Here is a 57,671-nt window from a genome sequence, read left to right on the forward strand (position 1 = left end):
ACCTGGGTGGCCGAAAACCACCCCAGCGAGGTGGAGACGCTCACCCGGGTGCGCCCCTGCTGGCAGCGGGAATTCTTCACCCGGCTCGCCTGCCTCGACCCGGTCACCGACCCGCACACCGGCGAGGTGATCCCGGGACTGGCCGCGTCACCGGCGCCCCCGCCGCGGTCGTTCAGCCTTCGCCCCGTGCCCGGCGGGCCGGAGAAGGTCACCCGCGCCTGGCGCACCGGCGAGCTCGACCTGCGCCAACTGCTCGCCCTCGACGGCGGTGCGACATGACCACCGCCCTCTCACCACTGGATCGTCCAGGTCGGCCACCTGGGTCGCGGTGGCTGAACCCCCACGGACAGGTTGCCGCACCCGCGACGCCACCCTGTACGGGTATCGCGAGGGCGACGGTGCGACGGCTCGCCGCGACACCCGCCGCGTCCCGGCTGGAAGGAGACATCGTTGACGCCGCCCGAGACGGTACGGCTCGTCGCCCCGGTCGCCGCGATGCGCCCCTCGGCGCATCTGGAGGAGACCACGGCACGAGCCTGATACCTCCTCCTTGCCGACCTGGATGCCACCGACGCGTGGACGGCCGTGATCCGGCTGGGCCGACAGCGGCACCACATCGCCGCCGACATCCTCGCCGAGGTGCGCGCGGTCCGCAGGGAGCGGCCTGCCCGCGCCCCGCTGCCGGACACCGACCCGGGCGACCCGCGCCGCTACCGCGCGGAACTCCTCGCCATCGTGAACGCGATCGCCTCGAGCGCATCGACCAGGCGCCCGTCACCCCGGCCGATCCGCCTCCCGTCTCGCCAACCCGAAGCACGACGTCAGCTCGAAGCGCGACCTGCGCATCCGCTTCCTTCGCGTGCCTTGCCCCTGGTACAAGGGCCGCCTCCGGCGACCCTCGCGTCGTCCCCCGGCTCGGCATTCCGCTGAGGAACACCCCGCCCACGAGGCACGGCTCATCGCGGCCGGGACTTGCCAACTCGGGCCGAGAAAGGGCGGGAAAGGACAGAGAGTGAACCCGACCACCGCCTTGCCCCGCAGCGCGGCGTGCCACTTCGCCGGCACACGGTGCGAGTCCCACCCACTCCGGGCTACCAGCCGTCTCGAACCGGCACGGGTGAGGGATCACTCGTCGAACGAGAGGAAAGGCCATGGTTGGTGAAACCATCATCACAGTGGTCGGCAATCTGACCGATGATCCCGAGCTACGCCTCAACCCGTCCGGCGATGCGGTCGCGCACTTCACCGTCGCCTCCACGCCCCGCGCCTTCGACCGGGAGACTGGGAAGTGGAGGGACGCCGAGACGCTGTTCCTGCGCTGTTCGGCCTGGGGGCAGATGGCCAGGCACGTCGCCGAGTCCCTGACCCGCGGTACGCGCGTCATCGTCCAGGGACGGTTGCGCCAGCGGACGTACGAGACCAAGGAGGGCGAGCGCCGCACCGTGGTCGAGTGTGAGGTCGACGAGGTCGGTCCCTCACTGCGGTTCGCCACCGCGCAGGTCACCAAGGCCCCCCGCGCGAGCGTCTTCGCCGGCGCCAGTCCACCCGCCGACGACCTGTTCGCCCGGAACGAAGGCGAGCCGCCCACCCCCCGGCAGGGCGAGGAGCCCTTCTGATCGACGAGAGCACCGCAGAGGCTGACCGGCATGACCAACCCTGCCCCGACCGACCCCCGCACGACCTGGACCCCGCAGGCTGCACTCGGTTTGACCTGTACCGATTGTCATCCCGAATACCGGGACGACCACCAGGACGACGACTCCCGTATCCGCCCGGAGGCCTCCATCGAGACGGTCCTGGACGGATGTGAGGGGCACGGCCTCCCAAGGCTCCCCGATGACCCGGTCGATGAGCTGCCACGGAGAGAGGAGCCGACCGCCGCCGAGGCGACTGGAGGAAGGACGGCAGCGTCGCCTGGGCAACCGGCGGCGACCAACAAGATCACAGATTGACGGCAGCCCCGCGAGCGGCGCCGAGACGGTGAAACAGAGCCGGAGTGATGCGACACCCGGCACCATCACCCCGAAGTCCGCGCGGGCCGCCGCAGAACCGACACCCCGGGCCGCCGGCGCGGTGGCCCGGGACCGTCGGCCGCAATGACACACCACATCCCATCCAGGCGGACGCCATGAAAGAACAGGACCGCGAGAGGGCGCTCGAGCTGGCCCTCATCCAGATCGAGAAGCGCTTCGGCAAGGGCTCGGTCATGTGCCTCGGCGATGACCCCTGGTCCCCCATCGAGGTCATCCCCACCGGGTCGATCGCTCTCGACGTCGCCCTTGGCATCGGCGGCCTGCCCCGCGGGCGGATCGTGGAGATCTATGGACCTGATGCCTCGGGCAAGACCACTCTCGCCCTGCACGCGGTGGCCAACGCCCAACGCGCCGGCGGCACCGTGGCGTTCATCGACGCCGAGTACGGCCTCGACACCGAGTACGCCAAGCGGCTGGGCGTGGATGTCGACGCCCTGCTGGTCTGCCAGCCGGACAACGGCGAGCAGGCGCTGGAGATCGTGGACATGCTGGTCCGCTCCGGCGCGCTCGACCTCATCGTCGTCGACTCCGTCGCCGCCCTGGTGCCGCGCGCGGAGATCGAGGGCGAGATGGGCGACAGCCACGTGGGTCTGCAGGCCCGCCTGATGAGCCAGGCCCTCCGCAAGATCACCAGCGCGCTCAACCAGTCGAAGACCACGGCGATCTTCATCAACCAGCTGCGCGAGAAGATCGGCGTGATGTTCGGCTCCCCGGAGACGACGCCCGGGGGCCGGGCGCTGAAGTTCTACGCCTCCGTGCGCCTGGACGTCCGCCGGATCGAGACGTTGAAGAACGGGACCGAGGCGGTCGGCAACCGCACCCGTGTCAAGGTGGCCAAGAACAAGTGCGCACCCCCCTTCAAGCAGGCCGAGTTCGACATCCTGTACGGGCGGGGCATCAGCCGCGAGGGCGACCTGATCGACCTGGGCCTGGAGCACGGCTTCCTCTACAAGTCCGGCGCCTGGTACACCTACGAGGGCGACCAGCTCGGCCAGGGCAAGGAGAACGTCCGCAACTTCTTCAAGGACAACCCCGACCTCGCCGACGAGATCGAGAAGAAGATCAAGGAGAAGCTGGGCATCGGGGCGGGACCGGACACCGTCCCCGCCGCCTCCATCGAGTTCTGACCCGGTGCAACCCCCTTCCGAAATCCGTCTGTCCGGACTCTGCGCCCCTCAACGGGAATCCGTTGAATCAGGAATGGGGATGCGCGGTATGTGCCCTGCGCCGGGAGGGCAGCGTGCGACGGTCATCCGTGACCGACCGGCGAGGACACCACACGCGCATGAATCGCATTGCCAGAGACGCTTTCGGACGCCGAGGAGCAGCACGTGAGCGACACCGCTGCGACCATTCGTCGCGTCTACCTCCACTGTGAGTTCCTTCCCGCCGATCCCACCGTCCGCGGCCTGCTCTCCATCGGCCTCACCGACGACGCCGGCTGTGACTACTACGCCGTCAACAACGGGATGGACGTGAGCGCCGTGCTCAACGTCCCGTGGATGGCCGACAACGTGTGGCCCAACCTGCCCCGGTGCACTGTCGACGGCTATCCCTGTCTCCTCGACCGCACCCATCCCGACGTCAAGCTCCTCGACGAGATGCGCGACGACGTGGCGAAGTACTTCGCCGATGGCTCCCCGGAGACCCATCTGTACGCCTACTACGGCGGCCAGCACATCTGGCGTCTGCACTCCCTGTGGGACCACGACTGGGCGGCGATGCCACCCTCGGTGCCGCGCTGGTGCCACGAGCTGCGGTCCCTCGTCGTCCAGGCCGGCGACCCGCCACTGCCGGAGCGAGCCGGCGGACAGCACCACGCGCTGACGGACGCCGGCTACAACCGCACCCTGCACGAGTACCTGCTCGCCCTCTCCACCTGCCCGCAGTACGACGACGATGGCTTCCGCCCCGTGAGCGGCCCGCACCGGATGCCGCCCACCGACCGGCAGGCTGCCGCGCCCCCACGGACCGAGCGCGTGGACAAGAGCTCTGCGGCCTGCTGGGGGCCGGAAAGCAGCAGCCGTCATCCAGGCCGGCCGGTAACGAGAGGGGAGCGGCCGACGCGTTTCCCCACCCACCAGATGCACTCCGTCGTCTGCGACGTCTGTGACTACGTCTACGACGAGGACGGGGACGGCTTCGAGGTGTTCGACAGCCCGGAGGCGGCCGCGCAAGAGGTGTTGCGGCACCACTGGAAGTGCCTCTCCGACGGGCGAGTGATGTGCCCAAGCGATGATGGGGAACACCAGGCCGTGTATGACGAGTTGATGCCGCCCGAGCCGGGGGCCGGCGGGTAGGTCGCGCCGACGAGGAGACGTGCCGATGAAGGCGTCGACGGATGGGCAGCCGTGCCGGCGGATCGCGCGCGGAGCGAACCGGCGTAGGGCCGGGGGTGTGCAGCCGTTCGAGGCCTCCGGCACACCGGCCCCGCCCGCGCCGCCGTCGCTGTCGCCGTCGCGCGTGGCCGACTTCATGACCTGCCCGCTGCGCTGCCGGTTCCGGGCGATCGACCGGCTGCCGGAGAGGCCCAGTGCGGCGGCGACCCGGGGCACGCTGGTGCACGCGGTGCTGGAGCGGCTCTTCGACGACCCGGCGGTGGAGCGTACGGCCGCGCGCGCCCGTTCCCTGGTGGCGGGCGGAGTGGGAGCGGCTGTCGGCGGCGAAGCCGGAGCTCGCGGAGCTGTTCGCCGAGGAGGGCGGGGCGCCCGTCCCGGAGCGGGTCGCGCAGTGGCTGGCCGAGGCGGGGCGGCTGGTCGAGCGGTGGTTCACGCTGGAGGACCCGACCCGGCTGGAGCCGGCGGGGCGGGAGCTGTTCGTCGAGGCGACGCTGGACTCCGGTCTGACGCTGCGCGGGATCATCGACCGGGTGGACGTGGCGCCGACCGGCGAGGTGCGGCTGGACGACTACAAGACGGGCAAGGCCCCCCGGCCCGAGTACGCGGCGGATGCCCTGTTCCGGATGAAGTTCTACGCCCTGGCGCTGTGGCGGCTGCGCGGCGCCGTGCCGCCTGCAGTTGGTCTGTCTCGGCAGCGGGGACGTGCTGGGCTGCGAGCCGGCGGGAGGGCGGTCTGCGGGCCGTGGAGCGCAAGCTGCTCGCCTTGTGGGAGGCGATCGGGCGGGCCACGGTGACGGGCGACTGGCGGCCGCGGCCGAGCCGGCTGTGCGACTGGTGCCCCCATCGGGTGCTGTGCCCGGCCTGGGGCGGCATCCCGCCGCCCTGTCCCCTGGCCGCGGCCACCGACCCGGCCGCGGAGCACGACGAGCGCCCGGTCGCCGGCGCCCGCTGAGGCCGGACCGCTCACCCGCGGCGGCTCGCCCGGAACGGCACCGTGTAGCGGCCGAAATGCCGCCGCGCGCACTGGAGCACGGAGGCCAGTGGCGGTGGGCGGCTATGTGGCGGGGGTGAAGCCCCGTTCGACCAGTGCGTCGATGGTGGCGCCGCCTTCGCCGTATACGAGGGTGCCGGAGTCCCAGTCCAGCGCTACGTCATCAAGCCCGCGAGCGCGGACGAGCCAGTCGTAGTTCCGCAGCGCGATGATCGTCTCCTCGGTCATGAAGCGAGGCTACTGCTCTTGGTCTGGCTCTCCCCGTCGTGCACCTTTGGTCCGCCATCCCTGCCACGCATCCGGCGGAACGGCGGCCGACGAGCGCGACCCTGACGGCCTCGATGTGGCTGTGACGGTCTTGCGCAAGGTCTCGGCGCGGATATACAAGGCTTGAATTTTCATAAAGTGCATTGATCCTCTCCCTCTTCCGATCCAGGTCGACCGCGGCAGTTGATTGAACAATTGTGCGAAAATGACGGCGGTCCTACGGAAGCGCTGCCGCCACCTGTCCCGCCTGCGGTGCCGGGCTCCCCGGCGCCTCTCCCGGTCAGCGAGGGCGGCGAGGATCCACGACTTCGCACCTGCGGGCAAGGAGGCCGGCGGCATGCCACCGTCGACAACCGCCACGGAAAAGCGAGGCACGTCCATGAAGTTCTTGCACACCTCGGACTGGCACATCGGCAAGGTGCTCAAGGGTCACAACCGGCTCGACGAGCAGCGGGCGGTCCTGGGTGAGATCGTCCAGGTGGCACGCGATCACCGCGTTGACGCTGTCCTCGTCGCCGGCGACCTGTACGAGTCGTCCGCCCCGCCGGCGAATGCCCAGGAGCTGCTGGTGCAGACGCTGCTCGCGTTGCGACGCACGGGCGCCGAGGTCATCGCGATCGCCGGCAACCATGACCACGCCGCCACTTTCGACGCCTACCGGCCGCTCATGGCGAGCGCGGGGATCACCTTGGCCGGCACCGCCCGCCCTGCGGCCGACGGCGGGGTGGTGGAATTCACCGCGCGCTCGACGGGGGAGCCGGTCACCGTCGCCCTGCTGCCGTTCCTGGCCCGACGCCACGCGGTACGGGCCGCCCAGCTGGTCACCGGGACGCCTCGGGAGGCCGCAACCGGCTATGGCCGGCTGGTGCGGGACCTGCTTGCCGCGCTCACGGCCGACTTCCGCGACGACACGGTCAACCTGGTGATGGCACACCTGACGGCGGCCGGGGGAAAGCTCGGCGGGGGTGAGCGGTCCGCCCAGTCGATCCTCGAGTACTGGGTGCCGACCAGTGCCTTCCCACCTGACGTCCACTACGTCGCGCTCGGGCACCTGCACCGCCGCCAGTCGCTGCCCGCACCGTGTCCGGTGCACTACTGCGGCAGCCCGATCACCCTCGACTTCGGCGAGGAGAACAACTCCCCTGTGGTCCTTGTCGTCGAGGCCGAGGTCGGCACGCCCGCCCGCATCACCGCCGAGGTGCCCATCGGGTCCGGACGGCGGCTGCGCACCGTACGCGGCACCGTTGACGAGCTGACCCAGCGCGCCGAGGAGTTCGGCGACGACTACCTGAGGGTGTTGCTGTGCGAACCAGCGCGTGCAGGGCTACGGCAGGACGTGCAGCGGCTGCTGCCCAACGCGCTGGAGGTGCGCATCGATCCGGGGTTCGCCGCACCGGTGCACACCACCAGGCCGTCCCCCTCGGCCGACGGCGCGGACCGCAGCCCCGCCGAGCTGTTCCACGCGTACTGCATCGCCCGGGGAATCGCCGACGAGCGGGTCGAAGCACTGTTCACCAGGCTCCACGACCAGGTCACCGCCACGCACGCCTGACGGCGGGAAGGAGCCCCCATGAGGCCGGTACTACTGGAGATGGACGGCTTCGCCTCGTTCCGGGAGCCGGCCGCGGTGGACTTCCGCGAGGTGGACTACTTCGCGCTCGTCGGCCCGACCGGATCGGGCAAGTCCACCGTCATCGACGCGATCACGTTCGCGCTGTACGGATCGGTGCCGCGCTGGAACAACCGACGCACGGTCGCGAACGCACTCGCACCCACCACCGACCGGGGCACCGTCCGGCTCGTCTTCGACCTCGCCGAACACCGCTATGTCGCCGCCCGAGAACTGCGCCGCGCTGCCGCCGGCGGCGTCGGTGTGAAGAACGCCCGGCTGGAACGACTCGCCGACCCGGACGCGCTCGGCACGCCGGACGACATCACCGAGGTGCTCGCCTCCGATTCCGAGGTCACGCCCGCAGTGGAAGAACTGCTCGGGCTACCGTTCGAGCACTTCATCACCTGTGTGGTGCTGCCGCAGGGGGACTTCGCCGAGTTCCTCCACGCGCAACCGGCCAGACGGCAGGAAATCCTCGTCAAACTGATGGGTCTGGAGATCTACCCCAGGATCGCGCAGGCGGCGAACACGGAGGCCGAGCGCGCGAGGCAGCGCGCCGAGCTCCTCGCCCAGCAGCTCGAGGAGTTCACCGATGCGACCGAGTGCGCGGAGCAAGCGGCACAGGACCGGGTGGCCGCGCTGGAGGAGGTCGCCGAGCGGATCCGTGCGGCGCTGCCCGAACTCGCCAAGCACGGCGCGGCGGTCACCGAGGCACGGCAGGCGTGCGAGACGCTGACCGCGGAGCGGGACCGGTTGAGGGCGGTCGCCGTGTCGGCCGGGCTCGAAGAACTCGGGAAGAGGGAATGCGACATCGAAGCCGCCGACGAGGCGGCCGACGAGGAACTCGCCGCGGCCGAGGCAGCCGACACGGCTGCCCGTGAGCAGCTTGCGGCGGCACCGTCCCGGGCCCCGCTCGAGCAGGCCCGCCGCGACCACATGGAGCTCGACACGCTGGAGAGGAGACTGTCCGCCACGCAGGCGCTACAGCGGCACTGCGTCATGGCACTCTCCGACGTGACCGCCGCCGAGGAGGAGGCCGAGAGACTCGCCCTGCAGGCGCGCCGGACGCAGGAGGTCACGGCACGGTCCCATCTGGCCGCGGCGCTGCGACCGCACCTGCGGGACGGCGCAGCGTGCCCGGTGTGCGGGCAGCGGGTCACGACGATACCCGGCCCGCTGGCCGCGCCCGACCTGGACAGGGCCGAGCAGGCACGAGTCCAGGCCGACCGGGAGGTGGAGCGGCTGCGCGAGGCGTGGACGAAGGCGTCCAGAGCCGAGCAGCAGGCCACCGGCGAACTGAACGCGCTCACCGGCCGGATCGCCGTCCTGCGTTCCGTTCTCGCCGACGCCCTCACTCGGGAGCAGGCGACCGCCGCACTCGCACGCCGAGAGCATCTGGAAAGAGCTGCCGACGAGGCGGACGCGAGGCTGCGGCGTGCGCGAGCCGTCAGGGCGAGCGCCGAGCAGGCCACGACGAGCGTTCGCCAGGAGGTGCGGGCGGCCTGGTCGACGCTCGAGCATGTGCGCGACCCGCTCGTCACGCTCGGGGCTCCGGTGCCGGACCGTGACGACCTGACCGCGGCGTGGACCGCCCTCGTCTCCTGGGCGGCGGCCGCCGCCGCCACCCGCGAAATGGCGCTGTCCGGCGCGTACGAAAGGCTGGCGAGGGTCCGTGGAGAGCTCACCACCGCCGAGGGCCGACTCGCCGGTGTGCTCGCCACCCACGAGGTGACCCTCCATGCAGGACGGCCGCTCACCGAGACGGCCGAGCCGGCGGTCGCGGCGGCGCTGGAGGGGGCCCGGCAGGAGGCGCGGCGTCTCATCGAACGGCGGAAGCAGGCCGCGAAGCTCGACATGCAGCGGCAGCACAAAGAGCAGACGCACCAGGTGGCGAAGACGCTCGGCCACCTCCTGCGCGCGGACGGGTTTCCCCGCTGGCTTGTCGCGACAACCCTCGACACCCTCGTCGCGGAAGCCTCCGGGACACTCGCCGAACTGTCCGGCGGGCAGTTCGAGCTGACCCATGACGACGGGAGCTTTCTCGTCGTCGACCATGCCGACGCGGACAGCCGCCGACCGGTCAGGACACTGTCCGGCGGTGAGTCGTTCCAGGCCAGCCTCGCCCTCGCCCTGGCGCTTTCGGCGCAGCTGCCGGCCATGGCCGCAGCCGGTGCCGCTCAACTGGAGTCGATCTTCCTCGATGAGGGGTTCGGCGCACTGGACGGGGTGGCCCTCGAGACGGTCGCCGCCACGCTGGAAGAGCTCGCGGCGCGCAGGGACCAGGTGGTCGGCATCGTCACGCACATCGACGCTCTGGCCGAACGGGTACCGATCCGCTTCGCCGTTCGCCGCGGCCAGGGGACCTCTTCGATACAGCGGGAGACACCGTGACCGTGTGGGCGCCGGGAACCCGGTTCTTGCGGGATTTTCACGACGAGGTGACGGATCGTCACCGTGGTGCCGTTCTACGGGTGTGTGACGAGCTTGACGACATTGCCTACAAAATGGCAGAAGACGCAATCGATCCGCCCGGACCCGCAGACAATTTGAAATCCTACGCCGCTAGGAGCGTGGGTCAGTCACGGCAGCTGTAGGTCCGGTGTACGTGCTGGTCGTGTGCCGAAGCGCGATATGTGTCACTGAACAGGTCACCCGACCTGCTGATCTCTTATCAACGAGGCACGGTGGTTGTCACTGGATCGGCGTGCTACTTGTCACCAGTAGCGTCTGTCGCCACCGGTGTTGACCCGGCCTGATCGAGGTCACACGCGCCTTGGACATTCCCAGGGCCATGGTCAGGGGCTGATGACAGTCCAGGAATAGGCACCCGTTTGGGCTGCTCACACCTGGGAGGTGTCCGGTTCCAGGGAAACCGCGACAAGCCGGTCGCTGAGGGAGCCGGCGGTGCTGTCGCCTGTCGTCTCGGCGCGGTACGCACGGATCGCCGGGTCGGCGAGGGTGAGGGTCAGCGCCGGGCAGTCCGCGGAGTCGTTGGTGTCCTCAGGCGAGCACTTGATGATGTCGAGCAGGTTGTGGCCAGGACACACGGCCCCGGCAGGCAGATCCACGTCCAGGAGCAACTCCTTGCCTGGATCCACGCGGAAGCTGCCGGACGCCGGGACTTTAACAGGCTTGCCCGTGTAACCGCTGTCCACGACAGTCGCGGTGAGCCCGCGGGCGGAAGCGCGGCCGCCCTCACCGTGCGGGCCGTAGAGATCGAGCGTGACCCGACCTTTGGCCAGCGGTGCGTCGAGCAACAGGGGGCGGTCGCCTGTTCGGATGGCCGCGTGGACGGTGAAGCGGGGTTTGCCCGGCGACTTCGGCCCCGGATCGTAGGCGTCCCAGCTGGTGAGCACCAGCTGCGGGTCCTTGCTCCGCTCGCCTTTCCCCCGTGGTACCGGCCGCGGCCAATCGTCCACCCCGCACTTCGAGAGTTGGGCCGTGCCGCCGGCGGGGAGCGGACTGTCCTGCAACGGCTCGGCAGGGGCCTGCCATTCCGCGGATGCGCGCGGCTCGGACGTTGTAGCGGAATACGTCAGTACCAACAGGCCCACGACGGGCACGGCGAGGATCAACCAGGAACGTAGGGAAACGCGGAACACTCAGCCACGTCCTTGCGCTCGGCCGACCGTCCCGGCACCGCCTCCAGGTCGTCCGCGGTCGTCGGCCAGCGGCAACGAACAACGGTCCTCAGAGGCCGGACGGCTGGTATCCAGGCCTCGCTCGCCGGCCCGGGGGATCAGCTCCATGACGCTCATGATTCTTTCTGCGCGCTGGACGGCAAGAGCGTCACTGCTCCGTTACGTCGAGCCCGTCCTGGGAACAGAAGCAGCGCAGCTCCCGAGCAGCTCTGCCGACCGATCGACTCATCAGCGCGGAAGGCCGCCATCAGGGATGCAACGCGCACGCTACGGATCTTGGTGACAACGGGCCTGCCTTTGTGCCACCTATCGTGCTTCGGCACAGGTCGGCGGCGTGGGGGCGGGGTTCGGGTGTGGGCACGGCCACCGTGATCATGAACGTTTGTGACGGCGTATCAAAACCAGGTGGCCGTGGAGGCCACGATAGCCCAGGCCACCTGGGGCCGGGTGTTCCAGGCGGCGATGGATGCGATCGCAGGCTGCTTCGCGCGGCGTGGGACACGCGCGACGGCCGCGGAGATGGTCTCCGGGCTGCTGGCGGAGGTGGACAGGCGGAACTGCTGGACACTGGCCCAGGCAGTGAGGCACCCGGGCCCGCACCGGCTGCAGCACCTGCTGTCCCGCGCGACGTTCGACCATGACCGGGCCGGGGAGGAGATCGCCCGCCTGGTCGTGCGTGAACTCGCAGGTCAGGATGTGATGCTGGTCGCGGACGAGACCGGCGGAACTGGGCGAGGGCTGTCGGGTCGCGTTCCTCGCTGAACCGCAGCACCCCGGCCGCCGCAGCAGTCAGCAGCTCCCGCTCACTGATGGACACCCTGACGCCAGCTCAAGTGACATCCTGATGCTGTGACTTTCTGCGCGTGTGTGACTCCCCGAGGTGGTCCGGATGGACAGGGCTGCCGGGATGGGGGGCCGCCGATGAGTTTTTCCGTGATGCGCAGTCAGAGGTCATGGTTGGTGCGCTGCGGCCGCGAGTGCGTGGGAGCGTGCACCGGCTGAACCTGCTGGAACCAGACACGAGAGACCGGGGAACCTTAAGATGCGTACTCTGATCAGCACCGCCTTCATCTCGCTCGACGGTGTCGTGGAGGCCCCGGGCGGTGAGTCCGGTTACCGGAACGCGGGGTGGACGTTCAAGGACGTCGACTTCCTCCCCGAGGCGTACGGGATCAAGGGCCGGGAGCAGAAGGAAGCCACCGCGATGCTGATGGGCCGCATCAGCTACGAGGCGTTCAGCCCGGTGTGGCCGGGCATGGAAGATTTCGCCGACTACAAGGTGATGCCGAAGTACGTCGTCTCCACCACCCTCACCGAGGACGGCCTGGTGTCGAACTGGGGCGAGACCACGATCCTGCGCTCGCTCGACGAGGTCGCCGCCTTGAAGGAGACCGAGGGCGGCCCGATCATCGTCCACGGCAGCGCCGCCCTGAACCGGAGTCTTTCGGACGCCGGCCTGATCGACCGCTACCACCTGCTCGTCTTCCCGCTCCTGCTCGGCGCGGGCAAGCGTCTGTTCAGCGCCACGGACAAGGACGCCCAGAAGCTGAGGCTGGTCGAGCACGAGGTCTACGCCAACGGCCTGCAGAAGAACGTCTTCGACGTCGTCCGCTGACAAGGGCTCCCGCACCCGCCCTGCCGTCGCGTCCCCGGACGCGGCCGGCGTCCTGCCGGGGGTTGGTGGCGGGAGTGGAGGGGCTGGCGGGGGTCGCAGGGGAAGAGGTGGGGTGCCGAGTGATTCTCGAAAAGAAGGGCGCAAGGCGTCTGGTGCTGTGGGTGGTTGGGCACTGGCTGCTCGGTGGTGCGGCTGCCGCCGTCGTCGCAGCGTTGTACGCGCCGGTGCCGGACGTGCTCGCGGCTCTTGCCGGGCTTTTCCTCGGCACGGCGGCGACGGTGTACCTCTCGTTCCATCCCGATCTGGGCCGGTGGGCGACCCTGCGCAAGCGTGCCGGTCTGTGGGCGCCGGGCGTCGGCGACTGGGGGTACCCCCAGTTGGTGTTCGCCGTCGCCGTGGTGTGGCTGGCGTCGGCCGCGACGGCGGTGGTGGTGGAGGTGGTGGTGCTGTAGGGCGAGCCGGTCGACTACACCCGCATCGGCCGGCGCTCGGATGCCTGTCGACTTCCCAAGGCCGCTTCGGCGGTTCGCCCTCGCCCCGTTACCCGGCTCAAGAACATTGACGCCGTCCGCCACGTGAGCGTTCCTACCGGATGCTGTCCCGGAGCCGTTCGATGGCCTCCTGAAGATCACTGAAGGCACGTCGCTCATCCTGCGGGGTGACACGGGTGACAGGCAGGATGCCGTCACGCGCGTTGCGGATGCGGGCATAGGCGTCGAAGCGAGCGAGAACCTGCCCGATCACCGGCTCCCACGACTCGGAAGGAGACGGGGAAGAGGGATCCTGGGGCGACATCGCGAGATTCCTGTCATGCCGGCAACTACTGGTTCGAACCACACACGACTGGTCCGTCGCCGACCAGACTTCCCGGCACACCATCCACCCCTGGAGGCAAGGTGAACTGCCGCCATGCTACCTGCGGCAGCACCCGCACAGACACACAGATGGCCCGCCCAATGCAGAGCCTCCACCGTTCCCGGAGCGGTTCACTCCTGCCGGTCGTGCGGGCCTTCGCCCGCGAGGACCGTTACCCACGCCTGGGCGAGATCACGGTGCCCACCGTCGTCATGGTCGGCACAGCCGATCGCAGCACACCGCCGAGCCGCTCCCGGCGCCTGGCCGCAGGGATACCGGGCGCGCGGCTGGTCACCGTGCCGGACGCCGGACACATGATCAACTGGGAAGATCCCGATGCCCTGGTGGAGGCCGTCGTCTCCCTGCACGAGGCCGAGGGAGCCGATTGAGGCGCAGCGGTCCGTGCGTCGCCGGGCGGCGCTGCGACCGGTAATCCGTGGCACAGCCGCACCGCAGGGGTACGGCGTCGACAATGGCCGACAGCAGGGTGTTGCCCGCCCGCCGATGCGGCTTGAGTGGGGGAGTCGAGCAGCCACGTCGGGCGAGGGGGACAGGTGTACGACTACATCATCGTGGGTGCTGGGTCGGCGGGGTGCGTGCTGGCCGGCCGTCTGACCGAGGACGAGAGGACGCGCGTTCTTCTCATAGAGGCCGGCCCGGTGGACGATGCCCCGGACATCCACGTTCCGGCCGCGTTCAGCAAACTCTTCCAGACGAAGTACGACTGGGGTTACCTCACCGAATGCGAGCCCGGGCTGGACGGCCGCCGCCGCTACCTGCCCCGCGGCCGGATGCTCGGCGGCTGTTCGTCGATGAACGCGATGATCTACATCCGCGGCAATCGCCGCGACTACGACGCCTGGGCGGCGGCCGGCGCCGACGGGTGGAGCTGGCAGGATGTCCTGCCGTATTTCCTTCGCGCCGAGGACTTCACGGGAGCCACGTCCCCGTGGCATTCCGCCGGCGGGCCGCTCACGGTGAGCGAGGGCCGTTCCCGGCATCCCCTGATGGACGCATACGTGGCGGCCGCTCAGGAGGCCGGACACCCCTACACCAGCGATTTCAACGGCCTCGAACAGGACGGCGTCGGCTATTACCACCTCACTCAGCGCGACGGTCTGCGCTGCAGCACGGCGGACGCGTATCTGCGGCCGGCCCTGTCCCGGCCGAACCTCGATGTGCTGACCGGTGTTGAGTGCACCCGCGTGCTGCTCGACGGTGAGCGTGCAACCGGCGTCGAGGTGGACCGGGACGGTGAACTGCTGTGCCTGCACGCCGAAAGGGAGGTCGTGCTGTCGGCCGGCGCCTACAACTCGCCGCACCTGCTCATGCTCTCCGGCATCGGCCCGGCCGGTGAGCTGGCGGCCCACGGCATCACGTCCCGCGTCGATCTTCCAGTGGGGGAGAATCTGCAGGATCATCCGCATGTCGGTCTGTGCTACCTCACCGACACGGAGTCGCTGTTCACCGCCGAGACACCGGACAACGTGCGCCTGCTGGAGACCGAGGGCCGCGGCCCGCTCACCTCGAACGTCGGCGAGGCCGGCGGTTTCCACCGCACCCGCGAGGGACTCGAAGCCCCCGACATCCAGGTGCATGCCGCGCCGGTGATGTTCTACGAGGAGGGCATCAGCCCCGTGACCGACCACGCCTTCATGGTCGGCGCGGTCCTGCTCGCCCCCACGAGCCGGGGCAAGATCTCCCTGCGGTCGGCGCTCCCCAGCGCCAAACCGCGCATCCTGCACAACTACCTGACCACCGAAGAGGACCGCGCCACGATGATCCGGGCGCTTCGGATACTGCTCGACATCGCCGACCGGCCCGGCCTGCGCAAGCACCGCCGAGCCGACTTCCGCGTACCGCGTTCCACGGACGACGTCGGTCTGCTCGACTTCGCCCGGCGCGAGCTGCAGACCCTCTACCACCCGGCGGGCAGCTGCTCCATCGGCCCCGTCGTGGACTCCCGGCTCAACGTGCACGGCGTGAGGGGCCTGCGGGTGGTGGACGCCTCGGTGATGCCCACCGTGGTGCGGGGCAACACCAACGCACCCACGATCATGATCGCGGAAAAGGCGGCGGACATGATCCGCGGTCTTCCGGCACGGGCGTGACCCTGACATCAGGCCGGGGCAGCGGGCGGGCTGCGCCCCTGTGGCATAACTCCTGGCAGTGAGCATCTCTTGAAGGTTGACCTGATCCTGTGAGGGCCGGGCCTCCTTCCTGCTCAGCCCGGCGGTTCCTGTCGTCCGGGTATGCGCGAGCTCAGGAAGGAGGCCCTCAATGTCCGTCCACGTCGGTATCGGCGTGCACCGCAAGCGGTCGCCGATCACGACGGTGCGGCGCGGGTCAACCGGAACGTGCTCAACGGGGTCAAGTCAGTACTCTCCGTGATCGGGAATCTTCCGATCGGTATGCCGATGGCCTTCGAGGCCGCCTACGGCTGGGGCTGGGTCACGTCCGCTGGAGTGGTGTATCGACGGCCACTCGGTGATCTCGTCTTTGAGGCTATGCGGTGAGTTCGGTGGGCAGGGCGGTGTCGTCGGTTTCCGACTCGATCGGGTGGAGGCGGGCCTTGGCCAGCAGGTCGAGTCCCATGGAGCGGCGGGCCTCGGTCCACTCATCGTTCTGCGCGACCGTGTCCACGCCGTCCTGGCCGATCACGGCTGCGACCGCCCCGGTGGCTGCTTCACCGCACCGGGCCGCGTCCGGCTCGACGGTCTCGACCTGCCGGACGCCTCGCGCCGCGTGGTCGACGACCTCCTGGCCCTGATGGACGCCCTCAAGGAGCCGGTCGACGCCCTCGACCGGCAGCTGATCGCGCAGGCGCGGGGCGATCCGAGGGTGGCCGCGCTCACCCGGCTGCCCGGGGTGGGCACGCTCACCGCCCTGATGATCGTGGCCGAGGCCGGCGACGTCAGCCGCTTTTCCTCCGCGCGTGAGCCGGCCGCCTGGGCCGGCCTGACCCCCACCGTCCGCGCCTCGGACCTGACCGTGCGGCACGGGCACATCTCCAAGCAGGTCTCGGACCGGCTGCGGTGGATCCTGTGCGAGGCCGCCCGGACCGCGAAACGCTCCCCGCAGTTCGCCGTCGCCCACCAGCGCCTCGCCCGTCGCCGCGGCAAGAAGATCGCCACCACCGCGATCGCCCGGCGCCTGCTCACGCGGGCCTATCACCTGCTGCAGGCCGTCCGGGCCCGGCCGGGCCGGCAGGAGGTCCGATGACACCAGCAGACAACCGCCGTCGGCGGCCACAGCCCCCGGGCGCGCTCGCCTTTCCGCATGAGACGGCCCCACGGCCGCGCTCGATGAACCGCTCCACGAACGTTCTGCGTGGACACGACCGTGCGGCGCAGTCGTAGGCGTACTTCGTGGTGTAGTCGCCGTCAACCGAGGTGGTCGCGAAGCCCTTCGAGTCCGTGACCGACGTCAGATCGCCGAACGAGTCGTACCCGAACTGCCGGGTACGCCCCCGGTGAGGTCTTCCGGTACAGGTCGGCGGCGTAGCCGTCGGCCCGCGTCTGGTACTCGTACGCCGAACTGTCGGCCGGGTGGTTGGACGGGGTGCAGCAGTCGGTCGAGTTGAACGAAGTCCACGACTTCGTCGTCTCCACGTCCCACTGGCCCAGCGGGTAACCGGTTTTCGGGCCGTAGCAGTACGCGGTCTTCGCCCCGTTGGCCTCCTCCAGGTACGTAACGTTGTTGTCCGCGTCCCACGACGTCTTCGTCGTCGCGGACGTACGGGCAGCACCACCCGTTCGGCTGATGCCGCCCGGGCCGAACCGGCTCCCGCACGCCTTCGCGGTCAGCGTGACGGTCGCGTGGTGAACCCACTCGGCGGGACACCCGGTCCGGCTCGAGCACGGCCGGCTGGACGCAGCGGATCGTCTCGGCGAGCCCGCCGACGCCGCCTGCATACGCAGCGGGAGATACCACCGCAACGGCTACCGCCCGCGAGTGGGGCACCGGGGCGGGCACTGTCGATCCGGCCATCCCCACGCTCACGTCCGGGAGACACATCCGAGGGGTCCGGTAGGTCGAAGCCGGTGAGGACCCGTCAGGTTGTCAGTGCGGGCGCGGTCTGTCCGAGAGGTGTCGCACGGTCACCGCTTCCCGGCCGGCCGGCCGACACGTGGCCGGTCCGGCCAGGGCGGACACCACCGCGTCGCTGTCCGCGGGCCGCCCCACTGTCAGCCGCGTGCCCTCCCCGGGCCAGTGACGGGCCCGGACCCCGGCGGCCGAGAGGGCGGCCTGATGGTCGGTGCCGGTACCGGGCTCGGTGGCCAGCCACAGGAAGTTGGCGTGGCTGGCCGGGACCGAGTGACCGAGGTCCGTGAGTCGCCGGTGCAGTCGTTCGCGTTCGGCGACGACCGCGTCGATCCGCGTGGCGAGTTCGTCGCCGGCTTCCAACGTGGCCTCGACCGCGGCGGCTGCCACCGCGTTGATTCCGTAGGGGAGTTGTTGGTTGCGCACCCGCGCGACCACGGCCGGGTGTCCCAGCCCGTAGCCGACCCGCAAGGCGGCCAGCCCGTAGGCCTTGGAGAAGGTCCTCAGCAGCAGGAGGTTCGGTCGGTCGGCCCACAGACGGAGACTGTCCGGGACGGAGGGGTGACGTGCGAACTCGATGTACGCCTCGTCCAGCAGCACGGTCACGTGTTCCGGCACGCGGGAGAGGAAGGCCGCCAGCTCCGGGCCGGTGACCAGGCTGCCCGTCGGGTTGTGCGGATTGCAGAGCACCACCACCCTGGTGGTGGGATCCAGCGCCGCCTCGGCCAGGGCGACGAGGTTCTGCCGGCCGTCGGGCAGCAGGGGGACGGGGACCGGTTCGGCTCCCGTCATCCTGGCCAGCAGGGGATAGGCATCGAACCCGGGCCAGGCGTGGACCAGGCGGTCGCCTGGGCGGAGCACCGCCTGCAGCAGTTGCAGGGCCACCCCGACCGAGCCGCTGCCGACCGCAACGCAGTCCGGGGCCACACCGCACCAGGCGGCGATCCGTGCGGCCAACGCGTCCGGGTGGAACGGCGGGTAGCGGTGGGCCCGGCCGACGGCGCCCCGGATCGCCTCACGCACCGACGGCAGCGGCGGGTACGGGCTCTCGTTGAGGGCGAGCAAGTGCGGGGACACCGCTGTCACCACCCCTCCCGGCGGATCGCGGCGGCACCGGCGTAGTCCCCGGCGTGGGCGAATCCGGCCAGGACGACGAGGTCACCGTCCTCGATCTGCTTGGAGCGGATCGCTTCGTCGAGTGTGATCGGCATCGCCGCGCCGAACAGGTTGCCGCAGTGGTCGAAGGTGTCCGGGTGCCGTTCGGCGGGCACGCCCAGCGCCTCGTGCCAGTTGCGCAGGAAGGTACGGTTGGGCTGGTTGGTGATCAGGCAGTCGATGTCGGTGGTGTCCACGCCCAGTCGGCCGCACAGTCGCCGTACGGTCTCCGGCACCAGGCAGTTGCCTCGCTCCAGTACGTTTTCGATCCCGCTCTCGGTGAAACCGATCCGTACCTGGGCCTCACCCGCCTCCCAGTACTTGCGCCCGTCGTCCCGCACCATCGTCATGTCCCCGGCGTACGCGGAGATGTGCCGGCTCTCGACCCCGAGGACGGGCGCGTGCGCGGAGGTCGTCAGGTAACCCACGCCGCAGCCGTCTCCCGGAATCGCCGCCTGGGGCAGGCATCGGACCTGTGACTGGGTGAACAGCTGGCCCGCGGCGCTCTGCGCGTTGCAGATCAGGGCCGTACGGCCGTCACCGGCGAGCAGGAACCGCCGGGCCAGCTGGATCATGTGCACGAACGAGGCGCAGCCGGCGTTGGCCACGTCGATCAGCCACCGCGGAGACAGTCCGAGCCTGCGCGCCACCTCGGTCCCGGCGCCCACGAACGGCTGGTCCGGCAGCTGGCTGTGCACGAGCAGGACGTCCACGCGGCGGATCTCCGAGCGGCCGTGCCGCTCGATCAACGGCTGGACTGCGCGCTCGATCATGTCCGCGTTGGACTCGTCGGGCGCCACGTGGTGACGGTACGGAGGGACTTTGAACATGGGGCTCTCGCGCAGCCTGTCCTCCGCCGCGGGATGCTCGGTGAAGAAGGCCGCGGGGACGGGCTCGCCCGGCAGATAGCCGGCGACGTCCGTGAGGCTCACCGTGGTCATCGGGCCACCCGCGCGGCCGGGGAGCTGTTGATCGGCAGCCCGTTGCGGTGCCGGTGCTCGAGAATCGCCTTGAGATTGTTCATCTCCAGGGTGTGGCCCGCGTAGAACAGGTCCCAGTAGTCACCGACCCAGCGCCGGTCGGGGCCCGGTGCCAGATCCGGACGCGGATTTTGCTGGTAGTACGGGTGGCGGCAGTTGGTCCAGGTGATCACCGAACCGGGGCGGCCCATCACCCGCGTCGCCGGGATCACCCGCATCAGGTAGATCATCCACAGCTCGTCCGCCTGATCCCACGCGCAGTGGTAGTCGACCGTCATGGCGTGCGGGTTCGCCTCGACACGGCAGTAGATCCGCGTGCCCTCCTCCAGACGGTCTTGGCCGACCCAGACCCCCGGCACGTCGGCGGGCTCGAACCCGCGCAGGCTGCACGTCCACTCCTCCAGGTGGTGGCCGCGGCTGAGGTAGTCGTACGCCGCTTCGGGCGGGCAGTCGACGTGTGCGTGGATGGTGCAGTACTGCCCGTACACCTGCTGGTAGGGGTAGCTGTCCGGGGTCATCTCCAGACAGCGGGCGGCCAGTTGCTGCGGATCGGTGTTCTCCACCCGGACCAGGCCGGGGATGTCAGCCAACGTGGATCGGTCGGTCATGCGAGTGCTCCTCGTCGTCGATCGGGGCATGTCGGGGCAGGGGTGCGGGCGGAACCGGCGCCGATGCCGTCGGGCCGGACAGGAAGGGCTGGAAGGGGGGAATCTCGCGGTGGTCGAAGTCCATGGCGACCAGGGACGGGCCGGGGCGGTCATTGCTGCGCAGCAGCGCACGGCGGAGTTGGGCCGGAGTGTCGGTCGAGGCGACGTGCAGCCGGGGAAACATGGCCGCCGCGCCGGCGGCGATGGCGGCCGGGTGGAAGAGGTTCTCGGCGCGGGCGCCGCCCTGGAAGAGCTCCTCGCGGGTGACGCACATGGCGTGCGCGTTGTTGTTGAGCACGACAAAGGTCACGGGTGCGGCGTACTCGACCGCGGTGTGCACCTCCATGCCGTGCATGAAGAACGCCCCGTCGCCGGCCACCACATAGGTGCGTCGGCCGGTGGCCAGCGCGGCGCCGATGCCCGCGCCGAAGGTGTAGCCCATGCCGCCCATGCCCACCGCCACCACGAAGCGGCCGTCGCGGGGAGCGGGCAGCGCGTGAATGACGCTCGCCCCGACGTTGCCGGCGTCCACGAACACGTGGGCGTCCTGCGGCAGCGCCTGGGCGATCGAGGCGACCGCCGCACCGTAGCCGTTACCGGTCTCGGGGAGCGCAGGGGCGGAAGAAACGGAGGGCGGTCGATGGGCGGGGCAGGCGGGCGGCCGCGGCCGCAGCCGCTGCCGCAGGGTCCGCAGCGTGGCGGCGGGCTCACCACGCAGCGCGACACCCGGTACGAACGGTGGCTCGGGATCGACACAGACCACGGGCGTCTCGGTGAGCGGCGACTCCAGGCGTCCCCGTGCCAGGACCGGCAGCCGCGTGCCCACCAGCAGGCAGGCGTCGGCCCGGCGCAGGCAGTCCTCGACTTCGCGGTGGCCCATCACTCCTGCCACACCGACGAAGCGGGGGCTGCGGTTGTCGAAGACGTCCTTGGCGTCCGGGGTGACTGCCACGCAGGCACCCAGGTGTCGCACCAGGCCGGCCAGTTCCCCGCGTGCCCGAGCCCCGGCCACCCCCTCCCCGGCGATCACCAGCACACGGGAGGCGTTTTCCAGGACGCCGAGCGCGGCCGTCACGGATGCGGATTCGGGCCGGGGGGCCGGGCGCGCGTACGTGGCTTCCGCGGCAGGGTCGTCCCCCGCGGCAGGGGCCGGTGCGGCGGTCCGGGCGGCCGCGCCCTTGGACCCGGCCGGCCCTCCGGCCTCCCGGACTCCCGGGGCGCCGACGCGCAGCGTCGTATCGGCCCCGTAAGGGATGTCGACGAGGGCCTGTTGGACGTCCTTGGGCAGCAGCAGCACCGCCGGACCCCTTGGATCGGCCTGCGCCGCGGACACCGCCTGCGCCAGCAGCCCGGCGATTGCGCCGGGCTCGGTCACCCGGGCGCAGAACCGCGAGACGGGGGCGAAGACGTCCAGGGCGTCGAAGGAGCCCGCCCTGCCGCTGGAGTCCTGAAACGCGCCCCGGCCCTCCAGATCCGTGGGCGGCTGTCCCACCAGGGCGAGCAGCGGGATGCGCGAGGCATGGGCCTCGGCGAGCCCCGGCACCAGGTTCATCGCACCGCCGCCGGACGTGGCGGCGACGACGCCGAGCCGTGCGGTGGCCCGGGTGTGTCCGTCGGCCATGGTGACGGCGGAGAACTCGTGCTTGGCCGTGACGCCGCGTATCGGGCCTGCGGAACGGTGCACCGCGTCATACAGGTCCTCGATGTTCGCGCCGCCGACCCCGAACACGTAGCGGACGCCGATCCGCTCCAGTTCGCCGACCACGTAGTCCACCAGACGCATGGGGTCGCTCACGCGGCCCTCCCTGCCGTCCCGGCGACCGGGCGGAGGACCGGGCCGGCGGGCGATCGGAGCTGGAAACGCTGCCGGTACTGGGCGGGGGTGACGCCGACGAGGGCGCTGAAGGCCCGTAGGAACGTTTCGGTCGAGGTGAAGCCGCACCGGCCGGCGATCTGGCCCACCGACAGCTCGCTGACCTCCAGGAGTTGACGGGCCCGGACGATGCGCATCTGCCGGACGTACTGGCCAGGTGTCGTCCCCACCGCGCGTCGGAACACCCGGGCGAAGTGCCGCGGACTCATGCTCGCCCGGTCGGCCAGTTCGGACACGGGCAGGGCGCGGTGGAGGTTCTCCTGGATCCAGTCCTGTACGGCGCGGATCGGTTCCTGGTCGGTCAGCTGCGCGTCCAGGGCCATGCTGAACTGGGCCTGACCACCGGGCCGTTTGAAATACAGCACCAGGAACTTGGCGACCTGCAGGGCGTACGCCGCTCCGTGGTCGGCCTCCACCAAAGCCAGGGCCATGTCAATTCCGGTGGACACGCCCGCCGAGGTCACATAGGGACCGTCCCGGACGAAGATCGGTTCCGGATCCACGGCCACGTTGGGGTAACGGCGGGCCATCTCCTCGCAGAACGCCCAGTGCGTGGTCGCCCGCCGCCCGTCGAGCAGACCGGCCTCGGCCAGCAGGAACGCCCCGCCGCACACGGAGACCACGCGCCTGGACCTGGCCGCGGCGCTCCGGATCCACGCGATGAGGGACGGGTCCGCGAGTGCGTCCTTCAGGCCCCAGCCGCCGGGCACGAGGAGGGTGTCGATCGCTCCCTCGCCCGCTGCCAGCGGCTCGGCCTGCACGACCAGGCCCGTTGAGGTGGGCACGGACGGAGGCCGGGGGGAGAGGCATTGCAGACGGTAGCCGTCACCTGGCCCGGGTGGGCCGGGTAAGAGCCGGTTCAGTGTGTCGAAGACTTCCAGTGGTCCACTGACATCCAGGGTCTGCGCGCCGGAATAAACCAAGATCACAACACGTCGTTGTTCCACGATGACAGCGTGTGCCCGACACCGGCTCGACTGCAACGACACCTTGTTGACGATTCCTGCCATGCCTCCGGCTCACCCGCCTGATCAGGCAGAAGGCGTCCGCGAGGCGGGCAGGATGAAAAAGGTCACGGCGTCGGTGGCGGCGGGGGCGGCCTGTTTCTGGTGGTGCTCGGGTACGGGTGCGGGCTCGACGCCGCGTCGGGCGAGCTGGGCTCCGACCCGCTCGACCGGCAGGCGGCGGGCGGTGGCCGAGGTGGTCTGCTCGTCGGGCCGGCACGTGCAGGGCCTGGTGCACCGCGCCGACCTGCGGATCCGAGCTGGGCGTGACAAAGTCGCACCCGCCGCTGGATCCAAACCAGACACAGAAGGAGAAGGAGCACAGAGAAGCTGGCCGCCCGGCGCGGACTTGAGTGCCCGCCCCGGCCGATCGCTGGTCACCCTCGGCCCCGTTGCTCAGAACGTCCACCGCGTATGGGTGTAGACCCCGTCACCCCGGCCGAAGCCGTACGCGGTGGCCGGGGCCACCGCGAACACCACCGCGTCCCCCGTCCGGAACGCGTCCCCGATCCCATGGAAGGTGCCCTCCGGCGAGGTGATGTGCGGCCCGTACTTCGCCTCGTACGCCGCGATCACCTCTTCCAGCACCGCCGGATCGGCAACCGGCTCCGCCATGCCCTCGACCACCAGGTCGAGCCCCTCGGTGAGCGAGTTCCTGCCGGTGGTCAGCGCGCAGTGCCCGTCATGAGCGAGGTTCCTCGCCTTCTGCTCCCCGGCGCCGGTGGAGAAGTACAGCACCCCCTCGTGCCAGGCGGCGATCACGGGAGTGACGTGCAGCCGGCCGTCGGGCCGCACCGTGGACACCCAGAAGATCTCGGCGGCCTCCGGCCGCCGCCGGGCCTCGGCCCACTCGGTGGCGGTGACGTCCGCGGCACCCGGGCGGGGATGGAGCGCGGAGCTGTAGCGGGCGTCGAGCTCGGTCGCGGGTTGCTTCGCGGGTCCCTGTGTCGGCATGGCGGATCTCCTTCCTTCCCCCTGACGACCGACTGCCCGCACCGAAATCATCGCCACGCCCGTTTGCCGTTCGTGTCCGTCTGCACGCCCGACCGGGGACGGCTACGGCCCCGACGTTCCGATGCGGCACTCGCCAGGGGAGCGCGCTCAGAGCCCTGTTTCAGGAGGTGGGGCCGGCGTGCGAGTGCCGCACGGCCGGCCAGCCCATACTTTGGGTGCATGTCCGACTACACATCGGCGGCGAGTGCGCCCGCGACCAGCGGTTGCCCGGCGCGGCTCCGGTCCGCCGCACGGTCTGCCCTGCCGCCGATCCCGAGCGGGAGCGGCGGATGAATCCGGACGATCTTCCTGCGCCGGTCGAGGGGCTGGTGCTCACGCACTTCTTCACCATCTCCGACGTGCCGCGCTCCCGGGCGTTCTACGCCGACGTGCTGGGAGGAACGGTGGTGCTGGACGAGAACCCCTGCATCATCGAGGTCGCCAACGGCTGGATCATCATGAACCCTGGCGGCGGCCCCACCGACGACAAGCCCGACGTCGTATTGCGTCCACCGGACGACCCCCACACCGCCTCCAGCTTTCTGAATGTGCGGGTGGCCGACATTCACCGCTTCTTCGACATGGCCGTCGCGAAGGGAGCGGAGTTCCCCACCCCGCCCGTCGACCGTCGCGCCGAGTTGCGCTGCTACATGCGCGATCCGGACGGCTACCTCATCGAGGTGGGCCAGGCGACGGGTCTGCTCAAGGGCGTGCCGGCGCGCACCGACATCTGAACAGGGAGCCGACCGCGGGGGCTTCCTGTCCGGTCGTGGGGGGCCATCTGGGGGTGGTGGACGGCGCGTGGCGGTCGGATGATGACTGATGAGTTGCCGCCCCCCTTCCGCCCCGGCAGCCCGGCGCCGGAGCGGGCGTACCCCTGCGCGGGCGGTCGGGCCGTGCCGCGCGGACGGGACCACGAAGGAGTGAACCCGCAGATGGACGTCTACCACGAGCTCCACCGACGCAGCATCGCCGACCCCGAGGCCTTCTGGGCGGAGGCCGCCAAGGACGTGACCTGGGACCGCGACCCGGTGCGCGTCCTGGACTCGGACCGGCCCCCCTTCCACCGCTGGTTCCCCGACGCCCGGATCAACACCTGCCGCAACGCCCTGGACCGCCACGTCGAGGCCGGCCACGGCGCCCGCACCGCCCTGATCCACGACAGCCCGGTCACCGGCACGAAAAGCAGCCTCACCTACACCGAACTGCTGGACCTGACCGCCCGGTTCGCGGGCGTGCTGCGCGGCCTCGGCGTCGGCAGGGGCGACCGCGTGGTCATCTCCATGCCGATGGTGCCGCAGGCCGTGATCGCGATGCTGGCCTGCGCCCGGCTCGGCGCCGTCCACTCCGTCGTCTTCGGCGGCTTCGCCGCCAAGGAACTCGCCGTGCGCATCGACGACGCCCGGCCCAAGGTCGTCGTCTCCGCCTCCTGCGGCATCGAGGCCGGCCGCGTGGTGCCGTACCAGCCGATGCTCGACGAGGCGCTGCGGCTGGCCCGCCACACGCCCAGGCGCTGCGTGATCCTGCAGCGCCCGCAGGCCCCGGCCGACCTCACCGACCGGGACCTCGACTGGGACGAGGCGATGGCCGCCGCCGAACCCGCCGACTGCGTGACGGTCGCCGCGACCGACCCGCTGTACATCCTCTACACCTCGGGCACCACCGGCCGGCCCAAGGGCGTCGTCCGCGACAACGGCGGCCACGCCGTCGCCCTCGCCTGGAGCATGCGTCACGTCTACGGCATCGGCCCCGGCGACGTGTGGTGGGCAGCCTCCGACGTCGGCTGGGTCGTCGGCCACTCCTACATCGTCTACGCCCCGCTGATCGTCGGCGCCACGACCGTCGTCTACGAGGGCAAGCCCGTCGGCACCCCGGACGCGGGCGCCTTCTGGCGGGTGATCGCCGAGCACGGCGTGAAGGCCCTGTTCACCGCGCCCACCGCGATCCGCGCGATCAAGAAGCAGGACCCGGACGCGGCCCTGCTCGCCCGGCACGACCTGAGCGGCCTGCGCAGCCTCTTCCTCGCGGGCGAGCGCCTCGACACCGGCACGTACTCCTGGGCGACGCACGTCCTCGGGGTGCCCGTCGTCGACAACTGGTGGCAGACCGAGACGGGCTGGCCCATCACCGCCGTCCCGCGCGGCGTCGGCGGCGTGGACATCCGGCCCGGCTCGCCCGGCGTGCCGATGCCCGGCTACGACCTGCGCATCCTCGACCCGAGCAGCCACGAGTGCGCGCCGGGCCAGGACGGCGCCGTGACCCTGCGGCTGCCGCTGCCGCCGGGCACCCTGCCGACGCTCTGGGAGGACGACGAGCGGTACGTGGCCTCGTACCTGTCCGCATATCCGGGGCACTACCTCACCGGCGACGGCGGGCACGTCGACGAGGACGGCTACGTCTTCGTCACCGGCCGCACCGACGACGTCGTCAACGTCGCCGGGCACCGGCTGTCCACCGGCGTCATGGAGGAGGTCGTCGCATCCCACCCGGATGTCGCGGAGTGCGCGGTGATCGCCGTGCGGGACGAGCTGAAGGGACAGGTGCCGCGGGCCCTCGTCGTCCTCAAGTCCGGCGCCGACACCACGCCCGACCGGCTGGAGCGGGAGATCGTCGCCGAGGTACGCGACCAGGTCGGCGCCGTCGCCTCCCTGAAGCAGGTCACCGTGGTGCCCGCGCTGCCGAAGACCCGCTCCGGGAAGATCCTGCGGGCGGCCATGCGCGACATCGCCGACGGCCGCGACACCCCGACGCCCGCCACGGTCGAGGACCCGACCGTACTGCATGCACTGCGCCGCACCCTTCGTCCCAGGGCCTGAGCCGGGCCCCGGACCCCCGAGGTGGTCCCTGTCCGCCCGGGGGCCCGAGCCGGGCCCCTCCCTCTCCGCTGCCCTGTGCGGGGGAGAGGCCCCGCCCGCGTCGGGTGCGCGTACCACGCCCCGGGCAGCGGCCACCACCCGGCCGCGCCCCGCAGACCGGCGCGGCCGGGTGCGCACAACAGCAGGACACGACAGCAGGAAGAGACGGGCACAGACGGATGGCGAACGGGTCCAGAATCAGGGACAGCGGGCCGGCACGCAGGATCGTCTCCGCCGACGAGGCGGCCGCGCTGATCCCGACGGGCGCCACCGTCGGCATGAGCGGCTTCACCGGCGCCGGCCACCCGCAGGCGCTGGCGCGCCGCATCGCCGCGGCGGCCGAGGCCGGCGAACGGACGAAGGCCGGCGTGGGGACGGGCGCGTCCACCGCCCCCGGACTCGACGACGTGTTCGCCGAGGCGGACGGTGTCGACCTGCGGCTGCCGTACCAGTCGTACCCGACCACGCGGCACGAGATCAACACCGGCCGGATGGAGTACCTCGACCTGCGCCTCTCGCACGTGGCGCAGATGGCCTGGCAGGGCTCGCCGTCGTCGAGGTCGGCGCGATCACCGAGGACGGCCGCCTCGTCCCGTCGTCGTCGGTCGGCAACAACAAGACCTGGATCGAACGCGCCGACACCGTGATCCTGGAGGCCAACTCCTGGCTGGCCGAAGCCCTGAAGGGCATGCACGACATCCACTACGGCACCGCCCTGCCCCGCGACGCGTCCCCGTGCCGATCATCAGGCCCACCGGCCGCATCGGCACGTCCTGCCGGCACTGCCCGCCGGAGCAGATTGCCGCGATCGTCGAGACCCACGCGCCCGACCGCAACACCCCCTTCGCCGCCACGACGGAACCTCTCGCCGCATCGCCGGTCACGTCCTGGATTTCCTGCAGGGCGAGGTGGAGCAAGGCAGGCTGCCGGAAACCTGTTGCTGTTGAGGCTTCTTGAAAACGGCTCTGGCCGCAGTTCCGCGAATCCCCGGGTCAGCGGTGGGAACGCGGGATCGTTTCGGCAGGGTGTTTCCTGCCGTGGCGAGCAAGACGGTCAAGGATGTGCTGTTTCCCGGGATCGATGTGCGAGTGGAGCGCGTCAGCGACTCCTCCGGCACCCTGGTGGTGGAGGCGGTGTCCACCGGTCGGCCTGGCCGGTGCCCGGACTGCCGGAAACGGGCAAGACGCGTGCACAGCTCCCCCACGCTCATCACGTCCAACTCCGACGCCGCCGAGGCCTTCATCAAGCGGAACGGCCCGGTGATCTACGAGCCTCTGCACAACCCCGTATATCGGGTCGATGATGTCTCCTGTGTCGTCAAGATCGCCGAGGCGGCCGCCGAGGACATCGACGACAGCGTGGCCGGCACCGCGCACCTGTTCCAAAAGCACGTGCCGAAAACGGCGGACATCCGCGTGACCGTCATCGGACCCCGTACGTTCTGCGTCCGGATCGACTCCGACCTCCTGGACTGGCGGACCAACTACGACCGCTTGAGCTGCATCCCCGTGGCACCGCCACCGGAAATCGAGTCGGCGCTCCACGAGTACCTGGACCACTTCGGGCTCCTCTTCGGCGCTTTCGACTTCGTGGTGGACACCGACGGGCGACGGTGGTTCCTGGAATGCGATCCGTCCGGTCAGTGGTACTGGCCGGAGACCGAGACGGGCCTGCCGATGTGCGCAGCCCTGGCCGACCTACTGGAAAGGAAGCCGTGAGCGTCCAAGAACAGCCCCATCGGCAGCTCATCGACAGCATGACGGCCGGCGGCTCCCCGTGCACGGAACCGTGGAAGCGCGCCGCTGAGACAGTGCCCAGGCACGAGTTCCTTCGGGGTGGGTTCTTCCGTCCAGTGCCTGGCACATCGCCCTCCGTCTGGTCCCCGTTCTGGAGGGCGAAGACGGCCGGCTCCCAGGCTGCTACGCCGACGAATCCCTGGTGACCCAGATCGCGGGCACGATCAAGCCGACGGACATCCGAGGCGAGATCATGCGGCAGCCGACCATTTCCAGCACGCTCCCCTCCCTCGTGCTGCGCATGCTCGAGGACCTCCACGTGGAGCCGGAGATGACGGTGCTGGAGATCGGCACAGGCACCGGCTATTCGACCGCGGTGCTCTGCGCGAGCCTGGGCGACGGCTACGTCACCTCGATCGAGTGCGACGAAGAAGTGGCCCAGCGGGCTCGGGAAGCCCTCGGCCGGCTCGGCACGTTCCCCAGCCTCCTGACCGGTGACGGCCTCCTCGGCGATGACGAAGGCGCACCGTACGACCGGATCGTTGCCACCTGCGGCGTACACACAGTGTCCGCGGCCTGGCTCGAACAGACCCGGCCCCGGGGGCAGATCCTGGCGACCATCGGCGGCTGGCTCAACGCGTCAGAGCTGGTTCGCCTGACGGCCCACGAGGACGGCACAGCGTCCGGGCCAGCGCTGGGCGGGCAGGTGAGCTTCATGCTCGCCCGGTCCCATCTGCCGCCCCCGCTCGGCCTGCTCCCCAGACCTCGGCGCAGGCAAGGAGCGCGAGACTCTCATCGGCGCCGACGTCCTGAACGACTGGACGACCCGCTTCGTCGCACAGTTCGCCGTGCCGGCCGCTCAGCACCTGAAACTGCAGCAGGGCCGGCACAACGAGGACGTGCTGACCGATGTCGAGACCGGCTCATGGGCCGCGCTCCACGAAGAGCACGGCCGCTGGATCGTCCGGCAGGACGGCCCTGACCCTCTCTGGAACGCCGTTGAGGAGCACCTCGGCCGCCGGCATGCCGCCAGTACACCGGCGGTGGAGGAGGCCACGGTCCGCGTCACCGCGGCGGACCAGAGCATCCACTGGTAGCCCCCCCACGACCAGCCCCGCTCGTCCGCCTTTCCCGTGGCGGATGAGCGGGGCTTTCCGCTGCACCCCGACGCTTCCCCGACTCGGGGCACAACCCTGTGGGGGTAACAGAACACGGCCGTTGACGTTCCGGCAGTGAATAGGACTCCGTCAGGTCTGTCTCCCTGGCCGAGTTTCTGGTGCTCACTGGAGGAACGACCGTCGTGGCTCAGGGTGGAGTGGCCGACGGTTGACCGAGGCAGGGGAGCCGGGGGCTTTGCCGGTACGGTGTTCCCCGTGGACGGACAGCTGAGTGACGCGGAACTCGATGAGCTGGTCGAGCAGGCCACCGTGGACGCCTACGACGACGAGGAGCGGCTCACGGGCCTCTACACGATGCTCGCAGAGCATCTGGCCGTTCCCTTCAAGACGGTCGTTCTCGGAGTCGAGGTCACCGTAAGGAAGGTGGACCTGCTGCCCGGCAGCCAGATCGTGGCGGTCTGTACGCGAGGCAGGTACCGGCAGGCGATCGGCATTCTCGACCTTCCGTTGCCGGATCCGGCGCCCGAGGGGGCTGAGTGGATTGAGGCCTACCGGCACTGGGGGCCGTGAAGGCATCCAAGTCAGTGGTCGTCCGGCGGCGTCGGCCGGTAGCCCTGATCGGTGAGCCAGGCTCGGGCCCGGCCGTATTGCCGCTCCGCGGCGAACAGCCGGTACCGCCGCAGCTGTGCCGGTGAGGTGGCCGGCATGTCCTTGAAGCGGTGGAACGCTCCTGGGCCCTGGATCGCGATGCCGAGGAAACGGGCGAGGCCCTGGTCGTCGAGGGTGATGATGAAGTCCTCCATGTCGTGGTAGGCGTCGCACGATCCGGCGCACGGGACATGAAGCCACCGCTCGGTGTCTTCCGGTTCGTTCTCCTCCCATGCCTCCTCGGTGTCCGTGAGAGTGGGCCGGCACTCGCCGGTGTCCAGGTCGATGCGGCCACCGCCCCAGACTGGGTCGCCCTCGAGCAGACCGGAGAGTTCCTCCAGATCGGCCGGCAGCGGCCGCAGCACGCAGACGGCACCGTCGCCCACCGTGTCGAGCTGTTCGGTGAGGACCTCGTCTCCGGGCCAGCCCCGTTCGTGCAGGGTGGACGTGCACGCGATCGCCGTCTCCCGGGCGCCGGGCACACCCCGAAAGACGGCTGCGGTGAGTGCGTCTCCGCACTGCTGCGGCACGCCGGCGGGGTCATGCGTACGCAGCAGGGCCAGCAGGGACGGGCCGTCCGCGGTGTGGCAGGCGGCGCGGAGCGCCTTCAGCGCATGGTCGGTCCATGCCTCGGTCATGCCCGCGAGGCTACGCCGAGGAGCGCTGCGCGCCATCGTCGCCGGTGCAACAATGCGCTGGTGAGCACGGCAGACAAGTCCCTGTCCGAGCGGGCTCTGACCGGGGCATGGCCCCGCTTCCCGGCATCGCGGCAGGTCCGTACGACGGATTCGTCGAGGTTGCGGATCTGGGTCGGCATCACGGTCAGTGGGCAACGATGGCGGCGGCAGAGGCTCTGGCCGAAGCCGCCGCGGCCCTGCTCGACGGAGAGCTCACGCTCGACGACCTCGCCGGTGCCGTGCACACCCTGGCCGCCGAGACGTTTGCCCTTGCCGACGGCACCGCGCCACGCTCCGACGACGCCCGCCTTTTCCTGTGGCAGTGGCTGCGTCCCGGCGAGGCCCTCGGCTTCCTCGCATACCGCGATCGCCGCCGCCCACCCTTTCCCTCACCCCACCGGCCGAGCCGCCGCCCTCACCGCACTCCGAGCACGCGCCCACACCCCGTAGACCGCACCCTGGACGTGGATTTCCGCTCAGAGCCGAGCGGGCAGTACGTAACCGAGTTTCAGCAGCGCGGTGCGGAAGGCCGGCAGGCCGCCGAGGGGCACCGTCAGGTGTTCCTGACCGATCCGGGAGCACAACGCGCCCGCCCTGCGGTCCTTCGCGATCATCATGGCCTGTGCCTCGTCCACGCACTCCAGCAGGTGGCACGTACCCAGATCCCGTACCTTCTTGGTGGGGGAGGCGGCGTCGGCCGGCAAAGCCGTGACGGTCTGCGGCAGTTCATCTCCTGCGCTGCTCTCGACGAGGAAGCGACGCAGCTCTTTCAGGTCGCGGTCCGTGTGGAGGGTCTTCAGCAGGGATGCGGTGAACAACGTCCAGACGCTGTCGGCGGACCGGATGGCGAACGCGTCGAGCAGCAGTGCCCCGGCGGAGGCCAGGCCGTCGAGTGCCACGACGCCGAAGTTCGGCAGGACCCTGACCAGGCTCTGCGCCCCGGCGGCGGGCGCCGGACCTGACCGGCAGTCGTCGGCGCACCCCGTCGCGTACGCCCCGAGAGGGCTCAACCGGACGGCGAGCAGCCCGTCGTAGCGGCTGAGCCGCTCCAGCCGGTCAACGCCCCACATGTGGCGGAAGTCGTCCCGGGCCCCCTCCGGGTCGATGTACTGGACGTCGGCGAGGCTGAGGGTGGCCGTGTACTCGAACAGCACGCACAGGATGTAGCGGCTCTGCAGCACCGGCCATAACCGAGCCTGCCGTACTGCGCGTCCTCCAGGTACAGCTTCCACAGCGCCCGCTCGGAGCGGACCAGATACGGGTCATGCCCTGCGGTACGCCCTGCCCGCGGCGGCCGGCTGCAGCACGGCCGCGAGCTCCGTTCTCGCCCCGTGTTCCATCACCCGCGCGGTCCACACCGCCGCCACAGCCCACTCCTCCCCAGAACCGCTCGCCTCGGCTCACCCTACGGCGGTTGAGCATCATGTCCGGTCAGCTCCGACCACCTTGCCCGCACTCCAGCCGAGCCCACCCGCGGCGGCGATAGGGTCCGCTGTGTGAGCGAGTACCAGTACTACGAGTTCCAGGCCCTCGACCGTCCGCTCAGCCGTGAGGAACAGGATCAGCTGCGGGCCATCTCCACCCGGGCCCGGATCACCGCCACCAGCTTCACCAACACCTACAACTGGGGCGACCTGAGCGGCAATCCACGTCACATGGTCGAGCGCTACTTCGACGCCCATCTGTACGTCACCAACTGGGGCACCCACCGGCTGATGCTCCGCCTGCCCAAGCAGACCCTGAACCTGCCCACCGCACAGCCCTACTGCCTCGACCACCACGTCGACGCCTGGACCACCCGCACCCACCTCCTGCTCGACCTCACCAGCGAGGACGAGGGCGGCGACTGGATCGAGGGTGCCGACGACTCGCTGGCCGCCCTCATCGGCGTACGCGACGAACTCGCCACCGGCGACCTGCGCCCCCTCTACCTCGCCTGGCTCTCCGCGCTCACCGCCTGGGAACTCGAGGACGACGACGAAGAGGAATACCAGACCTGCCCGGAGCCGCCCGTCCCGGCCGGGCTCGGCGAACTGACCGCCCCGCAGCGCGCGCTCGCGGACTTCCTACGCGTGGACGACGACCTGCTGACCGTCGCGGCCCAGGCCAGCCCCGCCGCACCCAAGAAACCGGCCAGGCCTACGAAGAAGGAACTCGCCCCACTGATCGCCGCAATGCCCCAGAAGGAGAAGGACGCTCTGTTGCTGCGGCTCGCCCTCGGCCCGGAACCCGGGTTGCACACCGAAATCCTGCACCGCCTGCATGGCGCCGGCGCCCCCACCACGGTTTCCGGACGCCGATCCGCCGCCCACCTCCTGGACGCCGCACACACCCTGCGCACCGAACGCCGGCAGCGCGCCGAACACGAACGGGCCACCGCCCGAGCCCAACGCCTGACCGCCCTCGCGAGCGAGGCCGAACCCGCCTGGCAGAAGATCGAGGCGCACATCGCCACCAAGAAGACCAGCGCCTACGACCAGGCCGTCACTCTCCTCGCGGAACTGCGCGACGCCTACGCCCACACCGGCCGGCACACCGACTTCCGCCGGCGCCTGACCCGCCTGCGCGAGGGCAATCAACGCCGCCCCGGCCTCATCCACCGCCTCGACCGCCACGGCCTCCGATAGGCCCCGTACCGCTTCAAAATGTCTTCACCGGCCGTGAGTAGGGGCTGCACACCCCGGACCAGATCGATGAGTGGAACGCGTGGTTCGGCCCGTGGCTGCGGGAGGGACGCATCGTGTTCCCGCACACGGTCGTCGAGGGCGGCACCGGTCAGCTGCCGGCGGCATTCGTCGCTTCGCTCGACCGCAAGTACAGCGGCACGGTGCTGGTGCGCATGAGCTGAGCGGCATCGGAGTACGGCGGTGGCGTCCCGGGCACGGTCCGGGATGCCACCGTGTTTTCGTGAGTGGACACGAGGAGGGGAATCCCGTCGTGGTGACAGGAGACGTGAAGGTGCTGGACCGGCGGGCGCTCAACCGGAGCCTGCTGGGCCGGCAGTTGCTGCTGGAGCGGTCCGCGATGCCGGCGGCACGGGCGGTCGCGCACTTGGTGGGCATACAGGCCCAGGCGCCGAACCCGCCCTACATCGGCCTGTGGACGCGACTCGCCGGCTTCCGCATCGAGGACCTGGCCTCCCTCGTCAGGAACCGCGAGGTGGTCCGGCTGGTGCTGATGCGCGGCACGATCCACCTGGTCACGGCCGACGACTGCGTCGCGCTGCGCCCCGTTCTGCAGGGCGCCCTGCGGCAGGGGCTGAAGGGCACCTTCGGGCGCAAGCTCGAAGGGCTCGACGTCGAGAAGGTGGCCGAGCTGGGCCGCGAGCTGGTCGAGCGGGAGCCGCTCACGCTGGGCGGCCTGGGCACCCTGCTCGCCGAGCGGTGGCCGGACCGGGACCCCTTCGCCCTCGCCAACGCCGTGCGCAACCTGGTGCCGCTCGTGCAGATGCCGCCGCGCGGGCTGTGGGGCGAGAGCGGGCAGGCCGTGCACACCAGCGCCGAGGCGTGGCTCGGCCGGCCCGCCGCCGGGCCGGCGGCACCGGACCGGATGGTCGAGCGCTACCTGGCGGCCTTCGGGCCGGCCACGGTCAAGGACATCCAGGTCTGGTCCGGCATGACCCGGCTCGCCGACGCGGTGAACCGGCTCCGGCCGCGGCTGGCGGTCTTCCGCGACGAGAACGGCCGCGAACTGCTCGACCTGCCGGACGCCCCCCGCCCCGACGCGGACACCCCCGCCCCGGTGCGCTTCCTGCCGGAGTTCGACAACATCCTGCTCTCCCACGCCGACCGCGCCCGCATCCTCACCGAGGAGCAGCGCAAGCTCGTCCTCACGCGCAACGGGCTGATCAGGTCGACGTTCTTGGTGGACGGGTTCGTGGCGGGCGTGTGGCGCGTCGAGCAGACGCGCGGTGCCGCCGTCCTCGTCCTGGAGCCCTTCGGCACCCTGCGCGCCGGGGACCGCGCCGCGCTCACCGAGGAGGGCGGCCGACTGCTCGCGTTCGCCGCGGTCTCCGCCGCCTCGCGCGAAGTCCGCTTTGCCTGAGGCCCGGCCGTCAGTCGTGTCCTGTCGAAGTACACCTGTCAGATGGCAAGCCGCTGACCTGGTGGGGTGCCATGTTGATCGAGAACGTCGGCCCTCGGTGTTCTCAACCGACTTGGCTTTCACGGAACCGTGCTGGTGGACAGGACAGCCGACTCAGCGGCCTACCAGCCGTCGGCTCCTGGGACGGATCATGACACCAACACCAGCGGGACCTTCACCGACGTCAATCTGGAGACGCGCCGCCCCGACCGGCCGGAACCGCCGATGGCCGGTACCGCCGCGATCGGGGCGGTTGTGCATCTGCTGGCCACCGCCATCGAGGAGGGCCGGGACCTGTCCTCGATGAGCGGCATCCTGGCCGACACCGCCTACCGTCTGCTGCCGGCCTTACGGCCCGGCCTCACTTCAGGTGCCGGGCGAAGAACCGGGCCGCGTCGTCCACCTCGAACCACGGGGTGCCGGTGTGCCCGCCCAGATTGGCGTGCAGCGTCTTCTCCTTGGTGCCGAAGACATCGAACAGGTCCAGGACTGGCTGCCGTTCCATCCCTTCGTCGTCCCACTGCATGAGGAACTGCAGCGGAACGGTGACCTGCCGGGCCTCCTCGCGCAGGGTGTCGGGCACGAAAGTCTGGCCGAAGAAAGCGGCGGCCGAGATACGCGGCTCGACCACCGCCAGCCGAATGCCGATGGCGATCATCCCGTCGTACCCGACCGGGCCGCCGATCTCGGGCAGCGAAAGGAGGGCGTCCAGGGTGGTCCGCCATTCCGGGACCGCCTTTTCGACCAGCGGGACGATGAAGGCGTCGACGATCTCGTCGACCGGCTCGCCGGCCTGCATCGCCCGGCGGAGGTCGGCGCGGAACTGCTCGTCGGCGGCGGAACGGGGCCGGTCACCACACCCGGGGGCGTCGATGGCGGCCACCGTGAAGCCGTACTCCGCCACGTAGTGCCGGGCCCGGGCCACCAGCCAGGGGAGCCGCTTGTGCAAGCCGCCGGGGTGGCCGATCAGGATCAGCGGGGCCGGTGCGGATCCAGGCGTCCACAGGACACCGGGGATCTCGCCGAGGGTGAATTCGCGTTCGAGGACGCCGTCGTCGAGGCGCTGTTCGGAAGTGAATTGCATGGTCGTGCCTTTCGGGAGTGCTCTGGAACGGCGCTCCCGGACGACCTATCGTCCGACCGTGACCCCGGAGGGGAGCACCCATGTCGATACGTTCACGGGTACCACCTCCTCGTTCTCTCGCACGGCCTTTGGAAAAGTAGCAGTGGTCGCCGTGGTCCGCCAACAGGTTTTTGCGGAGGCTCCGGGGCCCGCCGCGAAGGCGGTCACGCTCAGCCAGCAAGATCCAACGGATTCACAGCCGCTCGCTTGACAAATGCAGAGAACTCAGTGTTGTCCACGAGCCGAACTTAGCCCGGCCCCTCACGGAAGTCTCGTTCGTGGTAGAGGCAGAACCGCCGGTAGAGAGGGTCCTGCGTCCCGAGGGTGGTGTAGATCCGGGCGAATCGTCGACTCGGAGGGCGTTTACATAGTTTTATTCCGGAATGCGGCTTCTATCTCTACGCCTTTTTAGGCACTTTCATCTGTTGGATGACGAATGCCCTCCCTCCGGTCGCGAGCCCGAGAGCCCGTCCCGTCCTCTTCCGCCTTCGGAAGTCCGTCTCATCCGAAAATTGACCGTGCGGGAGGCGTGCTTCATCGGCCCGCGGGCGAGGTCCGGCGGGACGGGTCCGCAGCGGCGGCTATCCCGCGGGTTCGAGGGTGACCTTGAAGCCGAGGGCTTCGAGCTGGCGGAGGTGGTTGCGCTTTCTGCGTTCGGGGTCGATACGGCTGTCGTAGAAGTCGGAGCCGAGGTCGTGGAATTCGGTGTCCGGGTCGGACAGCAGGTGCCAGATCACCACCAGGAGCGAGCGACCTACGGCGACCAGGGCCTTCTTCTTGCCGCGGCGGCGGGCGATACGCCGGTAGCGTTCGCCCAGGAAGGTGTCGGTCTTGCCGGCGGCGCTGGCGCAGTTGCCCAGGACCCGGGCCAGGTAGGCGTTGCCGTGTCCGGTGCTGCCCCGGCCCTTCTTCTTCCCGGCGGACTCCTTGACGCCGGGGGCGGACTTCGCCCAGGAGGCGAGGTGGGCGGCGGTGGGGAAGCGGGACATGTCGAGGCCGATCTCGGCGATGATCACGTGGGCGGCGACCGGATTGATGCCGGGGATCTCGCTCAGCCGCGCGATCGCCTCGGCATACGGGGCGACCTCGGTGCCGATCCGGGTGTCCAGTGCGGCGATGTCGGCGTCGATGGCGTCGATGCGGCCGAGCATCTGGGTGAGGAGGAAGGCGTGGTGAGCACTGAAGTGGCCGGTGAACGCCTCCTCCAGTTCGGCGAGTTCGGCGCGCAGTCGGCGGCGGGCGTATTGGGCCAGGACCTTGGGACCGCGCTCGCCGGCGATGAGCGCGGCGAGCATGTCCCGGCCCGAGGAGCCGAAGATGTCGCTGGCCACCGCACTGACCTTGATCCGGGCGTCCTCCAGCAGCTTCTCCACGCGCTGCTTCTCGCTGGTGCGGGCGTTCACCAGGTCGGTGCGGTAGTGGGTCAGGTCCCGCAACGCGCGGACCTCATGGGGCGGTACGAAGCTCGGGCGGATCATCTGCCGCTCGGCCACTTTGGCGAGCCGGACCGCGTCCAGCCGGTCGGTCTTGGGCCGTCCCGGCAGGTGATTGACATCCCGCGCGTTGACCAGCCACACCTCGAACCCCGCGGCCTCCAGGACGTAGAAGGCGGGACGCCAGTAGTCGGAGGTGGCCTCCATGACCACCCGGGTCACCCCCAGGCAGCGCAGGCGGTCCGACAGTTCCAGCAGGGACCGGGTCACGGTCGGCCAGGTCGTGACCTCCTGCATGCGCCGCCCCGGTGTTCCCTCCCGGGGCACCCGGGTGCAGCACACCGCCTCGGCCTTCCCGATGTCCAGAGCCGCCACCCGCTCGATGATCTCCTCGGTGTCCTGTGTCTCGGTGAGCATCTCCGCCTCCTCGACTCCCCGGCGACTGCTGCCTGTGGGAGCCAAAGGGCTGTTGGAGAAATCTCATCCGCGTGCTCGAAGCCACATTGAAGGCGCCCGTTGACTGGCTCCCCGTGCCCGGCTGGTTTTGCGCGCGGGTTCGGCGGCTGGTTACTGGCTGTCGTCGGTAACGGTGGTCCAGTGCGGGTCGATGCGGCCCAGCCATGCGTCTTGATCGTCGGCGAGTGGTTGCTTCAGGGGAAGCGGGAGGAACCGGCAGGCGAAAGTGAGGCCGGCATCGTCTCCGTCGCCGTGGACGTGGTGCTCCCAGGCCTCGGGGAGGTCTGCGGGTGCCTGGAGGTGGAAGAAGCTGGTTCGTCGTGGCTGTCCCGTGTCGGGGTGAGGCTTGTCCTCCACGGTGAGCTGCCGGACCACTGTGGCTGTCAGCAGACCGGTTTCCTCAGTGACCTCTCGAAGAACCGCTTCCTCCAGTCCTTCACCTGACTTGACTCCCCCCGCAGGGACCTGGGTGCCGGCCTCCGGCATACCGACATGGTCGAACACCAGCAGCTCGGGGATGGCACGGTGCCGGATCACGTATGCAGCGACACGGATTCTGGGTCGGGTCATCCCGGCATTGTCCTCATATGCGACATCCTGCGGGTTCGTTCTGGCTTTCATCTCCCGTTGCCGCAGGTCAGCCCGGCAGACGGGAGCGATGGATCCGCATAGATCACGATGAACCTTCGGGATTCCTGAAGAGCCATCAGGATCCCTGCGCAGACGCACAGGCCGAGGGCGACGAGGTGCCTGGTCAGACACCCCATGCCGAGGAACCGAGGGGCACGGCGGACTGTGAAGTCGGTCCGGAGCGCGGTTCCGGTCTTCCGACCGGCCCGTTTCCCCGGACCGCTTCCCGCACCCGGCGTGCCCGTTTCCGGGCACCGGGCGCTCCACAAGCCCTGTCATGGGCTTCCGTGAGTCCTCATCCCGTGACCAGCCAGGGAGTTGGGATCTTCGCTCCCCGGTATCGGTAGCGTGTCGTGCCTACCTTCGCCGGATTGAACAGTGATCGTTCCTCCGAGGCCGGCCACCAGACACCGCCCTTGTAGTAGCGGCGGCGCAGGTCCTTCCAGCTGGACCGGCGGTGTTTGCGGCGCAGCCATCGGCCGACCTGTTGCCACGTGTAGTAGCTCAGGTAGCCGAAGGCGGCACTGGATACGCCGGGGCGGAAGTAGACGCACCAGCCCTTGAGCGCCGGATTGAGCTGGCGCAACAGGGCATCGAGCGGCTGGCTCGTGTCCATCTGTCGGCAGAGTGTCCTGACCTTGCCCGTCACAGCCTGCACGGCCTTGCGTGCGGGATAGGTGTAGACGTACTGCTTGGACGTGCCTCGCTTGCGGTGGCGCTGGATGCGCCAGCCTAGGAAGTCGAGGCCCTCGTCGATGTGGGTGATCAGAGTCTTCTCCGGTGACAGGCGCAGGCCCGTCACAGAGAGGACTCCGGCGATCTCCTCGCGCAGGACCTCAGCGTCGGCTTCGGTGCCTGAAACGACCAGGCACCAGTCGTCCGCGTACCGGATGAGCCGGTAGTTGGGCAGACCTTTACGGCGGCGCTTGGCCCGCTCGCTCGCACTGGCTCTGGGTCCTCCCGGGGCCTGGGCGATGTGTTCGTCCAGGACCGAGAGGGCCACGTTGCTCAGCAGCGGCGAGAGCACGCCCCCAACACAATGGGCAACTTCTGCTTCGAGATCACGCTGAGTTACCGGCGGCTGGAACGGCCGCGGCGGGTGGGGGGCGGCTGAGATGGCCGGCGGTACGGTCGGCTCATGGCCAGTGAAGATCCACCATCTTGAAGTTGCTGGTCACGGGGCTGGTGTGAGTCGTTGATCGTGCTCTCGCGCTGGTCGGGGGCGGTTGTCGGAGCTCAAGATCGTCTGCCGTTTCGGCGATCACGGATCCACGGGTTTCCCGGCGTGCGCGGGGCGCCTGTCCGTACGATCCGGGCGGGAGGTGCATCGGGTGGCCCAGGAAGCGGAACCGGACCTTCGCGAGCTGATCACGGCCCGCAGAGCGGAACTGGAGTTGCAGGCGGAGAAGTTGAGTCAGCAGCTTCAGGAAGTACGCGAGGAGCTGGAGGAGCTCGCCGTGGCCGAGCGGGTTGCGCGTCGGCTGGCCGAGCAGCTGCGCGTGGAGCGGGAAGCGGTGCCGGCACCGGCTGCCGGGCAGGTCGCGGGCCGTGCGGTGCTGCTGGTGCCGCCGCGCGAGCGGGGCATGGACGAGGCGGTGCTGCCCGCGGACTACCAGCGGATCATGGACGTGGTGCGGCGGGCGGAAGGGCCGGTCATGGTCAGGCAGGTCTGCGCCGGGCTGGGGATGTCCTCCGAGCCGGCCCGCTCGGAGGCGCTGCGCGCGAAGCTGAACCGGCTGGCCGAGCGGGGCTGGCTGCGCAAGCCGGCCGACGGGAAGTTCACCACCACGCTGTGAGCGTCCGCCCAGGACCGTAACCGAAGGTCCCCCGGCGGCAGTTGGTGTCGTATGCGAAACAAGACCAGCCCCGCCGGGGGCACCGGAACGGTTGTCTACCAGTCCAGCCTCACGCTGTCCACGGCCACCCTGACCCTCCTCGGCGACCTGCTGCGCGGTCACCTGAAGAAGATCGGTTCGCGGTGGCGGAAGCTGCCGCCCGGAAGAATCGCCACGATCGTGCTGGCCGTTCTCCGCCATGACCAGCGGCTTGCCGACATGGCGGGCGGCAACCGCATCTCCGCGACCACGGTGCGCCGCTGGGTGATGGAGGTGATCGAACTGCTCGCCGCGCGGGCCGAGCGGCTGGACCGCGCGCTGCAGAAGGTCACCCGAAAGGGTGGCCACGTGGTCCTGGTCGACGGCACCCTGATCCGCACCCGGCGCCGCACCGGGAAAGACAACCGCCGCAACTACAGTGGGAAACACAAGATGAACCGCCCCGGTTCGAATGGAGACTCGATTTCGTGAAAGGATCGAGTCATGGCACGACCTTCCCGTTACCCGCTTGAGCTCCGCCGTCGTGCGGTGCGCATGGTCGCCGAGGTGCGCGGCGACTACCCGAACGAGACGGCCGCCCTGCAGGCGGTCGCGGACAAGCTCGGCATCGGCTCCCGCGAGACACTGCGGAACTGGCTGAAGCAGCATGAGGTCGACGCGGGGACGCGGCCGGGGACGACGACGGAGGAGTCCGCCCAGCTCAAGGCGCTCAAGAAGGAGAACGCCGAACTCAAGCGGGCCAACGAGATCCTGAAGGCCGCGGCGAGTTTCTTCGCGGCCGAGCTCGACCGGCCACACACACGCTCGTAGCCTTCATCGACGAGCACCGGGACCGCTTCGGCGGCGTCGAGCCGATCTGCAGGACGCTCACCGCACACGACTGCAAGATCGCCCCTTCCACCTACTACGCCCACAAGAAACGCCTCGAAACCCCCTCCGCCCGTTCCGTGCGCGATGCGGAGCTCAAGGAGCGGATCCAGGAGGTCTACACGTCCAACTACCGCGTCTACGGCGCCCGGAAGATCTGGCGGGAGCTGAACCGGCAGGGACATGCGGTGGCCCGCTGCACCGTCGAGCGCCTGATGCGCGAGATGGGTGTCCAGGGCGCGGTGCGCGGCAAGCGCGTCATCACCACGATCCCCGGCGGGCAGGCCGGGCGGGCCCCCGACCTGGTCGACCGCAATTTCGTCGCCGTCGCTCCGAACCGGTGCTGGGTGGCGGACTTCACCCATGTGAAGACCTGGTCCGGAACCGTCTACGTCGCGTTCGTCGTGGACACCTTCTCCCGCCGGATCGTCGGCTGGTCGGCCGCCACCGTGAAGGAGACCGTCTTCGTCCTGGACGCTCTGGAGATGGCCGTCTGGCAACGCGACCGCGAACAACACCCCATCCGATCAGGAGAGTTGATCCATCACTCGGACGCCGGGTCGCAATACGCATCGTTCAAGCTCGCCGAGCATCTGGACGCCGCCGGCATCGCCGCCTCCATCGGCTCGGTCGGCGACGCCTACGACAACGCCCTGATGGAGTCCACGATCGGCCTGTTCAAAACTGAGTTGATCAAGCCCCAGCGGCCCTGGAAGTCGCTCTCCCAGGTGGAGTTGGCCACCGCCGAGTGGGTCGACTGGTGCAACCACCGCAGGCTCCACGGTGAGATAGGCCACGTTCCGCCCGTCGAGTACGAGGCCAACCACTACATGGAATCCACGAAACCCCAGGTCACAACCACAATCTGAGATCTCTACCGAACCCGGGGTGGTTCATGATTCTCTGCGAGCCCTTAACCGGACGTGGAAGCGGCGGGCGATCACGATGGCCACCCGCTCCAGCGTCCATTGCTGGTCCTCCGTCCGGCCGTGCGCGGCCGGCCCCTTGGCCGGCTCCGCCTCCGGCCAGGCCCGCCAGGCCGGCCGCATCCGCGGCGGCCTGCCAGAGGGACCCTTCGAGCGCAGCGCCTCGGTGCCGCCGTCCCGTCGGCGGGCGTGCCAGGCGTCGGCGAGAGCCGCGGCCCAGCCGCGCGCGGCCGGCGTTCCAGCCCGGACGAGACGAACGGCCTGGTCGGTCACCGCGCGGTCCGCGGCAGCCGGCACGGCTCGATCAGCCAGCCAGCCAGCACAGTCCCTCGTTACGCTCCGGCCGCGTCGGCCGGCCCGACCGACTCCAGCGCGTCCGTCACCGGTTCCGCGCGGAGGCGCCGCTCGCCGAGTTGGCGGCGAGCGGCGCCTCCGGTCACCTGAAGAATTCCCTAACCGGGCGCGAACACATGCGTCCATGCTGATCAGGACGGTGGACCGGTCCGGACGGTACGGGGCCGGAGCCGCCGCCCTCGCACGGCGCCGGGTCGGCGGCGGTGGTGACAAGGAGGTCTGGTCGATGATGTCCCGAAGACGCTCGCGGCGTGCTCCGCTGCTGACCGTGACGTTGCTCGTGATGCTCGCCGCGGCCGGGTGCGGCGGCTCCGGCGACGGGGCTCCCTCGGCCGCTGACCGGCCGCGGTCGGACGCCACGGACCGCACGGGCGACAGCGGCGGATCCCCGGCGAAGAAGCCGCCGGCGGACCCCTGCGGGCTCATCTCCGTCCAGGAGGTCCAGCAGTTGGGAGGCGTGTCCGTCACGGCGAAGCCGAGCGAGTTCAACACCACGGGCTGCGAGTACTCGCACGAAGGGGTGCTGATCTCCTCGACCGTACAGGGCGACGAAGCCAAGGCCTTCGCCGACGACATGCTCGCTGGAGCCCCCAAGAAGCCGCTCTCCGGCGTGGGCGAGGAGGCCCACTCCTACGACGCCTCCGATCACGGGACCTTCGCCGTGCTCTTCCGGAAGTCGGGCACCTGGGTCGCGATGACCGTGGTGGCGGACAGGGCGGACAACGCCGGGCGGCTGAACGAACTCGCCCGGACGGTGGCCGCCCGCATCTGACACCGGCAGCCGGGCCCGCGCCGGGCCGCACCTCACGAGTACGGCGCGCGGTCGGCGGGGGCACGTGCCGGGGGTACCGGGTGCCCGGTGCGACGGCGGTCAGGTTCGGAGGAGGGGACGGGCACGGGCAGAAGTGCTGTCGTGCCGCGCGGCCCGTTCCCGGGACCCACCTTGTCCGGCCGTGCCGGAACCCTGCACGTCCACGTGCACGTGCGAGACGAGGCGGTGGCGGAGCACTCCACGAGGCCGTCTGCCGCCGCTGCCCGGCAACCGCAGCGACCACGAGAGGCGACGGAGCGACCGGTGGCCTGAAGAATTCCTGAACAGGGCGCTAACGCGCCAGTCAATGATGGTCCGCAGGGGGTGCGGCGCCGCGCGCGTCGGCCATGGCGAACGGATCACGGCATGAGAATCATCCGGCTGCTGCCGGCTGTGTCACGGGGGTCGCGGCTCTCTGCCCGGGGTGGGCCGTGAGCGCGCCGCGCCCGGGGAGGCGGGTCGCAGCGCTCGCGATCGCGCTCCTTTTGACCACCACGGCGGCATGCGGTGGCGCACCCGGGCGTGCCCACGAGGGCTCCGGTCCGGCCGACACGTCCGAGGCCGCGCTCACCTACGGGACCGGGCCGGTCCGTGATCCGTCGGTCGCCTACCAGCCCGACGTCGTGATCGTCGAGGGCGGACCGCGAGCGATCCGGGGGGCATCCAGTGACGGTCTGACCTGGACCATCGACGGAAGCGCCCGCGGTGCCCAGGACGTTCGGCCCGGAAAGGTCCTGTACGCCACCAGCCGCGCGGTGGGGCGGGTGCAGGAGGTGCGTCGAGTGCACGGAGACGTCGTGGCCACCCTGGGCCCGGTGGAGTTCACCGAGGTCTTCCGAGACGCACACCTCACCCTCGACCAGGACATCGACGACGGCGCGCTCCACTACCTGGAGATCCCGGACCTGCCCGGGGCGGTGACCGTGCCTGCGGACGCCCCGACGGACGTTGCGACGGAGGCCGAGAAGGACGCCGCGAGGGACGCCGCGAGGGACGTCCCGACGACGGCGCGGACGATCGGACAGACGTCGGTGCGCGCCGCGCATTCGGGGCGCGTCGGCACCGTGGTCGCACGGGGACCGGCCCGGCTCGCCGCGGCGGCCGGGGGCACGCTGCCGCCGGCCAGGTCGAGCAGTGTCACAGCGGATCTCGGGGAATGGAAGGCCCAGCCGTACCGCAGCCCGGGAGCGTTCGGCCTGAAGTTCGATCACAAGGCCGCGGCCGGACTCAAGGTCTTCGTCGACTTCTCGCTGAAGACGGAGAAGCTGCACATCCGTTCCGATGTGCCCATCTCCGGCGGTCGGGTCGCCGACGGGGCCACGTTCGCCGTCGAGGGGATCAAAAGCGTCGCGATCAGCATCGCCGCCGGAGCGGCCAACGGTGTCATCGACAACTCGAAGATCCGGGCCGAGGTACCGGTCCAGATGACCCTGCCGATCGCGGGAACTCCGTTCGCCTTCAACATCAGCTGGAAGTTCAGCGTCGCCACCGCACTTGGCGGCAACAACACCACGGTGACCGCCGACGGTGAGTGGGGACTCGACGGTGCCATCGGCATGGTCAACGGCTCGATCGTCACTCCGAAGCTCTCGGTGATCAAAAGCATCATGGACTCGATCACCGGAATCTCCGTCGGAGTCAGCGGCATCGCCGCCGCCGTCGAGTTCAAGGTCCAGGTCGGAGTCGGTGTGCCCGCCGCCTTCGCCGGTCCCTACGCCAAGCTCGTCATGGACTTCGGGGTGACCAACGGCTCGGCCCTCGGCGCCCCTCTGACCCGCTGTGTCGGAGCGACGCTGGACGGCAAGGTCGGTGGGGGAGTGGGGGTCTCCGTCTCCGCCGTGGCCATGGCCGCCCTCAAGAAGCTCCTGCCCACGATGAAGTTCCAGCTGCAACAGGAGAGCCTGACACCTTTCGTCCACAGACAGCAGACGCTGCCGGACGTACCGCTGTGCAAGTCCTGACACCGACACCAAGGCAGACAGTGAGGATCCCGATGAACCGCAACCGCAACCGCAGCCGCCTGCTGTCGCCACTGATGCCCCTGGCTGTGCTCGCCATGCTCGCGCTGTCCGGGTGCGGCGGCCACGGGCAGTCCTCGGCCGCCGACCCCTCGTCGACCGAACCGGCCCCAACAACCCGGACTCCGGAGGAGAGCACCGAGGCGCCGTCGCCGAACGGGGCGGCCGCCGACCCCTGCGCCCTGGTGACCAAGCAGGAGGCCGAGAAGTTGGCCGGTACAGCGCTCGACCCCGCAAAACCGGTACGGGAGACCTGCACCTACACCGGTCCCGTCACCGGGCCTACGGCCCAGGTGGAGGTCTTCGTCGGGGACGGTGCGAAGAAGTACCTCGACATCGAACGCGAGCTCGGACACACGCTCAGGCCGCTGGCCGGTGTCGGCGACGAGGCGTACGCCGAGGACGAGGCGGTCTTCCTCCGCAGGTCCGACCGGTGGGTGTCGATCCGCCTGGTGCGCCTCAACGACCCGGCGGAGAACCGCACACCACTGGAAGAGCTGGCCCGAAAGGTGGCCACCCGGATCTGACCTCGCGCCGTACGAGAAGCTCGTACTCGAACACGTCCAGGCCCTGGCCGTGGACGGTGTCGTGGCGACCGGCGCGCTCGCTGAGGGCTCGCGCGACCTGGGCCGCTGGTGGAAGAGCTCCCGTAAGAAGGTCGTCGTCGAGGCTGGGGCCCAGGGACTGTTGCAGCCCCGATGGAGCAGGGCCCAGGCGGCGATGCCCACGACGACCGCGGCCGTTCCGGCCCTCGTCCTCGCCGTCGCGGCGACGGTGGACGACGGGAAGCACAGCGCCGGGCCCGGCGCGGGCATCGTCTCCTGTGCGCTGCTCCTGATGCTGATGGGCGGACTGAACGGCGAACGCGCCGCCCGGCGGGGCGCCGGGGTCGCGGGCCGCTGGCTGGGTGGGCGCGAACACCTCGCCGTGAGTGGGCGGTTCGGCCGGCAGCCCGCCGCCTCGGCGTCGGCGCGGCCGTGGCGGTTGTGCCCCTGGCCCGCGCGATCACCGATCTGGTCCGCAAGGAGGGCATCCAGGGGCAGGTCGTGCGGCTCCGCCGGTTCCAGACTGTTCCAGGGGCGACAGCGGTGCCACGTACGCCTACTGGTCGTCGACGAGGGCCGCGAGCGTGAGATCAAGGCGTTGGGGATCGGTTCGGCCCTGTGGCACACCCTGTCCGAAGGCGATCAGGTCCGTGCCCGCGTCGGCGTGAAGCTCGGCTGGATCAGCGAGATCGAGGTCACTGCGCGGGCGCGGCATCGGGAGGGACGCTACGACGACACCGGCGAGTACCGGGTCGACGTTCCGGAGAACCTCGGCGAGGTCCGGCTCTCCGAGCCCCGCCGGGAACTTCGCCGGGACCCATGCCAGGAATTCCGCCGGGAACCGCGCTGGGAACCCCGCCGGGAGTGAGTCCCGGACTTCCCGAAACCACCCGACCCGTCCGTCTTCGCCATGAGTATCCTGACGCGGTGACCACCAGCGCAGGAGGGGCTGCGGGCGCTGACCGGGTGCGCGACCCCGATACCGTCGCGCGACTGGCGGAGTCGGCCCTGCGACAGGGGCAGTACGACGAGGCGCTGCGGCATGTCACGACGCTCCCGGCGGACGCGCCGCTGCCTGCCGAACTGGCCTGGCGGCTCGGCCGGGTACTCCACCAGCGGGGCGAGTTCGAGGGCGCCGAGTCGCTGTACGAACGCGCGGCCGCCGATGCCGGGGACACCGACGCGGACCAGGCCCAGCTGCTGGCCGGACGGTCGGCAGCACGCTGGGCCCGTGGTGACCGGACGCGAGCGCGGAGCCTCGCCGACGAGGCGGTGCGGGCTGCCGAGCAGAGCCGCGACGACGCTGCGCTGGCGGCGGCCTACCTCGCCCGGGCGCTGGCCGCCTTCAGCGAGGGCGACCGCGCCGCCAACGAACACGCCTACGCCAGGGCCTTCGCGGCGGCCGAACGGGCCGGGGACAGAGGCCTGCAGCTGCGGATCCGTTCCAACGTCGGCTCCCGCCTGGTCGAGGAGGGGCGTCTGCGCGAGGCGGTCGACGCCCTCACCGAGGCGATCCGACTCGGTGAGGGCGCCTCCCAGCAGACGCTGCTCGCACTGGCCCTGCACAACCGGGCCGAGGCCTGGCTGGGGCTCAGCGATCTCAACGCCGCCCGCGCCGACGCCGACCGTGCGCTCACCCTGTGGCAGCGGGAGGGCTCACCGCTGGCCGCGTTCGGACTGCTGATGATCGCCCGGGTGCACCTGACCCGGGGCTCCGCCTGGCAGGCGACGGCGGCCTACCGCGAGGCCCTGGCGATGGCCGAGCCGGACGGCAACGCCCAGGTCGTGGCGCAGGCATGGGCGGGACTGGCGCGCACCTGCTACGCCGACGATCCGGCCGAGGCGGCGCGGTACGCGGAGCTGTCCCTCACGCTTCCGAGCGCCGCCGGGCCGGTCACCGGCGAGCTGGCCGCGGGCTGGGTCGCACTGTGCAGCGGAGACACCGCCTCGGCCGCCCGGTACGCCGCAGACGTCCGTTCGGAGGCCGGCCGCCGCCGCGACCCGGCCGGGCTGGCCGAGGCGATGGAACTCGCCGCGCTCGCCGCGTACCGGGGTGATTCGGCCGCGGTGCCGGGGCGCCCTGCCGCACGCCGTGCCGCCGGGCTGGTGGAGGCGGCCGCGGTCTGGGCCGACACGGGCAACGAGGTGGCGCTGGCCACCAACGCGCTGCTGCGGGCGCGCCATGCGGGCGACCGGCTGTCCGAGGACGTCGCCTGGCAGCGGCTGCACCGGCTCGGGGTGTGCGACGACGTCTGGCACATCGCCGGGCCGCTGGCGGCGATCGGTCCGCCGCCGGTTCCCGAGGTTGCCGTGCAGACCCTGGGCCACTTGGCGGTACTGCTCTCCGGAACGCCCGTGCCACCGGCCGGATGGCAGTCGCGGAAGGCCCGTGAGCTCGTCAAGGTGCTGGCGGGTCAGTTGGGAAGACCGGTCACCCGGACCGCGCTCGCCGCCCTGTTGTGGCCGCAGACACCTCCGGAGGTGGCCAACCGCCGCCTGTCGGTGCTGATTTCGACGGTGCGCGCGGTCCTCGACCCGGCGCGGCGGCATCCGGCCGACCGCTTTCTGGTCACCGGCCCCTCCAGCGTGCGGCTCAACACGGAGAACGTCGTCCTCGACACGGTCCGGTTCCACGACGCGGCCTGTGCGGCCATCGCGGCGGACGCCGCGGTCGAGGGCAGCCGGGACACGGCGGCCGGCGTCGACGTGGTGGCGCGCCTGGAAGTGGTCGTCGGCATGTACACCGGTGACTTCGGCGACGACGGAGAGCTCACCGGGGAGTGGAGCGAACGCCCGCGCGCGGCCTTCGCCGAGCTGCACCGCGACGTCGTCCGTACCCTCGCCCGGCGCTGCCTGCGGCTGGACCGCTGCGACGCGGCAGCCGGCTGGTACCTGCGCCTGATCGGTGAGGACGGCTACGACGAGTCGGCCCACCTCGGACTGATCGCCGCACTCTCCGCGGCGGGCCGGCACGGCGAAGCCCGCCGCCGCTACCGCGACTACGCCAAGCGCATGCACGAGATCGATGTCCGCCCGGCCCCCTTCCCCACGGCGTGACGGTCCGGGCGGGAAGCCTGCGGGCGTACGGTGTGCCTCCCGCGCCCGGCCCCGGCGGGTTCGTTGAGAACGGGCGGCGGAGCATGAGCGATCCCGTGGTCTTCACGGAGAAAAAGGGAACGCGACGCACTGCGGCCCTGGCCCAGGTACGCCAGCACCGCGCCTGGGTCGAGTCGGGCGGTGCTTTATGGCCCGGTGACGACCTGCCCAGCCCTGCGCGTGCCGAGAACCTCATCCGTGCTGGTCGCAGGCCTGTGGTCGTGATCGATAAGGCTGCACCTCCATGACGTCCTGCTCATGCCAGGACATGGCGGCTGCCGGATACCCTGCCCCGACCGAAGATCTCATCCATTCTGGTGGGCGGCGGGGTGGGAGATGATGTGTCGGGGCGGAGAGGCCGCTTGTCGAGCGGGATCCGTCGCGAGATCGTCGATCAGAGCGGCATGATGATCAACCGTGCTGCTGCGACTGGCCCACCTTGGCGTGACCAATGTCTTCGCCGTGCTGCGCTTGCTGCCGGTGAGCGATGGGGCCAAGGACATGGAGATCCGTGCGCCACGAACACAACTGGAGGTTGCGATGTAGAAGATCGTGCCGCTGGTTGTGATGCTGCACCGGTGATGGAGGTGGGCCCTCCGGGACCGCCCACGCAGGGGGAGGCCTGAAACCGCCGCAGGCTGCTCCGGTGAATGAGCCGGGGTGGTGAGCACTGCGGAGACGGCGCACATGATGCGTCAGGTGCGAACCGAGAAGGCGAACGCGAGTGAACCACTGCCGAAGTGTCGAAAATGTGTGGACGGCTACCGAAACCGAGGTCCGGATCTTGCCTCGGGATGAGTCTGGTGGGTGCCTGCAGTCCTGGCCAGGCGGTGCCCGGCATGAAGGTGGCGCGAGCTCGGTTCAGGCGCCGGTGTGGAACGTGGGAACCCCTCGCCGCGATGTGACCGATGGTCGTGTTGACGAGCCGTCGGCGTGAAAGGGAGACCCCCAAGCAGCTGAAACTGCGAGGGGCAGAGTACCGATGCGCGGCAGGGGGGCGGACCGCCTCGTAGTAGTGGGGAAGCTCCTGTAATGGGGGTGGAGCGAAGGGGGCGGGTCGTCCTGGTCCTGTTTGGTGGTCAACCGGAGTTCCCGGGAGGAGCCAGGTGAACGGATCGAGGCCGCAGGCCAAGGTCAAGTCGTTTGACATCCCCAAGGGGATGGTGTGGGAGGCGTATCAGCGGGTCAAGGCCAACAAGGGTGCACCCGGAGTGGATGGCGTGACGATCGAGCGGTTTGAGCAGAATCTGAGCAAGAATCTGTTCAAGCTGTGGAATCGCATGTCGTCCGGCTCGTACTTCCCTCCGGCGGTGAGGGCCGTGGAGATCCCCAAGGCAGGCGGGCGGGGTGTCCGTTTGCTCGGGGTGCCCACCGTGGCCGACCGGATCGCCCAGACGGTGGCCGCGATGTATCTGGAGCGGCGGGTGGAGCCGATCTTCCATTCCGACTCCTACGGCTACCGGCCCGGGCGGTCGGCGTTGGACGCGGTGGGGCAGTGCCGGCAGCGCTGTTGGCGTAGCGACTGGGTAGTTGATCTTGACATCCGGGCGTTCTTCGACAGCGTGGATCATGAGCTGATGCTCAAGGCCGTCGAACGGCACGTCGATGCGGACGGGAAGTGGGTCCTGCTCTATGCAAAGCGGTGGCTTATGGCTCCGCTGGCAAGGGCAGATGGATCGGTGCAGCAGCGGGATCGCGGAACTCCCCAAGGATCAGCGAGCACGCCCCCAACACAATGGGCAACTTCTGCTTCGAGATCACGCTGAGTTACCGGCGGCTGGAACGGCCGCGGCGGGTGGGGGGCGGCTGAGATGGCCGGCGGTACGGTCGGCTCATGGCCAGTGGTCTTGGTGCCGGCGGCCAGAGCCCTTTCTGGTGGGCCGAGGCGGCAGCCCGGCGAGTACGGCGATGAACGGGGCGAGGGTCGAGACGGAGTGGGTCTTCGACCGCCTGGCGGCCGCGGACCTCTCGGCGGCCTACGCCCTCTTGGTACCCCAGCGGCAGGTCCGCGTGCGGCGGGCCGGCCAGGAAGGAGCGCCGCATCATGACGAGTGCGGCGATCTACGCCCGGGTCTCCTCGGCCCGGCAGAGGCAGGACCAGACCATCGGGTCGCAGACGGCGGCGCTGCGCGCGCACGCCGCGCGGCTGCAGTGTGAGGTGCCCGAGGAGTGGGTCTTTGAGGACGAGGGTCACTCCGGGGCCACCCTGGTGCGCCCGGCGCTGGAGCGGCTGCGAGACCTGGTCGCGCAGGTGGGAGTGGACGTGGTGCTCGTCTACGCGCCGGACCGCTTGGCCCGCAAGTTCGCCTATCAGGCCCTGCTGATCGAGGAGTTCGCCCGCGCGGGAACGCGCGTGGAGTTCGTCCGGGGTCCCCGTGGCGACAGCCCGGAGGACCAGCTGCTCATCCAGTTCCAGGGCATGTTCGCCGAGTACGAGAAGGCCCAGCTGATGGAGCGTTACCGGCGCGGGAAGGCCTACCGGGCCCGGGCCGGCTCCATCAATGTCCTGTCGGGGGCCCCGTTCGGCTACCGCTACCGGCGCAAGAGTCCTGAACACGGCGCCGGCTACGAGATCATCGAGCACGAGGCGGCGCTGGTGGCGGAGCTGTTCCGCCGCTACACCGACGAGGGCGCCTCCATCGCGGAGCTGACCCGCTGGCTCACCGCCTCCGGCACCCCCACTCGCACCGGCAAGACGCGCTGGGACCGCAGCGTGGTGTGGGGCATGCTGAAGAATCCCGCCTACGCGGGCACTGCCGTCTTCGGCAAGACCCAGGCGGTCCACGAGCCGGCGGGCCTGAACCGCCGCGCGAGGCTGGAAGGCCGCACCACCCCGCGCGCGGTCAAGGCCGTCGACCGGCCCCGCGAGGAGTGGATCGCCATCCCCGTCCCCGCCATCGTCACCCCGGTCACCTTCGAACGGGCCGCCCAGCGCCTGGCGGACAACAAGAAGTTCGCCTCCCGCAACAGCAAGGTCCCCTCCCTGCTGCAGGGCATGATCGCCTGCGCGAGCTGCGGATACGGCTACTACCGCAGCCACACCACGACGACCGCCAAGAACAAGATCTACTACTACCGGTGCCTGGGCTCGGACGACTACCGCTACGAGGGCGGCCGGATCTGTGCCAGCAAGCCGGTCCGCGCCGACTACCTCGACGCCGTCGTCTGGGACCACATCACCGGCCTGCTCGCCGACCCGGCGCTGATCCGCGTCGAGATCGACCAGCGACTCGAACACGCCCGCACCTCGGACCCCTCCCGGCGCGAGCGCGCCCGTCTGGAGCTGGCCCTGGCCAAGGCCACCACCAGCATCACCCGCATGATCCAGGCCTACCAGGAACAGCTGATCAGCATCGACGAGCTGCGGACCCGGATGCCCGGCCTGCGGGCCCGAAAGAGCACTCTGCGCGGGCAGCTCGACGCCCTGGAAGCCCAACTCGCCGACCGCGAGGCCTACCTGAAGCTCGCGGACGATCTGGAAGGCTTCCTCGCCCAGCTCCGCCACAATGCGGCCACGGCCAGTGTCGAAGAGCGTCAGCGCGTCCTGCGGCTGCTGGTCAAGGACGTCCTCATCGGCCCCGAGAAGATCACCATCCGCCACCGCATCCCCCTCCGGGGGCCCGGCCCTGCCAGCCGGCACCACGACCGCGGCTCCGACACGGAGAGTGACCGTGACCCGAGTTATCTATTGCGTTGGGGGCGTGAGTTCGCCCGTGTTGGCGAATCTGTATCTGCACTATGCGTTCGATGTGTGGCTGGCGCGGGAGTTCCCGCAGGTTACCTTCGAGCGATATTGCGACGATGCGGTGATTCACTGCGGCAGCGAGCGGCAGGCCCGCCGAGTGCGGGACGCGCTCGCGGCCAGGTTGGCGCAGGTCGGTCTGGAGTTGCATCCGGACAAGACGCGCATCGTGTGTGTGCCACGCGCGCAGAGGGAGAGGTCGGCATGTAGGTAGGTGACCTTGAACTCCGTGCTGCTGCGTGGGAGATGAAGGATTGTTGGCCCTTCAACGTCGCCCTTCGGGGGGTGGCGTTAAACCGCCTCATGCTGCGTTGGTTTGAAGACCGTCGTGGTGAGCGATGAGGAAAAGGCGTCGCAACAGGCGTCAGGTGGGGATCGGGAAGGCGAGCGCAAGCGAATCGCTGCTGAAGTGTCGAAATTGGTTTGAGTCGGCATCAAAACTGGGGCGCGTACGAGGTTCCAGGATAAGTCTGGCGGACACCCGGTTACTGGCCAGGCGGTGCCCGGCATGTAGGCGACGCGAGCCCGGTCTGCGGCTTTCACGTGGAACGTGGGAAGGCTGGTCCCGACACTGGGTCCGTCCGGGAATGGGCGGGCGCGAGAGGGAGTGTCTCAAGCGGCCAGAACCGTAAGGGATTGAGTACCGTCGCGGGATCGGCATTCGGACCGGCCCATAGTAGTGACGAAGGCTCTGTAATGGAGAGGGAGCGAAGGGGTCGGACCGTCCGTGGGAAGTTCGTTCGGGCAACCAGAGAACTCTGGGAGGGATCGAGTGGGCGAACCGAAGTCGAAAGAAAAGCCGTTCTATATCGCCAAGTGGCTTGTGTGGGAGGCGTATCAGAGAGTCAAGGCCAATCAGGGGGCTCCGGGTGTGGACGGGTGCTCGATCGAGGATTTCGAGGCCGACCTGAAGAACAATCTCTATCGGGTGTGGAACCGCATGTCCTCGGGGAGTTACTTTCCGCCCCCGGTGAAGGCAGTGGAAATACCGAAACCCCATGGCGGAGTCAGAGTCCTCGGGGTGCCCACCGTGGCGGATCGGATCGCGCAAACAGTGGTGGCCATGGAACTGGAAAAGAGGGTGGAGCCGCGGTTTCACCCGGATTCCTATGGATACCGGCCGAACCGGTCTGCGCTGGACGCGGTGGGGACGTGCCGGCAGCGCTGCTGGGAGAACGACTGGGTGCTGGACTTGGACATCCAAAAGTTCTTCGACAGCGTGGACCACGAGTTGATGGTCAAGGCGGTTGAGGCAAACACTGACCAACCATGGGTGGTGCTGTATGTAAAGCGGTGGCTTGTTGCACCGATACAGCACGCCGACGGTTCCCTGCACGAGCGGACCCGGGGGACTCCCCAGGGTTCTGCGGTATCGCCTGTGTTGGCCAATCTCTTTCTCCACTACGCGTTCGACATGTGGATGGCCCGGAAATTTCCGGGCGTTCGGTTCGAGCGGTACGTGGACGACGGAGTGGTGCACTGCGTCAGCAAGCAGCAGGCGGAGATGCTGCGAGACGCAATCGGTCAGCGGATGGTCGAAGTCGGGCTCACACTTCACCCGGACAAGACCAAGGTGGTGTACTGCAAGGACAGCAACAGGCGAGGTGAGTTCGAGAACACCTCGTTCACGTTCTTGGGGTACACCTTTCGTCCCCGCAGGGCGCACAACAAGCGGAAAGGGGTGAGGTTCACCTCGTTCCAGCCTGCGATGAGTCGGGAGAAGCTGATCGAGAAAGGCCGGGAGGTTCGCAGTTGGCGGCTTCACCGGCGGCCCAACGACACCCTGATAGACCTCGCGAAGGCGATCAACTCGATCGTGCGAGGCTGGATGACCTACTGGGGCCGGTTCTACCGAGAACAGATGATTCCACTCCTCAAGCGCATCAACACCTACCTGTTGCGCTGGGCCCGTAAGAAATATAGACGGTTGCGTGGGTTCAAACGTCTGAAAGCGTGGTGGATCAGGGTGACAAAGATTGCCCCGGGTCTGTTCGCGCACTGGGCATGGACACACCGTTTTCATCCGACTGGATGGTAGGAGCCCGGTGACGGGAGACTGTCACGCCGGGATCTGTGGGAGCCCGGGGGTGAGATTCCCCCGGGCTACCCGACATTGCAAGGACGCGAACCGGCAGGGCTCCTATGAGCACACGTCGTTCACGTTCCTTGGGTACACGTTCCGGCCCAGGCTGGCCATCAGCCGGTTCGGGAAGCACTTCGTGAGCTTCCTGCCCGCGGTCAGCAGGGAGGCGATCAAGGCGATGGGCAAGGTGCTTCGTTCCTGGCATCTTGCCAACCTCAGTGACAAGTCCCTGATGGACCTTGCGCGGATGTTCAACAGCATCGTGCAGGGATGGATCAACTATTACGGGCGCTTCTACCAGTCCGGGTTGTATCCCCTCCTCCGGCGCATCAACGACTACCTGGTGCGGTGGGCGTGCCGGAAGTACAAACGACTCCGCCGCCGGGAGAAACGGGCGCGGGAACTGCTGGCGGGTGCGGCCCGCCGCTACCCGAACCTGTTCGCCCACTGGCGGTTCGGCCTCAAGCCTGACGGCTGGACGATGGGAGCCGTGTGAGCCGAGAGGCTCCCGCACGGTTCTGCGAGCGGCGGCGGGTGCGATTCCCGCCGCCGACTCACCTGGCCTTGTGCCATCAGAGCGCGGTGCTGGAGCGCCAACTCGGCACAACCAGGGCACGGTTGACTCCAGGCGACCGGGCGTTCCCGGCAGCCCTGCTGCACCAGCTGCCGCGCGAAGCGCTCCGAACGATGCGGCTGCTGGTGCGTCCGGAGACGATGTTGCGCCGACACCGTGATCTTCTCGCGCGCCGCCACGCCGCACAGTCCCGTCCGAAGCACCCGGGACGGCCTCGGACCGTGTGCTCGGGCCGCGCTCTGGTGGTGCGTTTGGCGAGGGAGAACCCCGGACGGGGCTATCGGAGGGGGCACGGCGCACGGCGAGTTGCTCATCCTCGGGGTGAAGGTTGCTGCGTCCACCATCTGGGAGATTCTCAAGGAGGCCGGCATCGACCCGATGGAGGAACTGTGGTGGATTGGGGATGGGGCGACGTGCTGTCAGCGGCTGTCGCGGCGCGCGTCTTCGGCGGGGACATTGCATCGTTCGGCCAGCGGCTCTTGGGTGCCGGAGTCCGTGTCGGAGCGGCTGAGATCGCCCGTGAACGCCGTGGGGCCCTCGCACTGGCCACCTCCGGCGAGAGCGCGGAGGAGGGCTGAATTCCTCTACCGCGTCGGCGACCTCAGGCGATGGGCACGCAACCGGCCCCGCGCCGGATCCGGCGGGGATCCGCTTAACTGTATGACAAATGTGGGAAGTTCGGGAAGCGCCGGGCGACATGGTTGCTCTTCGCTCCCGTCGTCTGGAAGTGCTCTTCGGAACCCGGCTGGACGCGGCCCCGCACGCCCGAATCGCCACCCTGAAGAGGTGGCAGCGGCCTTCCACCGACTGGCCGGCGGCGGATTCGACAGTCGCCTGCTCGCACGCTGACCAGCGCAGGCCGGGAAGCGATTGGTGGCGGCGTCCTTCCCGAGACACGCATGTGGTATCGCTGGTACCGTGGATACCATGTCGGATCCCAAAGCGATGAGTCTGCGCTTTCCTGACCCTGCGCAGCGGGCGGCTATCGCGGCCGCTGCGAAGCAGGCGGGGGTCAGCATGCAGGAGTACATCCTCTCAGCCGCCTATGATCGCGCGACCGCCGTGGAGCAGCGGTTCCTGGAGCACTTCAAGGCATCCATGGCCCGTAGCAGCGCGGCTTTCGCGGCCGAGCCCAGCAGCATGGATCCCAGCGCTGAGCACCGGGCGGCCGAGCAGGAAGCGCAGCGGGAGCTTGAGCACCAGGAGCGAGGCCACGCCGCGTGACCCAGCCGGAACCGCTCCACCCTCTCGATGTCACGTTCCTACTGCACGCCGCCGAACTGCTCGACGGTGATCCGCAGGTCGACGACTACGGACCGCTCTACGCCGCTGTCGCCCGGGTCAATGCCAGAGCGATGGAGCGCGACATCTACGGATCCCTGTATCTCAAGGCCGCCGCGCTGCTGCAGACTTTGGCGAAATTGCCGTGTCTGGAACACTCCAACGAAGCCTTCGCCTGGCACGCGACCGAGGCCTACTTGCTCCTCAACGCGCGCGAACTCACCTATACGCCCAAGGCGGCCGTCGCGCTCGTGCGCGACGCGGCCTCCGGAGCGCTCGGCGTCGCCCGGATCGCCCGCCAACTGCGTGACTGGACCGCCGTCTGATCCGCGTCCTCCAGGCGACGTGCAGCAGGACGTGCAGCAGTAGGAAGCCCTCGTGACCACCCCTGTACCCAGCCCGCATCAGCACCGGACCGGCTTGTTCGTGCAGCATGCGTGCTCGATGTGCCCCGGGTCGGCTCGGTGAGGCCGTGTGCGCCTTCGAGGGGTGCCAAGGCCGGGTTGAGGGCGCAGCGTCCTGGCGCGGGCTCTGGACCCGTACTTCGCAGGTCGCTGATTCAGATGATCTGGCTCTCGTTCCACAGCGGAGAGAGCCCGGAGGGCGCTCTCTCCGGGCTCCCGGCACACGATCAGATGACCAGCGCCACCACCCCCGCCACCGCGAACGCGACACCGGCCGGCAGGATGAGCACCGCACCGAACGCGAGCTGTCCCGTCGTACGGCGACCG

The 57,671-nt window shown here is 69.8% G+C and carries 53 protein-coding genes and 5 pseudogenes (2 of these 58 cut by a window edge); 39 read left to right on the top strand and 19 right to left on the bottom strand.

Annotated features, from left to right (window positions below; genetic code table 11):
• From ACX25U_RS37020 to ACX25U_RS37040, 5 genes and pseudogenes are all read left to right on the top strand, one after another.
• Positions 1-279, top strand: the 3' portion of a protein-coding gene (locus ACX25U_RS37020; RefSeq protein ID WP_454386543.1) for a hypothetical protein. It extends 234 nt beyond the left edge of the window; the window shows 279 of its 513 coding nt (coding positions 235-513); the start codon falls outside the window, past its left edge; it ends in the stop codon at positions 277-279.
• Between the two features lie 872 nt (positions 280-1,151).
• The gene (locus tag ACX25U_RS37025; RefSeq protein WP_454386545.1) at positions 1,152-1,616 is read left to right on the top strand and encodes a single-stranded DNA-binding protein; all 465 of its coding nucleotides are present in this window, start codon (positions 1,152-1,154) and stop codon (positions 1,614-1,616) included.
• 512 nt (positions 1,617-2,128) lie between these two features.
• Positions 2,129-3,160: a recombinase RecA gene (gene recA / locus ACX25U_RS37030; protein WP_454386547.1), complete on the top strand. Its 1,032-nt coding sequence runs from the start codon at positions 2,129-2,131 to the stop codon at positions 3,158-3,160.
• Positions 3,161-3,364: 204 nt separating this feature from the next.
• Positions 3,365-4,333: a hypothetical protein gene (locus ACX25U_RS37035; RefSeq protein WP_454386548.1), complete on the top strand. Its 969-nt coding sequence runs from the start codon at positions 3,365-3,367 to the stop codon at positions 4,331-4,333.
• Between the two features lie 175 nt (positions 4,334-4,508).
• Positions 4,509-5,324, top strand: a pseudogene (locus tag ACX25U_RS37040) (RecB family exonuclease).
• Between the two features lie 102 nt (positions 5,325-5,426).
• Here the strand turns inward: ACX25U_RS37040 and ACX25U_RS37045 are convergent.
• Positions 5,427-5,591, bottom strand: a complete 165-nt coding sequence (locus tag ACX25U_RS37045) for a hypothetical protein (RefSeq protein WP_181446541.1) — start codon at positions 5,589-5,591, stop codon at positions 5,427-5,429.
• Positions 5,592-6,009: 418 nt separating this feature from the next.
• On the opposite strand from ACX25U_RS37045, the gene ACX25U_RS37050 reads away from it, so the two are divergent.
• Positions 6,010-7,182: an exonuclease SbcCD subunit D gene (locus tag ACX25U_RS37050; protein WP_454386551.1), complete on the top strand. Its 1,173-nt coding sequence runs from the start codon at positions 6,010-6,012 to the stop codon at positions 7,180-7,182.
• An 18-nt stretch (positions 7,183-7,200) separates the two neighbouring features.
• Positions 7,201-9,633: an AAA family ATPase gene (locus tag ACX25U_RS37055; RefSeq protein WP_454386552.1), complete on the top strand. Its 2,433-nt coding sequence runs from the start codon at positions 7,201-7,203 to the stop codon at positions 9,631-9,633.
• A gap of 449 nt (positions 9,634-10,082) precedes the next feature.
• Here the strand turns inward: ACX25U_RS37055 and ACX25U_RS37060 are convergent, their stop codons facing one another.
• Positions 10,083-10,598: a hypothetical protein gene (locus tag ACX25U_RS37060; RefSeq protein WP_454386554.1), complete on the bottom strand. Its 516-nt coding sequence runs from the start codon at positions 10,596-10,598 to the stop codon at positions 10,083-10,085.
• Positions 10,599-11,267: 669 nt separating this feature from the next.
• Between ACX25U_RS37060 and ACX25U_RS37065 the strand changes: the two are divergent.
• From ACX25U_RS37065 to ACX25U_RS37075, 3 genes and pseudogenes are all read left to right on the top strand, one after another.
• Positions 11,268-11,636 (top strand): annotated as a pseudogene (locus ACX25U_RS37065) (transposase); the annotation flags it as partial.
• Between the two features lie 289 nt (positions 11,637-11,925).
• Positions 11,926-12,498: a dihydrofolate reductase family protein gene (locus ACX25U_RS37070; protein ID WP_454386556.1), complete on the top strand. Its 573-nt coding sequence runs from the start codon at positions 11,926-11,928 to the stop codon at positions 12,496-12,498.
• Positions 12,499-12,617: 119 nt separating this feature from the next.
• The gene (locus tag ACX25U_RS37075; protein ID WP_454386558.1) at positions 12,618-12,950 is read left to right on the top strand and encodes a hypothetical protein; all 333 of its coding nucleotides are present in this window, start codon (positions 12,618-12,620) and stop codon (positions 12,948-12,950) included.
• Positions 12,951-13,083: 133 nt separating this feature from the next.
• Here ACX25U_RS37075 and ACX25U_RS37080 read toward each other — a convergent pair whose 3' ends face one another.
• Complete coding sequence (locus ACX25U_RS37080; RefSeq protein ID WP_454386559.1) at positions 13,084-13,242, bottom strand: hypothetical protein; 159 nt, start codon at positions 13,240-13,242, stop codon at positions 13,084-13,086.
• Between the two features lie 200 nt (positions 13,243-13,442).
• Here ACX25U_RS37080 and ACX25U_RS37085 point away from each other — a divergent pair, with 200 nt between their 5' ends.
• From ACX25U_RS37085 to ACX25U_RS37095, 3 genes are all read left to right on the top strand, one after another.
• Positions 13,443-13,742 carry an alpha/beta fold hydrolase gene (locus tag ACX25U_RS37085; RefSeq protein WP_454386561.1) on the top strand — a complete coding sequence of 100 codons (300 nt, stop codon included), beginning with the start codon at positions 13,443-13,445 and terminating at the stop codon, positions 13,740-13,742.
• Between the two features lie 165 nt (positions 13,743-13,907).
• Positions 13,908-15,464 (top strand): GMC family oxidoreductase, encoded by a 1,557-nt coding sequence (locus ACX25U_RS37090; protein WP_454386563.1) that lies wholly within the window; start codon positions 13,908-13,910, stop codon positions 15,462-15,464.
• Between the two features lie 141 nt (positions 15,465-15,605).
• Positions 15,606-15,869: a hypothetical protein gene (locus ACX25U_RS37095; protein WP_454386564.1), complete on the top strand. Its 264-nt coding sequence runs from the start codon at positions 15,606-15,608 to the stop codon at positions 15,867-15,869.
• On the opposite strand, the pseudogene ACX25U_RS37100 reads toward ACX25U_RS37095, so the two are convergent.
• A pseudogene (locus tag ACX25U_RS37100) lies at positions 15,859-16,017 on the bottom strand (IS256 family transposase); the annotation flags it as partial. The gene ACX25U_RS37095 and the pseudogene ACX25U_RS37100 overlap by 11 nt on opposite strands.
• 81 nt (positions 16,018-16,098) lie before the next feature.
• Here ACX25U_RS37100 and ACX25U_RS37105 point away from each other — a divergent pair.
• The gene (locus tag ACX25U_RS37105) at positions 16,099-16,575 is read left to right on the top strand and encodes a transposase (protein ID WP_454394674.1); all 477 of its coding nucleotides are present in this window, start codon (positions 16,099-16,101) and stop codon (positions 16,573-16,575) included.
• A gap of 130 nt (positions 16,576-16,705) precedes the next feature.
• Here ACX25U_RS37105 and ACX25U_RS37110 read toward each other — a convergent pair.
• A pseudogene (locus ACX25U_RS37110) lies at positions 16,706-17,087 on the bottom strand (hypothetical protein); the annotation flags it as partial.
• Between ACX25U_RS37110 and ACX25U_RS37115 the strand changes: the two are divergent.
• Positions 17,053-17,178, top strand: a complete 126-nt coding sequence (locus tag ACX25U_RS37115) for a hypothetical protein (protein WP_454394848.1) — start codon at positions 17,053-17,055, stop codon at positions 17,176-17,178. The pseudogene ACX25U_RS37110 and the gene ACX25U_RS37115 sit on opposite strands and share 35 nt — an antisense overlap.
• 237 nt (positions 17,179-17,415) lie before the next feature.
• On the opposite strand, the gene ACX25U_RS37120 is transcribed toward ACX25U_RS37115, so the two are convergent.
• The 6 genes from ACX25U_RS37120 to ACX25U_RS37145 form a co-directional block, all read right to left on the bottom strand.
• The gene (locus tag ACX25U_RS37120) at positions 17,416-18,483 is read right to left on the bottom strand and encodes an aminotransferase class I/II-fold pyridoxal phosphate-dependent enzyme (RefSeq protein WP_454386565.1); all 1,068 of its coding nucleotides are present in this window, start codon (positions 18,481-18,483) and stop codon (positions 17,416-17,418) included.
• A complete protein-coding gene (locus ACX25U_RS37125; RefSeq protein ID WP_454386567.1) occupies positions 18,480-19,493 on the bottom strand; it encodes a 3-oxoacyl-ACP synthase III family protein in 1,014 nt (337 codons plus the stop codon). Before ACX25U_RS37125 ends, ACX25U_RS37120 begins: the two co-directional genes overlap by 4 nt.
• Positions 19,490-20,140, bottom strand: a complete 651-nt coding sequence (locus ACX25U_RS37130) for an SRPBCC family protein (protein WP_454386569.1) — start codon at positions 20,138-20,140, stop codon at positions 19,490-19,492. Before ACX25U_RS37130 ends, ACX25U_RS37125 begins: the two co-directional genes overlap by 4 nt.
• On the bottom strand, positions 20,115-21,974 hold the full coding sequence (locus ACX25U_RS37135; protein ID WP_454386571.1) for a thiamine pyrophosphate-binding protein: 1,860 nt from the start codon (positions 21,972-21,974) through the stop codon (positions 20,115-20,117). Before ACX25U_RS37135 ends, ACX25U_RS37130 begins: the two co-directional genes overlap by 26 nt.
• Entirely contained in the window at positions 21,971-22,999 is a 1,029-nt protein-coding gene (locus ACX25U_RS37140; RefSeq protein WP_454386573.1) for a GlxA family transcriptional regulator, read from the bottom strand. The genes ACX25U_RS37135 and ACX25U_RS37140 overlap by 4 nt, the downstream gene beginning before the upstream one ends.
• A 453-nt stretch (positions 23,000-23,452) precedes the next feature.
• Positions 23,453-24,010 (bottom strand): pyridoxamine 5'-phosphate oxidase family protein, encoded by a 558-nt coding sequence (locus ACX25U_RS37145; protein ID WP_454386575.1) that lies wholly within the window; start codon positions 24,008-24,010, stop codon positions 23,453-23,455.
• Between the two features lie 329 nt (positions 24,011-24,339).
• Between ACX25U_RS37145 and ACX25U_RS37150 the strand changes: the two genes are divergently transcribed.
• The 6 genes from ACX25U_RS37150 (at position 24,340) to ACX25U_RS37175 (ending at position 30,328) form a co-directional block, all read left to right on the top strand.
• The gene (locus tag ACX25U_RS37150) at positions 24,340-24,783 is read left to right on the top strand and encodes a VOC family protein (protein ID WP_454394676.1); all 444 of its coding nucleotides are present in this window, start codon (positions 24,340-24,342) and stop codon (positions 24,781-24,783) included.
• Between the two features lie 201 nt (positions 24,784-24,984).
• Positions 24,985-26,865, top strand: coding sequence for a propionyl-CoA synthetase (locus ACX25U_RS37155; protein WP_454386577.1), 1,881 nt, complete (start codon positions 24,985-24,987; stop codon positions 26,863-26,865).
• 218 nt (positions 26,866-27,083) lie between these two features.
• Positions 27,084-27,551: a hypothetical protein gene (locus ACX25U_RS37160; RefSeq protein ID WP_454386579.1), complete on the top strand. Its 468-nt coding sequence runs from the start codon at positions 27,084-27,086 to the stop codon at positions 27,549-27,551.
• A gap of 390 nt (positions 27,552-27,941) precedes the next feature.
• Positions 27,942-28,622 carry a hypothetical protein gene (locus ACX25U_RS37165; RefSeq protein WP_454386581.1) on the top strand — a complete coding sequence of 227 codons (681 nt, stop codon included), beginning with the start codon at positions 27,942-27,944 and terminating at the stop codon, positions 28,620-28,622.
• Positions 28,623-28,842: 220 nt separating this feature from the next.
• Positions 28,843-29,622 carry a methyltransferase domain-containing protein gene (locus tag ACX25U_RS37170; protein WP_454386583.1) on the top strand — a complete coding sequence of 260 codons (780 nt, stop codon included), beginning with the start codon at positions 28,843-28,845 and terminating at the stop codon, positions 29,620-29,622.
• 391 nt (positions 29,623-30,013) lie between these two features.
• On the top strand, positions 30,014-30,328 hold the full coding sequence (locus ACX25U_RS37175; protein ID WP_454386585.1) for a calcium-binding protein: 315 nt from the start codon (positions 30,014-30,016) through the stop codon (positions 30,326-30,328).
• An 11-nt stretch (positions 30,329-30,339) separates the two neighbouring features.
• Here ACX25U_RS37175 and ACX25U_RS37180 read toward each other — a convergent pair whose 3' ends face one another.
• A complete protein-coding gene (locus ACX25U_RS37180) occupies positions 30,340-31,044 on the bottom strand; it encodes a UPF0158 family protein (protein ID WP_454386587.1) in 705 nt (234 codons plus the stop codon).
• Between the two features lie 515 nt (positions 31,045-31,559).
• On the bottom strand, positions 31,560-32,264 hold the full coding sequence (locus tag ACX25U_RS37185; RefSeq protein ID WP_454386589.1) for a hypothetical protein: 705 nt from the start codon (positions 32,262-32,264) through the stop codon (positions 31,560-31,562).
• Between the two features lie 315 nt (positions 32,265-32,579).
• Here ACX25U_RS37185 and ACX25U_RS37190 point away from each other — a divergent pair, with 315 nt between their 5' ends.
• Together ACX25U_RS37190 and ACX25U_RS37195 are read left to right on the top strand one after the other, a co-directional pair.
• Complete coding sequence (locus ACX25U_RS37190; protein WP_454386591.1) at positions 32,580-33,710, top strand: hypothetical protein; 1,131 nt, start codon at positions 32,580-32,582, stop codon at positions 33,708-33,710.
• A gap of 280 nt (positions 33,711-33,990) precedes the next feature.
• A complete protein-coding gene (locus ACX25U_RS37195) occupies positions 33,991-35,127 on the top strand; it encodes a winged helix DNA-binding domain-containing protein (protein WP_454386592.1) in 1,137 nt (378 codons plus the stop codon).
• A 400-nt stretch (positions 35,128-35,527) separates the two neighbouring features.
• On the opposite strand, the gene ACX25U_RS37200 is transcribed toward ACX25U_RS37195, so the two are convergent.
• From ACX25U_RS37200 to ACX25U_RS37215, 4 genes are all read right to left on the bottom strand, one after another.
• The gene (locus ACX25U_RS37200) at positions 35,528-36,250 is read right to left on the bottom strand and encodes an alpha/beta hydrolase (RefSeq protein ID WP_454386594.1); all 723 of its coding nucleotides are present in this window, start codon (positions 36,248-36,250) and stop codon (positions 35,528-35,530) included.
• A gap of 620 nt (positions 36,251-36,870) precedes the next feature.
• The gene (locus tag ACX25U_RS37205) at positions 36,871-38,139 is read right to left on the bottom strand and encodes an IS110 family RNA-guided transposase (RefSeq protein ID WP_454386596.1); all 1,269 of its coding nucleotides are present in this window, start codon (positions 38,137-38,139) and stop codon (positions 36,871-36,873) included.
• A 150-nt stretch (positions 38,140-38,289) separates the two neighbouring features.
• A complete protein-coding gene (locus tag ACX25U_RS37210) occupies positions 38,290-38,748 on the bottom strand; it encodes an NUDIX hydrolase (RefSeq protein ID WP_454394677.1) in 459 nt (152 codons plus the stop codon).
• A gap of 355 nt (positions 38,749-39,103) precedes the next feature.
• The gene (locus ACX25U_RS37215) at positions 39,104-39,835 is read right to left on the bottom strand and encodes a group II intron maturase-specific domain-containing protein (protein WP_454386598.1); all 732 of its coding nucleotides are present in this window, start codon (positions 39,833-39,835) and stop codon (positions 39,104-39,106) included.
• Between the two features lie 304 nt (positions 39,836-40,139).
• Between ACX25U_RS37215 and ACX25U_RS37220 the strand changes: the two genes are divergently transcribed.
• From ACX25U_RS37220 to ACX25U_RS37230, 3 genes are all read left to right on the top strand, one after another.
• Positions 40,140-40,604, top strand: a complete 465-nt coding sequence (locus tag ACX25U_RS37220) for a hypothetical protein (RefSeq protein WP_454386600.1) — start codon at positions 40,140-40,142, stop codon at positions 40,602-40,604.
• 51 nt (positions 40,605-40,655) lie between these two features.
• On the top strand, positions 40,656-41,114 hold the full coding sequence (locus ACX25U_RS37225; protein WP_454386602.1) for a hypothetical protein: 459 nt from the start codon (positions 40,656-40,658) through the stop codon (positions 41,112-41,114).
• A gap of 12 nt (positions 41,115-41,126) precedes the next feature.
• Positions 41,127-42,379 (top strand): IS3 family transposase gene (locus ACX25U_RS37230; RefSeq protein WP_454386604.1). Its coding sequence is split into 2 segments (ribosomal slippage): positions 41,127-41,409 and positions 41,409-42,379, totalling 1,254 coding nucleotides; the frame shifts between segments, so codons are not numbered across the junction.
• A 24-nt stretch (positions 42,380-42,403) separates the two neighbouring features.
• Here the strand turns inward: ACX25U_RS37230 and ACX25U_RS37235 are convergent.
• On the bottom strand, positions 42,404-42,733 hold the full coding sequence (locus ACX25U_RS37235) for a hypothetical protein (RefSeq protein WP_454386606.1): 330 nt from the start codon (positions 42,731-42,733) through the stop codon (positions 42,404-42,406).
• Positions 42,734-42,914: 181 nt separating this feature from the next.
• Between ACX25U_RS37235 and ACX25U_RS37240 the strand changes: the two genes are divergently transcribed.
• From ACX25U_RS37240 to ACX25U_RS37300, 13 genes and pseudogenes are all read left to right on the top strand, one after another.
• Entirely contained in the window at positions 42,915-43,562 is a 648-nt protein-coding gene (locus ACX25U_RS37240; protein ID WP_454386608.1) for a DUF3558 family protein, read from the top strand.
• A gap of 470 nt (positions 43,563-44,032) precedes the next feature.
• The gene (locus tag ACX25U_RS37245; RefSeq protein ID WP_454386610.1) at positions 44,033-45,562 is read left to right on the top strand and encodes a hypothetical protein; all 1,530 of its coding nucleotides are present in this window, start codon (positions 44,033-44,035) and stop codon (positions 45,560-45,562) included.
• Positions 45,563-45,594: 32 nt separating this feature from the next.
• Positions 45,595-46,146, top strand: coding sequence for a DUF3558 family protein (locus ACX25U_RS37250; RefSeq protein ID WP_454386612.1), 552 nt, complete (start codon positions 45,595-45,597; stop codon positions 46,144-46,146).
• A 49-nt stretch (positions 46,147-46,195) separates the two neighbouring features.
• On the top strand, positions 46,196-47,032 hold the full coding sequence (locus tag ACX25U_RS37255) for a hypothetical protein (protein WP_454386614.1): 837 nt from the start codon (positions 46,196-46,198) through the stop codon (positions 47,030-47,032).
• Positions 47,033-47,091: 59 nt separating this feature from the next.
• Positions 47,092-49,221, top strand: a complete 2,130-nt coding sequence (locus tag ACX25U_RS37260; protein WP_454386616.1) for a BTAD domain-containing putative transcriptional regulator — start codon at positions 47,092-47,094, stop codon at positions 49,219-49,221.
• A gap of 456 nt (positions 49,222-49,677) precedes the next feature.
• Positions 49,678-49,806 (top strand): hypothetical protein, encoded by a 129-nt coding sequence (locus ACX25U_RS37265; RefSeq protein ID WP_454386618.1) that lies wholly within the window; start codon positions 49,678-49,680, stop codon positions 49,804-49,806.
• A 560-nt stretch (positions 49,807-50,366) separates the two neighbouring features.
• Positions 50,367-51,026, top strand: a complete 660-nt coding sequence (locus tag ACX25U_RS37270) for a reverse transcriptase domain-containing protein (RefSeq protein WP_454386620.1) — start codon at positions 50,367-50,369, stop codon at positions 51,024-51,026.
• A 278-nt stretch (positions 51,027-51,304) separates the two neighbouring features.
• Positions 51,305-52,426: pseudogene (locus ACX25U_RS37275) on the top strand (recombinase family protein); the annotation flags it as partial.
• Between the two features lie 340 nt (positions 52,427-52,766).
• Positions 52,767-53,216: a reverse transcriptase domain-containing protein gene (locus tag ACX25U_RS37280; RefSeq protein WP_454394679.1), complete on the top strand. Its 450-nt coding sequence runs from the start codon at positions 52,767-52,769 to the stop codon at positions 53,214-53,216.
• 558 nt (positions 53,217-53,774) lie between these two features.
• A complete protein-coding gene (ltrA, locus tag ACX25U_RS37285) occupies positions 53,775-55,040 on the top strand; it encodes a group II intron reverse transcriptase/maturase (RefSeq protein ID WP_454386622.1) in 1,266 nt (421 codons plus the stop codon).
• A gap of 181 nt (positions 55,041-55,221) precedes the next feature.
• Positions 55,222-55,581 carry a group II intron maturase-specific domain-containing protein gene (locus tag ACX25U_RS37290; RefSeq protein WP_454386624.1) on the top strand — a complete coding sequence of 120 codons (360 nt, stop codon included), beginning with the start codon at positions 55,222-55,224 and terminating at the stop codon, positions 55,579-55,581.
• A 1,005-nt stretch (positions 55,582-56,586) separates the two neighbouring features.
• Positions 56,587-56,883 carry a hypothetical protein gene (locus tag ACX25U_RS37295; RefSeq protein WP_454386626.1) on the top strand — a complete coding sequence of 99 codons (297 nt, stop codon included), beginning with the start codon at positions 56,587-56,589 and terminating at the stop codon, positions 56,881-56,883.
• Positions 56,880-57,266, top strand: a complete 387-nt coding sequence (locus ACX25U_RS37300) for a fic family toxin-antitoxin system, toxin component (protein WP_454386628.1) — start codon at positions 56,880-56,882, stop codon at positions 57,264-57,266. The genes ACX25U_RS37295 and ACX25U_RS37300 overlap by 4 nt, the downstream gene beginning before the upstream one ends.
• Before the next feature lie 305 nt (positions 57,267-57,571).
• Here the strand turns inward: ACX25U_RS37300 and ACX25U_RS37305 are convergent, their stop codons facing one another.
• Positions 57,572-57,671, bottom strand: partial view of a hypothetical protein gene (locus tag ACX25U_RS37305; RefSeq protein WP_454386630.1) — the 3' portion only. Its footprint extends 23 nt past the window's final position; the window shows 100 of its 123 coding nt (coding positions 24-123); its start codon lies off the right edge, out of view; the stop codon is at positions 57,572-57,574.

The sequence above is a fragment of the Streptomyces sp. JNUCC 63 genome (assembly GCF_054366325.1).

What these genes read in the sequence shown, in the direction of transcription:
- ACX25U_RS37025 (WP_454386545.1), top strand. Translation starts at nt 1,152, where the DNA reads ATGGTTGGTGAAACCATCATCACAGTGGTCGGCAATCTGACCGATGAT.
- recA (WP_454386547.1), top strand. Translation starts at nt 2,129, where the DNA reads ATGAAAGAACAGGACCGCGAGAGGGCGCTCGAGCTGGCCCTCATCCAG.
- ACX25U_RS37045 (WP_181446541.1), bottom strand. Translation starts at nt 5,591, where the DNA reads ATGACCGAGGAGACGATCATCGCGCTGCGGAACTACGACTGGCTCGTC.
- ACX25U_RS37050 (WP_454386551.1), top strand. Translation starts at nt 6,010, where the DNA reads ATGAAGTTCTTGCACACCTCGGACTGGCACATCGGCAAGGTGCTCAAG.
- ACX25U_RS37055 (WP_454386552.1), top strand. Translation starts at nt 7,201, where the DNA reads ATGAGGCCGGTACTACTGGAGATGGACGGCTTCGCCTCGTTCCGGGAG.
- ACX25U_RS37070 (WP_454386556.1), top strand. Translation starts at nt 11,926, where the DNA reads ATGCGTACTCTGATCAGCACCGCCTTCATCTCGCTCGACGGTGTCGTG.
- ACX25U_RS37085 (WP_454386561.1), top strand. Translation starts at nt 13,443, where the DNA reads ATGGCCCGCCCAATGCAGAGCCTCCACCGTTCCCGGAGCGGTTCACTC.
- ACX25U_RS37095 (WP_454386564.1), top strand. Translation starts at nt 15,606, where the DNA reads ATGCGCGAGCTCAGGAAGGAGGCCCTCAATGTCCGTCCACGTCGGTAT.
- ACX25U_RS37125 (WP_454386567.1), bottom strand. Translation starts at nt 19,493, where the DNA reads ATGACCACGGTGAGCCTCACGGACGTCGCCGGCTATCTGCCGGGCGAG.
- ACX25U_RS37130 (WP_454386569.1), bottom strand. Translation starts at nt 20,140, where the DNA reads ATGACCGACCGATCCACGTTGGCTGACATCCCCGGCCTGGTCCGGGTG.
- ACX25U_RS37145 (WP_454386575.1), bottom strand. Translation starts at nt 24,010, where the DNA reads ATGCCGACACAGGGACCCGCGAAGCAACCCGCGACCGAGCTCGACGCC.
- ACX25U_RS37150 (WP_454394676.1), top strand. Translation starts at nt 24,340, where the DNA reads ATGAATCCGGACGATCTTCCTGCGCCGGTCGAGGGGCTGGTGCTCACG.
- ACX25U_RS37155 (WP_454386577.1), top strand. Translation starts at nt 24,985, where the DNA reads ATGGACGTCTACCACGAGCTCCACCGACGCAGCATCGCCGACCCCGAG.
- ACX25U_RS37160 (WP_454386579.1), top strand. Translation starts at nt 27,084, where the DNA reads ATGGCGAACGGGTCCAGAATCAGGGACAGCGGGCCGGCACGCAGGATC.
- ACX25U_RS37180 (WP_454386587.1), bottom strand. Translation starts at nt 31,044, where the DNA reads ATGACCGAGGCATGGACCGACCATGCGCTGAAGGCGCTCCGCGCCGCC.
- ACX25U_RS37200 (WP_454386594.1), bottom strand. Translation starts at nt 36,250, where the DNA reads ATGCAATTCACTTCCGAACAGCGCCTCGACGACGGCGTCCTCGAACGC.
- ACX25U_RS37205 (WP_454386596.1), bottom strand. Translation starts at nt 38,139, where the DNA reads ATGCTCACCGAGACACAGGACACCGAGGAGATCATCGAGCGGGTGGCG.
- ACX25U_RS37210 (WP_454394677.1), bottom strand. Translation starts at nt 38,748, where the DNA reads ATGACCCGACCCAGAATCCGTGTCGCTGCATACGTGATCCGGCACCGT.
- ACX25U_RS37225 (WP_454386602.1), top strand. Translation starts at nt 40,656, where the DNA reads ATGCGAAACAAGACCAGCCCCGCCGGGGGCACCGGAACGGTTGTCTAC.
- ACX25U_RS37240 (WP_454386608.1), top strand. Translation starts at nt 42,915, where the DNA reads ATGCTGATCAGGACGGTGGACCGGTCCGGACGGTACGGGGCCGGAGCC.
- ACX25U_RS37250 (WP_454386612.1), top strand. Translation starts at nt 45,595, where the DNA reads ATGAACCGCAACCGCAACCGCAGCCGCCTGCTGTCGCCACTGATGCCC.
- ACX25U_RS37280 (WP_454394679.1), top strand. Translation starts at nt 52,767, where the DNA reads ATGCGGCCACGGCCAGTGTCGAAGAGCGTCAGCGCGTCCTGCGGCTGC.
- ACX25U_RS37295 (WP_454386626.1), top strand. Translation starts at nt 56,587, where the DNA reads ATGTCGGATCCCAAAGCGATGAGTCTGCGCTTTCCTGACCCTGCGCAG.